58 protein-coding genes and 4 tRNA genes (2 of these 62 running past the window's edge) are annotated in these 55,684 nt (G+C 60.2%); 38 read left to right on the forward strand and 24 right to left on the reverse strand.

Going from position 1 to position 55,684, the window contains the following annotated elements; translation table 11 throughout:
- Both ABIE33_RS26240 and ABIE33_RS26245 read right to left on the reverse strand, forming a co-directional pair.
- Nucleotides 1-417, reverse strand: partial view of a D-alanyl-D-alanine carboxypeptidase family protein gene (locus tag ABIE33_RS26240; RefSeq protein WP_429130730.1) — the beginning only. The gene continues 744 nt to the left of window position 1, outside the view; only the first 417 of its 1,161 coding nucleotides appear in the window; it begins with the start codon at nt 415-417; its stop codon lies off the left edge, out of view.
- A 60-nt stretch (nt 418-477) separates the two neighbouring features.
- A complete protein-coding gene (locus ABIE33_RS26245; RefSeq protein WP_429130731.1) occupies nt 478-1,509 on the reverse strand; it encodes a septal ring lytic transglycosylase RlpA family protein in 1,032 nt (343 codons plus the stop codon).
- Nucleotides 1,510-1,785: 276 nt separating this feature from the next.
- Here ABIE33_RS26245 and ABIE33_RS26250 point away from each other — a divergent pair.
- The 5 genes from ABIE33_RS26250 (at nt 1,786) to ABIE33_RS26270 (ending at nt 3,974) form a co-directional block, all read left to right on the forward strand.
- Nucleotides 1,786-1,875, forward strand: a tRNA-Ser gene (locus tag ABIE33_RS26250).
- Nucleotides 1,876-2,100: 225 nt separating this feature from the next.
- Nucleotides 2,101-2,265, forward strand: a complete 165-nt coding sequence (locus tag ABIE33_RS26255; RefSeq protein ID WP_429130732.1) for a hypothetical protein — start codon at nt 2,101-2,103, stop codon at nt 2,263-2,265.
- Nucleotides 2,266-2,631: 366 nt separating this feature from the next.
- The gene (locus tag ABIE33_RS26260) at nt 2,632-2,919 is read left to right on the forward strand and encodes a DUF4242 domain-containing protein (RefSeq protein WP_429130733.1); all 288 of its coding nucleotides are present in this window, start codon (nt 2,632-2,634) and stop codon (nt 2,917-2,919) included.
- A gap of 180 nt (nt 2,920-3,099) precedes the next feature.
- Nucleotides 3,100-3,243: a hypothetical protein gene (locus ABIE33_RS26265; protein ID WP_429130734.1), complete on the forward strand. Its 144-nt coding sequence runs from the start codon at nt 3,100-3,102 to the stop codon at nt 3,241-3,243.
- Between the two features lie 443 nt (nt 3,244-3,686).
- Nucleotides 3,687-3,974 carry a hypothetical protein gene (locus ABIE33_RS26270; protein WP_429130735.1) on the forward strand — a complete coding sequence of 96 codons (288 nt, stop codon included), beginning with the start codon at nt 3,687-3,689 and terminating at the stop codon, nt 3,972-3,974.
- A 56-nt stretch (nt 3,975-4,030) separates the two neighbouring features.
- On the opposite strand, the gene ABIE33_RS26275 is transcribed toward ABIE33_RS26270, so the two are convergent.
- Complete coding sequence (locus ABIE33_RS26275) at nt 4,031-4,270, reverse strand: hypothetical protein (protein ID WP_429130736.1); 240 nt, start codon at nt 4,268-4,270, stop codon at nt 4,031-4,033.
- Between the two features lie 180 nt (nt 4,271-4,450).
- Between ABIE33_RS26275 and lexA the strand changes: the two genes are divergently transcribed.
- Nucleotides 4,451-5,170, forward strand: coding sequence for a transcriptional repressor LexA (lexA, locus tag ABIE33_RS26280; protein WP_429130737.1), 720 nt, complete (start codon nt 4,451-4,453; stop codon nt 5,168-5,170).
- A 389-nt stretch (nt 5,171-5,559) separates the two neighbouring features.
- On the opposite strand, the gene ABIE33_RS26285 is transcribed toward lexA, so the two are convergent.
- Nucleotides 5,560-5,892: a hypothetical protein gene (locus ABIE33_RS26285; protein WP_429130738.1), complete on the reverse strand. Its 333-nt coding sequence runs from the start codon at nt 5,890-5,892 to the stop codon at nt 5,560-5,562.
- Nucleotides 5,893-6,547: 655 nt separating this feature from the next.
- On the opposite strand from ABIE33_RS26285, the gene ABIE33_RS26290 reads away from it, so the two are divergent.
- The gene (locus ABIE33_RS26290) at nt 6,548-6,694 is read left to right on the forward strand and encodes a hypothetical protein (RefSeq protein WP_429130739.1); all 147 of its coding nucleotides are present in this window, start codon (nt 6,548-6,550) and stop codon (nt 6,692-6,694) included.
- A 481-nt stretch (nt 6,695-7,175) separates the two neighbouring features.
- Nucleotides 7,176-7,607, forward strand: coding sequence for a GFA family protein (locus tag ABIE33_RS26295; protein ID WP_429130740.1), 432 nt, complete (start codon nt 7,176-7,178; stop codon nt 7,605-7,607).
- A gap of 535 nt (nt 7,608-8,142) precedes the next feature.
- Here the strand turns inward: ABIE33_RS26295 and ABIE33_RS26300 are convergent.
- The 3 genes from ABIE33_RS26300 to ABIE33_RS26310 form a co-directional block, all read right to left on the reverse strand.
- Nucleotides 8,143-8,216 (reverse strand) — tRNA-Cys (locus ABIE33_RS26300).
- A 412-nt stretch (nt 8,217-8,628) separates the two neighbouring features.
- On the reverse strand, nt 8,629-9,330 hold the full coding sequence (locus ABIE33_RS26305) for a thermonuclease family protein (protein WP_429130741.1): 702 nt from the start codon (nt 9,328-9,330) through the stop codon (nt 8,629-8,631).
- Nucleotides 9,331-9,680: 350 nt separating this feature from the next.
- Complete coding sequence (locus tag ABIE33_RS26310) at nt 9,681-9,971, reverse strand: hypothetical protein (protein WP_429130805.1); 291 nt, start codon at nt 9,969-9,971, stop codon at nt 9,681-9,683.
- A 150-nt stretch (nt 9,972-10,121) separates the two neighbouring features.
- Between ABIE33_RS26310 and ABIE33_RS26315 the strand changes: the two genes are divergently transcribed.
- The 5 genes from ABIE33_RS26315 (at nt 10,122) to ABIE33_RS26335 (ending at nt 13,877) form a co-directional block, all read left to right on the forward strand.
- Nucleotides 10,122-10,196 (forward strand) — tRNA-Asn (locus ABIE33_RS26315).
- Between the two features lie 106 nt (nt 10,197-10,302).
- Complete coding sequence (locus ABIE33_RS26320; protein WP_429130742.1) at nt 10,303-11,751, forward strand: cryptochrome/photolyase family protein; 1,449 nt, start codon at nt 10,303-10,305, stop codon at nt 11,749-11,751.
- A gap of 106 nt (nt 11,752-11,857) precedes the next feature.
- A complete protein-coding gene (locus ABIE33_RS26325; protein ID WP_429130743.1) occupies nt 11,858-13,111 on the forward strand; it encodes a class I SAM-dependent methyltransferase in 1,254 nt (417 codons plus the stop codon).
- An 81-nt stretch (nt 13,112-13,192) separates the two neighbouring features.
- Nucleotides 13,193-13,564, forward strand: a complete 372-nt coding sequence (locus ABIE33_RS26330; protein ID WP_429130744.1) for an SMR family transporter — start codon at nt 13,193-13,195, stop codon at nt 13,562-13,564.
- The gene (locus ABIE33_RS26335) at nt 13,551-13,877 is read left to right on the forward strand and encodes an SMR family transporter (protein WP_429130745.1); all 327 of its coding nucleotides are present in this window, start codon (nt 13,551-13,553) and stop codon (nt 13,875-13,877) included. Before ABIE33_RS26330 ends, ABIE33_RS26335 begins: the two co-directional genes overlap by 14 nt.
- Here the strand turns inward: ABIE33_RS26335 and ABIE33_RS26340 are convergent.
- Nucleotides 13,865-14,707, reverse strand: a complete 843-nt coding sequence (locus ABIE33_RS26340) for an SDR family NAD(P)-dependent oxidoreductase (RefSeq protein ID WP_429130746.1) — start codon at nt 14,705-14,707, stop codon at nt 13,865-13,867. The genes ABIE33_RS26335 and ABIE33_RS26340 overlap by 13 nt on opposite strands.
- A gap of 323 nt (nt 14,708-15,030) precedes the next feature.
- Between ABIE33_RS26340 and ABIE33_RS26345 the strand changes: the two genes are divergently transcribed.
- The 5 genes from ABIE33_RS26345 to ABIE33_RS26365 all read left to right on the forward strand — a co-directional run bounded on the left by ABIE33_RS26345 (nt 15,031) and on the right by ABIE33_RS26365 (nt 18,826).
- Nucleotides 15,031-16,071, forward strand: a complete 1,041-nt coding sequence (locus ABIE33_RS26345; protein ID WP_429130747.1) for a cysteine synthase A — start codon at nt 15,031-15,033, stop codon at nt 16,069-16,071.
- Nucleotides 16,072-16,079: 8 nt separating this feature from the next.
- Nucleotides 16,080-16,829: an alanyl-tRNA editing protein gene (locus tag ABIE33_RS26350; RefSeq protein WP_429130748.1), complete on the forward strand. Its 750-nt coding sequence runs from the start codon at nt 16,080-16,082 to the stop codon at nt 16,827-16,829.
- 15 nt (nt 16,830-16,844) lie between these two features.
- The gene (gene sseA / locus ABIE33_RS26355; RefSeq protein ID WP_429130749.1) at nt 16,845-17,699 is read left to right on the forward strand and encodes a 3-mercaptopyruvate sulfurtransferase; all 855 of its coding nucleotides are present in this window, start codon (nt 16,845-16,847) and stop codon (nt 17,697-17,699) included.
- 4 nt (nt 17,700-17,703) lie between these two features.
- Complete coding sequence (locus ABIE33_RS26360; RefSeq protein WP_429130750.1) at nt 17,704-18,267, forward strand: GNAT family N-acetyltransferase; 564 nt, start codon at nt 17,704-17,706, stop codon at nt 18,265-18,267.
- Between the two features lie 91 nt (nt 18,268-18,358).
- The gene (locus ABIE33_RS26365) at nt 18,359-18,826 is read left to right on the forward strand and encodes a DUF1203 domain-containing protein (RefSeq protein WP_429130751.1); all 468 of its coding nucleotides are present in this window, start codon (nt 18,359-18,361) and stop codon (nt 18,824-18,826) included.
- Between the two features lie 42 nt (nt 18,827-18,868).
- Here the strand turns inward: ABIE33_RS26365 and ald are convergent, their stop codons facing one another.
- Nucleotides 18,869-19,987: an alanine dehydrogenase gene (gene ald, locus ABIE33_RS26370; protein WP_025427035.1), complete on the reverse strand. Its 1,119-nt coding sequence runs from the start codon at nt 19,985-19,987 to the stop codon at nt 18,869-18,871.
- Nucleotides 19,988-20,142: 155 nt separating this feature from the next.
- On the opposite strand from ald, the gene ABIE33_RS26375 reads away from it, so the two are divergent.
- Entirely contained in the window at nt 20,143-20,604 is a 462-nt protein-coding gene (locus ABIE33_RS26375; RefSeq protein WP_025427034.1) for an Lrp/AsnC family transcriptional regulator, read from the forward strand.
- 12 nt (nt 20,605-20,616) lie between these two features.
- Here ABIE33_RS26375 and ABIE33_RS26380 read toward each other — a convergent pair whose 3' ends face one another.
- Nucleotides 20,617-21,864 (reverse strand): GGDEF domain-containing protein, encoded by a 1,248-nt coding sequence (locus tag ABIE33_RS26380; protein ID WP_429130752.1) that lies wholly within the window; start codon nt 21,862-21,864, stop codon nt 20,617-20,619.
- Nucleotides 21,865-22,094: 230 nt separating this feature from the next.
- On the opposite strand from ABIE33_RS26380, the gene ABIE33_RS26385 reads away from it, so the two are divergent.
- Entirely contained in the window at nt 22,095-24,077 is a 1,983-nt protein-coding gene (locus ABIE33_RS26385; RefSeq protein ID WP_429130753.1) for a bifunctional 2',3'-cyclic-nucleotide 2'-phosphodiesterase/3'-nucleotidase, read from the forward strand.
- Nucleotides 24,078-24,297: 220 nt separating this feature from the next.
- On the opposite strand, the gene ABIE33_RS26390 is transcribed toward ABIE33_RS26385, so the two are convergent.
- Both ABIE33_RS26390 and ilvA read right to left on the reverse strand, forming a co-directional pair.
- Nucleotides 24,298-24,618 (reverse strand): HlyU family transcriptional regulator, encoded by a 321-nt coding sequence (locus ABIE33_RS26390; RefSeq protein ID WP_429130754.1) that lies wholly within the window; start codon nt 24,616-24,618, stop codon nt 24,298-24,300.
- Between the two features lie 87 nt (nt 24,619-24,705).
- The gene (gene ilvA, locus ABIE33_RS26395) at nt 24,706-25,956 is read right to left on the reverse strand and encodes a threonine ammonia-lyase (RefSeq protein ID WP_429130755.1); all 1,251 of its coding nucleotides are present in this window, start codon (nt 25,954-25,956) and stop codon (nt 24,706-24,708) included.
- Between the two features lie 153 nt (nt 25,957-26,109).
- Between ilvA and ABIE33_RS26400 the strand changes: the two genes are divergently transcribed.
- From ABIE33_RS26400 to ABIE33_RS26435, 8 genes are all read left to right on the forward strand, one after another.
- Nucleotides 26,110-27,564, forward strand: a complete 1,455-nt coding sequence (locus tag ABIE33_RS26400) for a TrkH family potassium uptake protein (protein ID WP_429130756.1) — start codon at nt 26,110-26,112, stop codon at nt 27,562-27,564.
- Between the two features lie 80 nt (nt 27,565-27,644).
- Entirely contained in the window at nt 27,645-28,235 is a 591-nt protein-coding gene (locus tag ABIE33_RS26405) for a hypothetical protein (protein ID WP_429130757.1), read from the forward strand.
- A 4-nt stretch (nt 28,236-28,239) separates the two neighbouring features.
- Nucleotides 28,240-28,944 carry an HAD family hydrolase gene (locus ABIE33_RS26410; RefSeq protein ID WP_429130758.1) on the forward strand — a complete coding sequence of 235 codons (705 nt, stop codon included), beginning with the start codon at nt 28,240-28,242 and terminating at the stop codon, nt 28,942-28,944.
- A gap of 166 nt (nt 28,945-29,110) precedes the next feature.
- Nucleotides 29,111-29,368, forward strand: a complete 258-nt coding sequence (locus ABIE33_RS26415) for a hypothetical protein (RefSeq protein ID WP_429130759.1) — start codon at nt 29,111-29,113, stop codon at nt 29,366-29,368.
- A 180-nt stretch (nt 29,369-29,548) separates the two neighbouring features.
- On the forward strand, nt 29,549-29,794 hold the full coding sequence (locus ABIE33_RS26420) for a DUF982 domain-containing protein (protein ID WP_429130760.1): 246 nt from the start codon (nt 29,549-29,551) through the stop codon (nt 29,792-29,794).
- A 111-nt stretch (nt 29,795-29,905) separates the two neighbouring features.
- Nucleotides 29,906-30,037 (forward strand): hypothetical protein, encoded by a 132-nt coding sequence (locus ABIE33_RS26425; protein ID WP_429130761.1) that lies wholly within the window; start codon nt 29,906-29,908, stop codon nt 30,035-30,037.
- A 700-nt stretch (nt 30,038-30,737) separates the two neighbouring features.
- The gene (locus ABIE33_RS26430) at nt 30,738-30,860 is read left to right on the forward strand and encodes a hypothetical protein (RefSeq protein WP_429130762.1); all 123 of its coding nucleotides are present in this window, start codon (nt 30,738-30,740) and stop codon (nt 30,858-30,860) included.
- A 350-nt stretch (nt 30,861-31,210) separates the two neighbouring features.
- Nucleotides 31,211-31,295, forward strand: a tRNA-Leu gene (locus ABIE33_RS26435).
- A 92-nt stretch (nt 31,296-31,387) separates the two neighbouring features.
- Here the strand turns inward: ABIE33_RS26435 and ABIE33_RS26440 are convergent.
- From ABIE33_RS26440 to wrbA, 3 genes are all read right to left on the reverse strand, one after another.
- A complete protein-coding gene (locus tag ABIE33_RS26440) occupies nt 31,388-31,606 on the reverse strand; it encodes a hypothetical protein (protein WP_077503508.1) in 219 nt (72 codons plus the stop codon).
- A 114-nt stretch (nt 31,607-31,720) separates the two neighbouring features.
- Nucleotides 31,721-31,963, reverse strand: coding sequence for a DUF2188 domain-containing protein (locus ABIE33_RS26445; RefSeq protein ID WP_053247390.1), 243 nt, complete (start codon nt 31,961-31,963; stop codon nt 31,721-31,723).
- 230 nt (nt 31,964-32,193) lie between these two features.
- Nucleotides 32,194-32,793, reverse strand: a complete 600-nt coding sequence (wrbA, locus tag ABIE33_RS26450; RefSeq protein WP_429130763.1) for an NAD(P)H:quinone oxidoreductase — start codon at nt 32,791-32,793, stop codon at nt 32,194-32,196.
- Between the two features lie 164 nt (nt 32,794-32,957).
- On the opposite strand from wrbA, the gene ABIE33_RS26455 reads away from it, so the two are divergent.
- Nucleotides 32,958-33,713, forward strand: coding sequence for a competence/damage-inducible protein A (locus ABIE33_RS26455; RefSeq protein WP_429130764.1), 756 nt, complete (start codon nt 32,958-32,960; stop codon nt 33,711-33,713).
- Nucleotides 33,714-33,875: 162 nt separating this feature from the next.
- Nucleotides 33,876-34,373, forward strand: coding sequence for a xanthine phosphoribosyltransferase (gene gpt, locus ABIE33_RS26460; RefSeq protein WP_025427018.1), 498 nt, complete (start codon nt 33,876-33,878; stop codon nt 34,371-34,373).
- An 83-nt stretch (nt 34,374-34,456) separates the two neighbouring features.
- On the opposite strand, the gene ABIE33_RS26465 is transcribed toward gpt, so the two are convergent.
- Complete coding sequence (locus ABIE33_RS26465) at nt 34,457-35,932, reverse strand: NAD(P)H-hydrate dehydratase (RefSeq protein ID WP_429130765.1); 1,476 nt, start codon at nt 35,930-35,932, stop codon at nt 34,457-34,459.
- 188 nt (nt 35,933-36,120) lie between these two features.
- Here ABIE33_RS26465 and ABIE33_RS26470 point away from each other — a divergent pair, with 188 nt between their 5' ends.
- The 4 genes from ABIE33_RS26470 (at nt 36,121) to hspQ (ending at nt 38,632) form a co-directional block, all read left to right on the forward strand.
- The gene (locus ABIE33_RS26470; RefSeq protein WP_429130766.1) at nt 36,121-36,249 is read left to right on the forward strand and encodes a hypothetical protein; all 129 of its coding nucleotides are present in this window, start codon (nt 36,121-36,123) and stop codon (nt 36,247-36,249) included.
- 26 nt (nt 36,250-36,275) lie between these two features.
- Nucleotides 36,276-36,614, forward strand: coding sequence for a P-II family nitrogen regulator (locus ABIE33_RS26475; protein ID WP_025427016.1), 339 nt, complete (start codon nt 36,276-36,278; stop codon nt 36,612-36,614).
- 66 nt (nt 36,615-36,680) lie between these two features.
- The gene (gene glnA / locus ABIE33_RS26480; RefSeq protein WP_429130767.1) at nt 36,681-38,090 is read left to right on the forward strand and encodes a type I glutamate--ammonia ligase; all 1,410 of its coding nucleotides are present in this window, start codon (nt 36,681-36,683) and stop codon (nt 38,088-38,090) included.
- 212 nt (nt 38,091-38,302) lie between these two features.
- On the forward strand, nt 38,303-38,632 hold the full coding sequence (gene hspQ / locus ABIE33_RS26485) for a heat shock protein HspQ (RefSeq protein ID WP_025427014.1): 330 nt from the start codon (nt 38,303-38,305) through the stop codon (nt 38,630-38,632).
- A gap of 84 nt (nt 38,633-38,716) precedes the next feature.
- Here the strand turns inward: hspQ and ABIE33_RS26490 are convergent, their stop codons facing one another.
- The gene (locus ABIE33_RS26490) at nt 38,717-39,346 is read right to left on the reverse strand and encodes an invasion associated locus B family protein (protein WP_057209395.1); all 630 of its coding nucleotides are present in this window, start codon (nt 39,344-39,346) and stop codon (nt 38,717-38,719) included.
- 271 nt (nt 39,347-39,617) lie between these two features.
- Between ABIE33_RS26490 and ABIE33_RS26495 the strand changes: the two genes are divergently transcribed.
- Nucleotides 39,618-41,432: an extracellular solute-binding protein gene (locus ABIE33_RS26495; RefSeq protein ID WP_429130768.1), complete on the forward strand. Its 1,815-nt coding sequence runs from the start codon at nt 39,618-39,620 to the stop codon at nt 41,430-41,432.
- Between the two features lie 193 nt (nt 41,433-41,625).
- Nucleotides 41,626-42,282 (forward strand): DsbA family oxidoreductase, encoded by a 657-nt coding sequence (locus ABIE33_RS26500; protein WP_429130769.1) that lies wholly within the window; start codon nt 41,626-41,628, stop codon nt 42,280-42,282.
- 94 nt (nt 42,283-42,376) lie between these two features.
- Here the strand turns inward: ABIE33_RS26500 and mfd are convergent, their stop codons facing one another.
- Entirely contained in the window at nt 42,377-45,886 is a 3,510-nt protein-coding gene (mfd, locus tag ABIE33_RS26505) for a transcription-repair coupling factor (RefSeq protein ID WP_429130770.1), read from the reverse strand.
- Nucleotides 45,887-45,890: 4 nt separating this feature from the next.
- The gene (locus ABIE33_RS26510; RefSeq protein ID WP_429130771.1) at nt 45,891-46,196 is read right to left on the reverse strand and encodes a succinate dehydrogenase assembly factor 2; all 306 of its coding nucleotides are present in this window, start codon (nt 46,194-46,196) and stop codon (nt 45,891-45,893) included.
- Nucleotides 46,197-46,313: 117 nt separating this feature from the next.
- Here ABIE33_RS26510 and recG point away from each other — a divergent pair, with 117 nt between their 5' ends.
- The gene (gene recG, locus ABIE33_RS26515; protein WP_429130772.1) at nt 46,314-48,419 is read left to right on the forward strand and encodes an ATP-dependent DNA helicase RecG; all 2,106 of its coding nucleotides are present in this window, start codon (nt 46,314-46,316) and stop codon (nt 48,417-48,419) included.
- 60 nt (nt 48,420-48,479) lie between these two features.
- On the opposite strand, the gene ABIE33_RS26520 is transcribed toward recG, so the two are convergent.
- From ABIE33_RS26520 to glmU, 4 genes are all read right to left on the reverse strand, one after another.
- A complete protein-coding gene (locus tag ABIE33_RS26520; RefSeq protein ID WP_429130773.1) occupies nt 48,480-49,172 on the reverse strand; it encodes a DUF502 domain-containing protein in 693 nt (230 codons plus the stop codon).
- A gap of 18 nt (nt 49,173-49,190) precedes the next feature.
- The gene (locus ABIE33_RS26525; protein ID WP_429130806.1) at nt 49,191-49,688 is read right to left on the reverse strand and encodes a GNAT family N-acetyltransferase; all 498 of its coding nucleotides are present in this window, start codon (nt 49,686-49,688) and stop codon (nt 49,191-49,193) included.
- Complete coding sequence (gene glmS / locus ABIE33_RS26530) at nt 49,688-51,514, reverse strand: glutamine--fructose-6-phosphate transaminase (isomerizing) (protein WP_429130774.1); 1,827 nt, start codon at nt 51,512-51,514, stop codon at nt 49,688-49,690. The genes ABIE33_RS26525 and glmS overlap by 1 nt, the downstream gene beginning before the upstream one ends.
- A gap of 145 nt (nt 51,515-51,659) precedes the next feature.
- The gene (gene glmU / locus ABIE33_RS26535) at nt 51,660-53,030 is read right to left on the reverse strand and encodes a bifunctional UDP-N-acetylglucosamine diphosphorylase/glucosamine-1-phosphate N-acetyltransferase GlmU (RefSeq protein ID WP_429130775.1); all 1,371 of its coding nucleotides are present in this window, start codon (nt 53,028-53,030) and stop codon (nt 51,660-51,662) included.
- A 206-nt stretch (nt 53,031-53,236) separates the two neighbouring features.
- On the opposite strand from glmU, the gene ABIE33_RS26540 reads away from it, so the two are divergent.
- Nucleotides 53,237-55,000: a hypothetical protein gene (locus tag ABIE33_RS26540; protein ID WP_429130776.1), complete on the forward strand. Its 1,764-nt coding sequence runs from the start codon at nt 53,237-53,239 to the stop codon at nt 54,998-55,000.
- Between the two features lie 3 nt (nt 55,001-55,003).
- Here the strand turns inward: ABIE33_RS26540 and ABIE33_RS26545 are convergent, their stop codons facing one another.
- On the reverse strand, nt 55,004-55,684 hold the 3' portion of the coding sequence (locus tag ABIE33_RS26545) for a Na/Pi cotransporter family protein (RefSeq protein ID WP_429130777.1). Its footprint extends 966 nt past the window's final position; only the last 681 of its 1,647 coding nucleotides appear in the window; the start codon falls outside the window, past its right edge; the stop codon is at nt 55,004-55,006.

The following is a 55,684-nucleotide window of genomic DNA, read 5'->3' on the forward strand; positions in this document are numbered from 1 at the left end:
GCCGGCCATCCCCTCGCCGAGGATGATGCAGGCGTCATTGGCAAGCTGAACGGCCATCCCCTGGAGCAGATCGGCCACACGGATGCGTGACTTCAGCGCCGCAAACATCGTCGAGGTGCCGGATGGTGCGCCGCCCGTGCGCCAGGCGTGTTCGGAAACATCGAAGACAGTCTCGGCCGAAAGCTCGCCCTTGGCGATCGCCTCGCCCACGACTTCCATCGTCATCAGCTTGGCAAGCGAGGCGGGCGGGACGGGTTCGTTCTCGGCGCGGGAAAACAGGACGGTGCCAGTTTCGGCATCCACCAGCAGGATCTGCTTCGCCTTGGTGTCGAACGCCACCGGCGGCGTCTGCGCAGCGGCAGCCCCCGCAAACAACACCGAAAGGCCGAACGCGACCGAAAGCATCTTCAAGCGCATGGGAAACTCCGGTTTCCCATTGGGCATAGCAGCGTCGTCAGAATGGTACAACGTCCCGGGCTACCTGATCGAACCGGTTCTGCCTTGGCGTTTCGCATGGGCAACGATGGATTCAGGCGTAAGCGGATTGGTCTCGACCATGATCGCTTCAAATGGCGATTCTGCATCGCTTACCCGTACTTCCACATAGGCGGCCGCATAGGCCATGTTGCCGTCAGGCATCGGAATATACTCCGGCCGCTCGCGCGGTATCGGCCCGATGTCCGGCAGCATGACGAACTCGTTCAGCGACTGCGGCGCCGCAAACTGCGGAACGGGTGCCGCAAGCGCCGTCACCGAACCGCTGGTATCAAGCGACGATTTCGACGGAATGGTCAGCGTTCCCAACTGGTTGCGCATCGGCTCATTCGAGGCGACCATCACGCCGGTCGCGATCTGGCCTTCCGGCATGACGCCCGGGCTGCGATCGCCCTTCGTCACATAGGAGGCCATGAGATAGGGCATGTCGTTGCCTTCGAGGGGTGCGCGGCCGACATATTGCACCCGAACCTTGGCACTGCCCTTCTGCTTGATATCGAGCAGATCGGCTGTTTTCGACGACACGTCGATGATGCGGCCATATTCATAGGGACCGCGATCATTCACTCGCACGATGACGGACGTGCCGTTTTCGGTGTTGGTGACACGCGCATAGCTTGGCAGCGGAAAGGTCGGATGCGCGGCGGACAGATGAAGCTTGTCGTAGACTTCGCCATTGGCCGTCAGACGGCCATGAAAGGCCGAGCCGTACCAGGACGCGACACCGGTCTTGTTATAGCCGAAATCTTCCTTGGGTTGGTACCACTTGCCCTTGACCTGATAGGCCTTGCCGACCTGAAAGCGGCCGCCGCCTTTCGGGATATTCTTGCCGCTGGCGACACGGGGGCTCGCCTTCACGCCGTAAACCGACTCGGCAAAGTATTCTTTGCTTCTCGGCTTGCTCTTCTTGATACTGGACGTCGATCCGCAAGCCGCGAGCGTTGCGCAAAGCACGGGAACCGCCGCAAGGCGCAGTCCCTTGATCAGATATGCCGCATTTTTACTGGATGTCATCTGTCCCACAACATCATTCGAATAAGCCGTACTCGAAACCTTCCACTCTTGCCCCCAGCGGAAATCTCGGCGTCCCGAAACGGAACAGTCGATTAATCATGACAGCAACAAGGCAAAATTGCGAACCGACGAGCGGCCGATGGCTCGAAATCTCCAGTTATGGTTTACGAATGGTTACCCCGGCGAGATAAACAGCGGATGCGCGAAGAAAATCTTGCAGCCCAAGCATGTTAAATCTTGCAAAGCGGCAAGGCTTCGCGCAATAACGCCCTGCCCGGAGGAGTGGCCGAGCGGTTTAAGGCACCGGTCTTGAAAACCGGCGTGCGTGAAAGCGTACCGTGGGTTCGAATCCCACCTCCTCCGCCATTGCCTGTCTCATTTTTCACCACCCATTGTTGAGCTAGGTCGCCAAGTGAATGCTTTGGCGGCGAACGCATACAAGTTTTGCGAGCGCTCCCTTATATAGCCATAACATTGGCGCGCGCGCCTGCACGGCCGTAGCTCGGCCCGCTTGCCATGCCGGATGATTTAAGGGAAAGTCTGATTCCGGCCCATCGAGGCCTGGGCAATCTCCCAGAACTGGAGAAAACCATGCCTCTTAAATATCTGACGACAGCCGCTTTTCTCGCGCTTCTCACGCTTTCCGGATGCGCAAGCACCGGCGGCAGCAACACGACCTATGCGCAGTGGCAGGGCCCGTCGCCGGAACCCGATCCGTCTGCGGCAAGTCCCGGCGGCTTCCGTCTCAGCTACTGAGTTTCATGACAGCGGCGCGTAGTAAATATGACGCGCCATGGGCGCCGTTGCGCTTTTGACCTGCTGCATGATTTTCCCCTGTAGCACCCGGCTTCGAACGGGCATCTACGCACGCGATTGATCTGCAAATCATAATGCGTGCGGATGTGAATTGCGGCCCGCGCAGGGCCTTGCAGACATTTGCTTTCGCCGGCTTCAAGGCTGCGAAAGCACGCCTTCTGATCTGCTAGCCGAAACGAGGCAAGGTCTCCGGCTGCCTGACGCGATGTTGCATGCAAATCGCCTTGCATGCAATCGCAAGCATTGACTCCCTTTTCATTAGGGAGGCTTGATATAATGGTCATCCAACAGTCAAGGAACTGAGCGATGCCCACTTTCATCATCGAACGCGAGGTACCAGGAGCTGACAAGCTCAGTCATGACGACCTCTGCGCACTGTCGGCGAAATCCAATGCTGTCGTCGCCGATCTCGGCGTGCCATACACATGGATCACGAGCTATGTCGCCGGCGACAAGCTCTATTGCGTTCACGAAGCGCCGAGCGCCGACGTCGTTCGCGAACACGCCGAACGAGGCGGGTTTCCGGCCAACAGGATCACGGAAGTCGCCGCCGTGATTGGGCCTTCGACAGCATCTCAAGGGCGCGGCAAATAGCCGTATCGGTGTTATAATCACCACGGGCAGAAAATCGGCTTCATGCGGGCCCAAACCGCCCGCCCAGGCCAATGCTCCCCACGCACCGTCATTGACTTCCGGCGGTATCAATGCAGGCTAATCCGCCGGTCATTCGGCGCCCATGAGGGTTCCCCGGCACACCTTTTCAAGGAGACGATCATGGCAAAAGGTCAAGTGCGAAGTAACCGCGAGGTTAGAAAACCCAAAAAGGACAAGACCGTCAAAGCCGCCGTAACGACAGAAGGCTCACAGGTAAAGCTTGCAGGCAGCAGCTTCTCCCTCGGCAAGAAAGACAAGAAGTAGGACAGCCGCCTTTAACCTCTCGAACCAAATAGTCGGGAGAGTTTTGTCCTCGGCCAGTCGGACGAGGTGCGCACGTCTCCGCACACCCTGGCGACTGGCCCCCTGACCAAGAATAGATGCCAGCACGCTTGAACGTCGCCTGCCTCCGGATTTGCAAAGATCGTTGCGGGCGGCGGCGCTCGCCAAGCGTTTCCATTTCTGCTGCCAAGCCTGATCGGCCGTCGACACGCTGCATGTAGTAGACGTCGGAAGATCGAGAACGCCCTGTTCATGCAAATCTTTGTGCCTTCCCTGCCACAGCTTGAGCAGCAGTCTTCGCCTCTCGCAAAGAACTGTTGAACACGCCACAGTGCCCGGCATGCTTGCTGGACTTCGGAACGAAAGCACGGTTCACATCGTTAACCAAACTATCGCCGCCACCTCTGATCTAGTGGACGTTCACCGTGCTTGCAGCCTTGCTTATCGCCTCGATTATCGCATCGCCGAACATCGCCCTCAGCGCTGCCACGGTCGACGACCTGCAAGCCGATTTCGAAATGGCTGTACCCTGTCAACAGATCGACGGACGGAACGTTTGGAAAGGGGCGATCGCCTACTATATCCAGTCCTTCGTCTACCAAGGCGACACGCCGGTCGCGACCGACGCGGCCGACGCGGTACTGCCCGAGGACAACTCGGCGGAAACCGTCAAGGAGTTCGAGGACGCCTGCTCCGCCACACGGCCGGCCTGATTCACGCGTCCTTCACCTGATCGCCGATCGACTTCTGCCGATCCCGTGACGGCAGGCTATTTCCACTGGGTTCCATCGCCAGCGGCGCAACCATGCGGCGGCAGCCCGTTGCCAAACGTAAGCTTCAGCCGGTCACAACCCCATTGATTGAGCGGCCCGGGCATCGCCGCATTCAACGCGATTCCGACCTCATCGAACGGGCTTTGTTTATTGTCCACATATTGATACCAGCGGAATCCAAGCACCGCGGTCGCGGCGACAACGATCGTCAGAAAAATTCGAATCAGCTTCGTCATTAGACCCTCATTCCATAAACGGAAGGAGGCATAACAGCCTCGTGCGGCACGTACAGCGACGAGATCGCCGCTATGCACTCGATTGAACCAACATTCACGGAATTTTAGGCACTTGCGGAACACATATGGAACAGATAGTGTCTGTTCTTGATTTGTTTCACGCCTCTGGAGCGACTTGCCATGCTGACCCGCAAGCAACAGGAATTGCTTCTTTTCATCCATGAACGAATGAAGGAGTCCGGTGTACCGCCGTCCTTCGATGAGATGAAGGACGCACTCGACCTGGCATCGAAGTCGGGTATTCACCGGCTGATTACAGCACTCGAGGAACGCGGCTTCATTCGCCGTCTTCCCAACCGCGCCCGGGCGCTCGAAGTCATCAAGCTGCCGGAAGCCTATGCGGCAAGCGCCCAGCCCCGTCGCGGGTTTTCCCCAAGTGTCATCGAGGGAAGCCTTGGCAAACCTCCCGCCCCTGCCCCCGCCGCTGCGAAAACGACGCCGGTTGCCGACAACAGCTCCGTGTCGGTCCCGGTTATGGGGCGCATTGCCGCCGGTGTGCCGATCTCGGCGATACAGAACAACACCCACGACATTACCGTGCCGCTCGATATGATCGGCAGCGGCGAGCACTACGCCCTTGAAGTGAAGGGTGATTCGATGATCGAAGCCGGCATCTTCGATGGCGACACGGTGATCATCCGCAATGCCACCACAGCCAATCCCGGCGATATCATCGTGGCCCTTGTCGATGACGAGGAAGCGACCTTGAAGCGCTTCCGGCGCAAGGGCGCGTCGATTGCCCTCGAGGCGGCCAATCCGGCCTATGAGACGCGTATCTTCGGCCCCGATCGCGTCAAGATACAGGGCAAGCTCGTCGGCTTGATCCGCCGCTACCACTAGAGCGCTTTATCTTTAAACGGAAGCGATTCTGTTGGCTCAAAACGGCCGTTCCACACGAAGGATGGCGCAGAGCGATGCGGATCCATCGGGCAAGCCATCCGACACAGTGGGCGGCCGTTTTCAGTCAACCCGAAGGGCCGGATGAATTTCGGCCATTACCGGCGGCGGCCGTCTTGACCGCAGCCTCTGCTGCGCTCTTCGCCAGCCGCCTTGGTCCTGGCCGAAATTCCTTCCGGCAGAATGCTTCTGTTTAAAGATGAAGCGCTCTAGGCCCGTCTCACTCTAGCCGCCATCGTGCCGGTCAGCCGTCTTCTTGCTTCAACGTCTCGCCACCACAAGGTAGCGAGACGGAGATCGTCAGATCGAGCGTTTTCCAGGCTCGACAGATTTTACTCGTGTATCGAGTACTCGCCCAACTCGCAGAGATCCTGCGTGTCTTCAGTCGTGTCGAGACCGGAACCTTCTTCGAATTCAAAGCGCATGTCGTATTTGCAGACATCGCGTCCGTCGGCGATGGTAATTTCCATGCTTTCGCCCGGATTGAGCACCTGCCGCCCGAAGACGTCGTCCTCCCACTGATCAACACCGACCGGCGACGTGTAGAAGTTCGTCAAAACGACGTTCGTCTTGTTCTTCAGCTGAAAGACGAGATCCTCAGCGCTGGCGGTGGCCGTCGTTGCGGCAAGAATGGCAAGAGCAGTCAGGGCGATCTTACATTTCATTTTATGTCTTTTCCTCCATTGTCGGCTTTGTTTGATACTACCTATACGGGTCGCGCTGTCGGGATATTCATTCCCAGTACCGTCTAGAGACAATATTTTCAGCACTGACAATAGCGACCGGATCACCATTTCGGGGCGCGTCCTCGCAAGGCCATGTCGTTGGCGACTGCGAACGTTCAGAAACTGGCCGGCAAGGGTAGCCCGGCCGAATTGCGCTTTGAAAACAGTGGTTGGCGGCAATGTGGATAGCCTCGTTGCGCGTGTTGGACGCGCCGCATTGACCCGCCGCTTCTTGCCGCCACCTGCGTGCCGCAGCGTGTCCCGGCACGCCCACCGTTTCACTTGCAACAATCGGACCGCTATCGATGGAGAACCACTTTCGCCAGTCGGCCCTGCGCAGGCGCTGGCGGACTTGTTGCCTTCACCGCACGAGGGGCTAAAGCACGCCCTCGCCCGCCCCATTTACAGGCAACGCGCTCACATCGTCATTGACGCTCGCAACGAGCACACGGCCGCTGTACGCCACCGATGGCCCGTATTTCAACCGCCTTCGGATCAGCGCTCGCCTCCAACCCCGTCAACCTGCGGTCGCACCGTTGTCTTTCTTGGGTACGGACCTAGTTACCCATTTCATACCCATGAGAGGAACTGCTGAATGAACCGTAATGGGCTTTATCTGATCATTGCCGTGCTCGCCGTGGCCGTCATTGGTCTCGGCGCCTATGCCTACCGCGAGGAAACAAAACCGGCCGGTGTCGAGATCAAGATTGGCCAGGACGGCGTTTCCGTTCAGGAGAATTGAGCGCGATCTGGAATACTCTCAACAGGCGGTTTATCAGCCGCGAATTTGCGGCTGGGGGCGAATGCTGCTGGACGTTCGACGTCCCTATGTTCGCTCCTCGCGCGGATGGATGCGAACGGCCGTAGACTTTTTCTCCGCACGATCCGCTGGCGTAACGCTCGCGCGACAGCGTGCTGGCGCATGCATTAGTCACTTGGTTTGGGTATGTGCCCGATGTTCGACGGGACGCTTCGTACCCTGCCCCTGAGCCCAATCGGCCTGATGGCCCTACCACGGGCTATGTTTTGCGCCGTTTCACGCAGCATCAAGCTTGTCACGGACGGCACTCCTGGCGGAAAAGAGCGAAAGTCTGATACAGCCAACGGCCTCAACGAGAAGGCGGCCCTCTGGAATGAGCCAGCCCAAGAATGCGCTTGAGCACAAACAGCCCACCCCATACTAAAGCCCGTCAATTGCGCTTCAAAATCAGATGGATGATTCGATGAATCTCGACGTTCAGGACCTAGATGGAGCCTGCCACTGTGGAACGGTTCGCTTCAATGTGAAACTGAAGAACGGCCTCCGCACCGCCCGCCGCTGCACTTGCTCCTATTGCCAGTTGAAGGGCGCGGTTGCCGTCTCTGCCGCCAAGGACGGGGTCACGGTTCTCTCCGGAGGCGAGGCTCTTACCAAATATCAGTTCAACACGAAGGCAGCAGAGCATTATTTCTGCTCGAAGTGCGGCATCTACACATTTCACAAGCCGCGCGCGAACCCGGATTTCTACGGCGTCAACGCCGCGTGTCTCCAGGGCATAAGCCCATTCGATTTCGAAGAGCTCCCTGTGAACGACGGCATCAACCACCCGATGGACACGAAGGGATCAACCGGCCCAAGGCTCGCGGGAACGCTCAAGTTTATTCCGGCCAAGTGATGGGCGCGGCTGGCAGGACGCCGGCCGCAGCCGTTCAAACCGTTTCGCCCCGAATAACGGTGGCGCGTTCGTTGCGCCGCCATCAACGTCCACAGTGCCGCCGGCTCACAACCAGGCGGGTATGCCACAACTGAGTTATGGCGTAGCATCTGTAGAATCCATTCTGGCGGTAAACCGGGGGCTGGCAGCTGTCGCCGTTCCGCATGCAAGCTAGTCGGACCAACTCCCAACAACTTACGCAAGTTCCGTCCCAAAGTCAGCGTCATCGTACACTGCAATCAGTTCAACGGAGCAGGCATCTTTGCGGTGGGCGCCGTTGTCGCCACGACCATCAGTGATCCGCTTCATCGCGCATACAAGGCGGCCGTAAAAGTCCACGCTTTGTGATATCGCCAGCAAGATGCAGCGGCGCACGTGTGCGCAGAACATCGTGAATGGGATCAGGGGCAGATTTCTACATCCTCCCGAGAATATAACAGATCATGAGATCCGCTTCGGAAGTAGCGCTTTAGATCTAAAGCCTGAGGTGTATTTTTGGAGGCCTCGCCCGGAATTGAACCGGGGTACAAGGATTTGCAGTCCTCTGCGTCACCACTCCGCCACGAGGCCTCACCCGCTCGATTGATCAAGCGTTGGCGCGGATTTAGAATGATTGCAGAAAAACCGCAAGAGGCATTTTTCCGAAAAGCGTCCCAGGTAATTTCTGAGATGTGATTTCCACAGAGCCTGACGTTCGTGATCCCTCTTCAATGACAGCCGGCCGTTCGCACGCTCCATCAGGCGCTTGACTGAATAATCAAAAGCGGCGCGCAGAACCGAAGGATAGGACATAAAGGACCGCACGGCACGCAATGCCGTTAAGCAGGCTTACGCACCGAATGAAGACACGACGTCTTCGCTGCCACGCGGCGATGGCAACATTTTGCTCACTAGAAGCGTTTTGCCGGTCACATCGCCGACCGGTTTGATCCGTAGCGCCGCCTCACGCCTCCATAGCCGCGGAGACGCTGGCGTTACACGGCTAGCACCACGGCGTTGACCGTCCCTTCCACGGGCGAACCAGCCCCTCCGAGACAAGAATGCTACCGAGCGAACGGCCATCACGCATCACCACGCGCAGCTTCTCGCTGGTTTTGTCATCGTCCCTGCCGATGGCTTCGATCAGCCTGAAGTCTCCGGCGTTCAGCAATTCGCGCAATCTCTGTTTGGCGTAGAAGCCGCGCGCGCGCTCACCATCGCAACTTGCCTGCTTGATTCGCGGTGCGTCGATATCGGCGACGCGGAACGCTTCGCCTTGATAACGGAACGTTGCACCGTCGATGACGCAATTGTCGTTGCGGATACCGCAGAAATAGAACTGATTCGTCTTAGGCTGCAGAGCGACGGGCTGCGCGATCGGACGCTCGACCGGTGTCGGCGCCGCCAGCCCGACATTGACTGCGGGTATCGGGCCGTCGGCAGGCTTCGTCTTGTGTGTGGCCGGTGGCGTAACGGCACGGGCCTGCGCCTTCGGCCGATCATCCGACCTGGATGTCGATGTCGACTTGGGCGCCGATGCAAACACATCCGAAACGCCCGGCAGATCCCGCAACTGTCCACGGTGGTCATAGGCAACGACGCCGCCGACCGTCAGCACCGCGGCGAGATACCAGGGCAGCATTCCGCCCTGCTTCTTTGTTCGGCTGCCGCGGCGACGCCCGCGGCTTGTCGTGGTCTTACCCATTCCGCCCCATCCTTGATCCGGGCGGCATTATGCTGCCGATCCGTTGCCGAATGGTTTTCAACTGCAGCCCGAATGCGGGTGTTTGCACACAAGACATCGGGGAGAGCGCAACAATCCAGGATCGTTCATTTCCGCAGCACCGCGCTCAGATCGTCGCCAGCAATGCAGCGACGACGACGTTTGCGAGCCTATCGACAACGAAGGCACGATGCGCCCCAACCGAGCGACCTCCGCAGCCGTGGATTGATGTGGACGAGCGAAACGTTGCTCTCTCCGGCATGGGCTCTGCTTCCGTCCGGCGTTAGTTTTGTGGTGCCCCGTCGAAGCGAGGCCACCTTCGCAAAGATTCATCACTCTTTTGAGGAGCCCGTCCCGTTGCGTCGACGCGCCCACCACACGGCGAACCTGCGCCGGCGGCGGCGAACCGAGGGAATATCGTGCGAGAGGATGAGCAAGCCCAGGGGCACCATCCAGAATCCAAGCACCGGCAGAAAACCGAGAAAGCCGCCGAATATCAACAGCCCGCCAACCAGCATGCGCAGGAGCGGTGATTCCGGCAGGGTAAGGCGCCATTTGCCCAGCACGATCTGCCGGGTGTGCGGGTCTATGCCGAAATGCGTCTGTTTTCTGTTTTTATTCATCATTCCCTATCCGACTGCGTTTCCCACAATTGGGGACTTCTCCACAGGCTCGCAACAAAACTTCTCACTTTTTTTGAAAAAACAGCTTGGCAAATCGGAAAAGCATTTGTATTAGCAGCCTCACTTCTGCAGGACACGCCGCGCAGATGATCCCTGGTAGCTCAGCGGTAGAGCATTCGACTGTTAATCGACAGGTCGCCGGTTCGAATCCGGCCCGGGGAGCCAGTTTTTAAAAGAGCCATTCGCGGTAATGCCGGAATGGCTCTTTTTCATTTTGCGGCTATCGTGGTGCCGACGGCACCCTTCCTCCACCAGTCACCTTTGGAATGTCATGAGCGCGAATTCGACAACGCCGGTTCTGGTCTGGTTTCGTCGAGATCTGCGCCTTTGCGACAATCATGCGCTTGCTGCTGCGTCCGAGACGGAAGCACCAGTGATTCCGATCTACATCAATGAACCAGAGGAAAGCGGCAATGGACCGCTGGGCGGCGCGCAGCGCTGGTGGCTGCACCATTCGCTCAAGGCACTGCGATGGTCGCTGCGGGCGCACGGCTCCGACTTGATCCTTCGGACCGGTGCGCCGCTGGATGTGATCACCGAGATAACGCGGGAATCGGGCGCGACGACAGTGTTCTGGAATCGCCGCTACGACCCGAGCGGGATAGGGACCGATGCGCCACTGAAGAAAGTGCTCATTGAACGCAGCGTGACCGTGAACAGCTTTGCAGGGCAACTGCTGCATGAGCCAACCCGGCTCTTCACTAAGGGTGGCGGGCCCTATCGGGTATTCACGCCGTTCTGGCGTGCGCTTGAGGCCGGCGGCGAGCCGGCGGCACCGATCGAGGCGCCGGAGACAATCAGAGCGCCTGTGAAGTGGCCGGCATCCGAAGAGCTTGAACAGTGGAGGCTCTTGCCGACGCGGCCGGACTGGGCATCGACGTTCACAGAAATCTGGACGCCGGGCGAGGAGGCTGCTGCCGAGCGCGTGCAAGACTTCGTCGAAGAAACCCTTGCCGGCTACAAGACCAAGCGGGACGTCCCAGCAGCGCAAGGTACGTCCCTGCTCTCTCCGCACCTTGCCTTTGGCGAAATCTCTCCAGCGCAGATCTGGCACGCCACGCGCGGCCTGACGGAAACGCCGGTGGACGATGTCGTCACCTTCCGCAAGGAACTCGCCTGGCGCGAGTTCTCCTACAATCTGCTGTTTCACAATCCGGATCTCGGCCGTCAAAACCTCGATCGTCGTTTTGATAGCTTTCGCTGGCTGGACAATAACGATCATTTCCATCGCTGGGCGAAGGGCCTGACCGGCTATCCCATCGTCGACGCCGGCATGCGGCAGCTTTGGCGCCACGGCTACATGCACAATCGCGTCCGGATGATCGTCGCCTCCTTTCTGATCAAGGACCTGCTCATCGACTGGCGACATGGAGAAAGCTGGTTCCGCGACACACTGCTGGATGCAGACCCGGCGTCGAACGCCGCGAGCTGGCAATGGGTGGCGGGATCCGGTGCCGATGCATCGCCTTTCTTCCGCATTTTTAACCCTGTGCTCCAGGGCGAGAAATTCGATCCCGAGGGCCTCTACGTCAAGCGCTTCGTTCCGGAGCTCGCTGATCTCGATGCGCGCTATATCCATCGACCATTCTCCGCTCCCGCGGCAGCGCTTGCAGCCGCCGGCGTCGAGCTTGGGGTCTCCTACCCTACCCCTATTGTCGATCACGCATTTGCCCGCGACCGCGCGCTGGCCGCGTTTCAGGAGATCAGGAACGCCACCTAAAAAATCACTACAACCGCACCACCGCCGGTACAAATCCGTGGTTGGCCTCGCGCCGGATTATCGCTAGGCTCACGTTACGGATGCAACGATTGCCGGAGGGTGGTTTATGCATAAAACAGAAGCCTGCTTTGCCGATTTCGACAATGCCGAGCTCCTCTCGACTGAGAATCTCTCACAGGTACTGAAGGACTTTCCGCTCAAGGCCCAGATGGTCCTTCGCGGCCTCGTTCACCTCGAGGCGGGCGCGCTCGTGCTCGCTCTGCCCAATAGTCGCCGACTGCTGGTTAAAGGAAAGGTGCCGGGGCCATGCGCAGCGGTGACCCTGCACAACTGGAATCTTCCGCACCGGGCGATCACCGGCGGCACGATCGGCGCCGCGGAAAGTTATATAGACGGCGATTGGGACAGCCCCGATGTCGGCGCGTTTCTCGAGCTTTTCCTTGTCAACGCAGACATCGGCAACCGATTCCCGAACCGGGCGCGCGGGCTGATGCGGCTCTTGGAAAAGTTTATCCACTGGCGCAATGCCAATACAAGGACGGGTGCCCAGCGCAACATCTCTGCCCATTACGACCTCGGCAACGCCTTCTATCGGGAATGGCTCGACCCGAGCATGACCTACTCGTCGGCGCTTTATGCAGGCGGCGCCAACGATCTGCAGTCGGCCCAGACCGCCAAATACCGTGCACTGGCCGAGGCGACGAATCTGCGGCCCGGCGACCACGTGCTTGAGATCGGCTGCGGCTGGGGCGGGTTTGCCGAATTTGCCGCCACCGAGATCGGCTGCAAGGTCACCGGCCTGACCATCAGTCGTGAGCAGCTCGCCTTTGCCCGCGAGCGCATGCACAAGGCCGGCATCGCAGACCGCGTCGAGCTGAAATTCCAGGACTATCGCGAGGAAAAGGGTCTCTACGACCGAATCGTTTCGATCGAAATGTTCGAGGCGGTCGGGGAAAAATTCTGGTCGACCTACTTCTCGCAGTTGAAGCGCTGCTTGAAGCCCGGCGGCAAGGCCGGCCTGCAGATCATCACGATCAAGACGGAAGCCTATGAGGAATACCGCTCCAACCCGGACTTCATCCAGAAGTACGTGTTCCCCGGCGGCATGCTGCCGACGCGCGAGCATCTAGTCGATCTCGGCCGCAACGTCGGTCTGCGCATGATCAACGATTTTGGCTTCGGTGGTGACTACGCCCGCACGCTCGGCGAATGGCGGCAACGCTTCTGGTCTGTGTGGAGCAAGATCGAGCCGCTGGGTTTCGATCTGCGCTTCAAGCGCCTGTGGGAATTCTACTTCTATTACTGCGAAGCCGGCTTCCGTGCGCGCAACATCGATGTCCGTCAGATCGTCTTCGAGTGAGGCGCGCCGCCGGCAGGCTTTACCGACCGCCCGACAACGCCTATGAGGCACCCGATCCAGATCTCTTCTTGAAGGTTCCTCATGCGGCTTGCATGGTTTTTCCTGGCACTCGCCATCGCGACTGAAGTGGCGGGCCTGACGGCGATGAAGGCCGCATCCGCCAATGGCTCCTATATCGGCCACGTGGTGATGTATGTCTCCATCGCGCTTTCCTACGTTTTCCTGGCAAAGGCTGTGAAGACCATATCGGTCGGCGTTGCCTATGCCATCTGGGAGGGATCCGGGGTCGCGATCATCACGCTCGTTTCGGTCTTCGTGTTCGGCCACGTGCTGACCGGCCGGGAAATGCTGGGCCTGTCGATGGCGGTGGCCGGAATCCTGCTCGTCAATGCAGGCGAACACCGCGAAGAGGACGCTCCGGACACGCAGGGAGCCATCGATGAGCGCGCCTAGTCTCTATTTCGTCTTTGCTGTCATCGCCGGCGTCCTCGACATCGCTGCCAATCTCGCGTCGACCAAATCGAATGGCTTCGCGCGCCGCGGCTGGGGCGCGCTTTCCATCGTGCTCGTGCTCGCCGCTTTCGCCTTCCTTGCGGAAGCGGTCAAGGGCATGGAACTTGCCATCGCCTATGCCGTTCTCGGCGCGACCGGGATTTTCGGCACAGCCATCTGCGGCCGTCTGCTCTTCGGCCAGAAGCTCAAGCCGATCGGCTGGGTCGGCCTTGCCCTGATCTTCGGCGCAGTCCTTGTGCTTCACACAGCCTGATGTGGCCGCTCCTTGGTGCTCGTGCGGGTGCTCGTCGCCATTGGCGGCGTCGCGCCTTGCCGGGTCAGCCTGTCAACGAGCGCGAAGTAGGCAGCATAGGGCAGCAGGCGTGACAACTTCGCCATGGTGATAGAGCGTTTCGGGAAGCTGACTTCGAAGTGCTTCGACTTCAGGCCCTCGACGACGTGCTGGGCGGCCTCGTTTGCACTGATCATGTCGGACCTTGCAAATCCAAGGCGCGGCGAACCGGTCGTGTCGACCGGCCCCGGATTGATCAACTGCAGGCGAATGCCGATCCGGTCCAGATCGAGCTTCAAGCTCTCGGCCAGATTGATCAGGGCCGCCTTCGTGGCGCCATAGGCGGCGTTGCCCGGCAACCCGCCATAACCGGCAGCCCCCGAGACGATGGCGATGTGCCCCTGCCCCCTGGCCTTCATGTGGGCGACAGCCGGCAGCAGACAATTGACGACACCGTTCACATTGACGGCAAAGCTACGCTCAAATGCGTCGCGATGCAGATCGTCGCCTCTCACCGGGATCGTTACGCCCGCGTTGAACACGGCCAGAGACAGGTCGCCGTGATCATATTCGATCGATGCCAACACACGCTCCATGTCCTGCGGATCGGTAACATCTCCGTCGAGAACAATGATGCGGCCGTCGGCGGCAGCCTCCTGTTGCAGAGCCACCAATTTGTCGTGATTTCTGGAGGTGACGACCACGGAATAGCCGTCTCGCACCAGCCGCAATGCCAGCGCTCGGCCTATTCCCGAGCTCGCTCCCGTTACCCATGCCAACCCATGCTCGGAATTCGTCTTGTGCATACTCATTGTCCATACCTCGGCACGCACCCGCCCGGTGCACGCTCAACTCAAGGGGCCGGGGAATGACACGCCCGGCCCAGACCAATCCCCTCCAATATTCAGCGCGCACCCAGAGCGGCCTCGACCCTAAGCTTTCCCCTCGAAGACGTTTTTTGTTCGGGACAGGGCAGCGGTGAAACGCTATTTCTTGCCTGGGAAACAGGCTGAGCCGAAAACACGCCAATATTTCGGCGATCCGGCATCGTTCTCAACGTTCGCCGGCCACTCGGCGTCTTTCTTCGGTAACGCGGCCCGCTTCGGCGGCCGTTCTCAAGCACGAGGTTCTGCAAATGGCCATTCTTCCGTCCGTTCTTGAAGCAATCGGCAATACGCCCCTGATCCGGCTGAAGACCGTATCCGAGGCAACCGGCTGCACGATCGTCGGCAAGGCGGAATTTCTCAATCCGGGGCAGTCTGTGAAGGACCGTGCCGCGCTCTGGATCATCCGTCAGGCGGAGAAGGCCGGGCAATTGAAGCCGGGGGGCGTCATCGTCGAAGGGACAGCGGGCAATACCGGCATCGGCCTTGCGCTCGTCGGCCAGGCGCTGGGCTATCGGACCGTCATCGTCATCCCGGAAACCCAGAGCCAGGAAAAGAAGGATGCGCTGCGTCTTCTTGGAGCAGAGCTCGTCGAAGTACCGGCTGTGCCCTACAAGAACCCGAACAACTACGTCAAAATCTCCGGGCGCCTGGCCGCTGAACTCGCCAAGACCGAGCCGAATGGCGCCATCTGGGCAAACCAGTTCGACAATGTTGCCAACCGTGACGCCCACGTTGCGACGACTGCGCCTGAAATCTGGCGCGATACGGACGGCAAGGTCGACGGCTTCATTTGCTCTGTCGGCTCCGGCGGTACGCTTGCAGGCGTTGCAGAGGGCCTTCGCGCCAAGAACCCGGCCATCAAGATCGGCCTTGCCGATCCGGACGGTGCGGCGCTTTACAACTACTACGCGCACGGGGAGTTGAAGGCGAGCGGAAGCTCCATCACCGAGGGCATCGGCCAGGGCCGTATCACCGCTAATCTCGAAGGCTTCATGCCCGATTTTTCCTATCAGATCTCCGACGCCGAGGCCGTACCGCTGGTCTTCGACCTGATCGAACGCGAAGGCATCTGCGTCGGCGGATCGACCGGCATCAACATTGCCGGCGCCGTTCGGCTGGCCAAGGAGCTCGGTCCGGGACATACGATCGTGACGATCCTTTGCGACTATGGTAACCGCTATCAATCGAAACTCTTCAACCCGGACTTCCTGGCCTCGAAAGGCCTGCCTGTTCCGGCCTGGTTGAAGGGGTCCTCAAGCATCACCGTTCCATACGAATCAGTCGGATAAGATTTGCGATGACCAAGACCGTGACTGCCCTCTTCCGCGAAGATTTCTATCTCTCGACTTGCGAAGCAAGCGTAACCGGAATTCTGGAGGATGGCGGGATTGAGCTTGATCAGACCTGCTTCTACGCCACGTCAGGTGGGCAGCCAGGCGACAGCGGCTTCCTTGAGCGCAGCGACGGCAGCCGCATCGGCATCGCGGTTGCCCGCCATGGCGCCACGAAGGACATCATCATCCATGTGCCGGCCGAGGGGCAGTCTGCACCGGCCCTCGGCGAAAAGCTGGTCCTGCATATCGACTGGCCGCGCCGCTACCGGCTGATGCGCATGCACACGGCCTGCCATCTGCTTTCCGTCGTTTGTCCGTTCCCGATAACCGGCGCTGCCGTTGGCGAAGATGAGAGCCGAGTTGATTTCGATATGAGCGAAACGATCGACAAGGACGAGGTGACGGCGGCGCTCAAGAAGCTCATCGACGAGAACCACCCCGTCTATCTGCAATGGATCACCGACGAGGAACTCGCAGCCAACCCTGGTATCGTCAAATCGAAGAACGTGCGCCCTCCCGTCGGCCTTGGTCGTGTCAGCCTCGTCTGTATCGGCGAAAGCTCGGCGATCGACAGCCAGCCCTGCGGCGGCACACATGTGTCCGAAACCCAGGAAGTCGGCGCGATCCACATCGCCAAGATCGAGAAGAAGGGGAAAGAAAACCGCCGCTTCCGCATCCGCTTCGGTACGGCAGACGACCGCCAAGCAATCTGAACAGGAGATACGACCATGACCAACAACAAAAGCGCTTTCGTCGTTTCTCCGGACTGGTTGCAGCAGCGGCTTGACGATCCCACCATTCGTATCCTCGACGCTGCCTGGTACCTGCCCGCACAGAACAGGAACCCGAAAGCGGAATACGATGCGGGCCACATTCCCGGCGCCGTGTTCTTCGACCAGGATGCGATCGCCGATCACACCAGCGGCCTGCCGCATACGCTACCGACGCCCGAAGCCTTCGCCAAGGCCGTTGGTGCGCTGGGTGTCAGCGAGACCGATACCATCATTGTTTATGACGGCCCGGGCATCATGACCGCGCCGCGCGTGTGGTGGATGCTGCGCATCATGGGTGCAAAAGCCGTCTATGTCCTCGACGGCGGTATGGACGGCTGGAAGAAGGACGGACGCCCGGTGTCGACCGACGTTCCTTCCCCCGTGCCCGTCACGTTCAACGTCACCTTTGCACCCACGGCGGTAACATCGTTCGAGCGCATGAAGGACATCGTGCAATCCGGCACGATCCAGATCGCCGATGCGCGGGGCGCCGGGCGATTCCTCGGCGAAGAGCCAGAGCCGCGTGCCGGAATGCGCTCCGGCCACATGCCGGGCGCGCGCAGCCTGCCTTCGGGCATTTTCTCCGAGAGCGGCAAGTTCAAAGATCTCGACACGCTGCGCAAGACATTTGCCGATGCGGGCGTCGACCTTTCCAAGCCGGTCGTGACGACCTGCGGCTCCGGCGTCACGGCGGCGATCATCACGCTGGCGCTGCAATCCCTCGGCCATAGGGACAACACGCTGTACGACGGCTCCTGGTCCGAATGGGGTGGCCGCGCGGATACCCCTGTTGTAACCGGCAGCGAGTGACATCATGCGCCCTCCCAAGCTCGCCTCACTGACTGCCCATGTCACCGAACTCGAAATGACGGCACCGCCCAAGCAGAGCTTGCCGATGCCGGTCAACATCCAGACGGCGATCCTGCGTGTGTCCGACATCCCGCTGAATTACTATCGGTTCCTCTATCTGCGGGTCGGCAAACGCTGGCACTGGGCCGATCGCATCCGCATGAGCGACGAAAGGCTGGCGGCGCTGCTGGCCGACAATCGCACGAGCGTCACCGTGCTCTATGTCAACGGCGCACCCGCCGGCTTCTTCGAACTTCACCAGGCCGACGACGATATCGTCGAGCTTACCCATTTCGGGTTGATGGAGCACGCCCTGGGGCTCGGCCTCGGCAAATGGTTCCTGCTGCAAACGTTGTTTGCCGCCTGGACCTTGAACCCGAGCAAGGTAACGGTCACGACCAACAATCTTGATCACCCGCGGGCTCTTCAGCTTTATCAGCAATTCGGCTTCTCGCCTGTCGCCACCCGCGAAGCGACTATCGAGCCGTTGACGGACGAAGAATTGCTGGCCTTCGCCAAGAATCTCTGACCTCAGCGCAGCCGCAAGTTCCGGGTGTCGCCTCGATATTGGTCAGGCCATAGTGTGCATCACATGATCCCTACTGATCTGGAGATGCACGATGGCCCTGCGCTATGTTCCGATGTCCGCCGATCAGGCCAAGCGCCTGAGACAAGGCGGAAAAGATGCCTATGGCAACCCGCCGGAACGGCAGATATCCGATGGCGATGGCGTTCCCTGTCGGCGTTGCCTTCGCAACGTCGATGCCGGCGATGCCTATCTCATCTTCGCGCTGCGGCCTTTTACGTCGCTGCAGCCCTATGCCGAGACCGGCCCGGTTTTCATGCATGCCGACGAATGTACCGCATTTAGCGACGGAGTTCGGCCGCCCATCCTGGCGTCGAGCAAGGACTATCTGCTGCGCGGCTATGGCAGCAACGAACGCATCATCTATGGGACCGGCGGCGTGGTTGCCGCCGAGCAGCTCGAATCCCGCGCAGAAGCTCTGCTCGCCATGCCCGAGGTGGCAAGCGTGCATGTCCGTTCGGCGAAGAACAATTGTTATCAGTGCAGGATCGAGCGCATGTGAACGGTCGGCCCGGCCTTGGCCGGGCCGACGTCATGACAGGGCTCAGGCGACGTTGAGCACCGCTTCCGGCGCGTAGGCGTCGTAACCGAGCGCCTCGGCAACAGGGGCGTTGGTCACACGTCCGCGGTGAACGTTAAGGCCGGCACGCAGGTGCCGGTCTTCGGCGACAGCCTTCAGGCCGCGATCGGCCAGTTGCAGACCATAGTGCAGCGTCGCGTTGTTGAGCGCGTGGGCCGACGTCACAGGGACAGCGCCGGGCATATTGGCAACGCAGTAGTGCACGATACCGTCGACCTCGTAGGTCGGGTCGGAATGGGTGGTTGCGTGTGATGTCTCGAAGCAGCCGCCCTGGTCGATGGCGACGTCGACGATGACTGCACCCTTCTTCATCCCCGTCAGCATTTCGCGTGTCACAAGCTTCGGCGCCGCAGCGCCAGGAATGAGCACGGCGCCGATGACCAGATCGGCAGAGAAAACCTCATCTTCGAGGGCATCGATGGTGGAGTAGCGCGTGTGTATCCGACCGCCGAAGATATCGTCGAGCTGGCGGAGGCGGGGAATAGAGCGATCGAGGATGCTGACATCGGCACCGAGACCAGCCGCCATCCTGGCCGCATGCAGGCCGACGACGCCGCCACCGATGATCGCGACCTTGGCGGGAAGCACGCCGGGGACACCACCCAGCAGAATGCCGCGGCCACCATTGGCCTTCTGCAGCGATGTCGCACCGGCCTGAATCGCCAGGCGTCCCGCTACTTCCGACATCGGCGCCAGAAGCGGCAAGCCACCACGCTCGTCCGTGACGGTTTCATAGGCGATGGCGGTGACGCCCGAATTGAGCAGACCCTTGGTCTGTTCCGGATCCGGCGCCAGATGCAGGTAGGTATAGAGAATTTGGCCTTCGCGCAGCTGCGCCCATTCGGAAGGCTGCGGCTCCTTGACCTTGACGATCATGTCCGATTTTTCGAACACATCCTTTGCCGTCGCGACGATCTTCGCGCCAGCGGCACGATAGGTATCGTCATCCGCGCCGATCCCTGCTCCTGCCTTGGTTTCGATGATAACCTCGTGGCCGTGAGCGACATATTCACGTACCGACCCTGGGGTCAGGCCGACTCGGTATTCATGGTTTTTGATTTCCTTCGGGCAACCGACACGCATCTAGCGTTCCTCTCCTGTTGTGGGCGATTTTGCCTCATTGACACGTCCTCAGCAAAACACGCGACGAAACGAATGTCCTTGCAAAGATGTCTCCGCGAAGGCATCAATTTCGAAGAATATTGCGTCGGCGCCCAAGTCATTGATGGAAACCGCGAATGAGTGAACTTGATGCCATCGATCATGCGATTCTGCGCATTCTTCAGCAGAACGGCAGGATTTCGAATGCCGATCTGGCGGCCAAGGTAGGGTTGTCGCCATCGGCCTGTTCGCGCCGGGTCGATATCCTGGAGAAATCCGGTACTATCAGCGGCTACCACGCACGCCTTGCCCACAAGGCGCTCGACTACCAGATCATGGTGATCGTGCATATTTCCCTGTCCGGGCAGTTCGCCAAGACGCTGGCCGAGTTCGAGGCGGCGGTAAAGCTCTGCCCCAACGTTCTCGTCTGTTACCTGATGTCGGGCGAATACGACTATATTCTCCGGGTCGCGGCCAAGGACCTGCAGGACTACGAACGCATCCACCGAGACTGGCTCTCCGCCCTGCCCCATGTGGTCAAGATCAATTCGAGCTTTTCCCTGCGAGAAGTGATCGACCGGCCGAACGTCGGCATATGACCAGCGCTGACGTCAGCGGCCGACGACGCAATCGCGACCACGCCCTTTTGCCGCATAGAGTCTGAGATCAGCCTCGGACAGCAGATGCTCGATCGCGGTGCCGTCGTCAGGCGTAGACGACATTCCGATGCTGGCGGTCACAGGCTTGCCGTCGGGGGTGAAAACACCGGCCGAAACCGCTAGCCGGATGGTCTCGGCATGGCGCAGCGCGTCGGCATGCGACAATCCCGGGCACAGCACGACGAATTCTTCGCCGCCGTAGCGAAAAAGCCGGTCTCCCGCGCGCAAGTGCGATTTCATCACCTCCACCAACTTCTGCAGGATGCGGTCGCCCTCCTGGTGACCGAATCGGTCGTTGACACCCTTGAAGTGATCGACGTCGATGATCAGTAAGCTGACTGCTGCCTTTGAGGCGACAGCGGCCCGCAGCATCTGCGGCCCTTCAATATCGAAACGGCTGCGGTCAAGACATCCCGTCAGCGTGTCCTGGCCGGAGCGCGACAGCAGATCCTCATAGCGTTCGCGGAAGGTCAGGTCATTGAAGATATCGCCAAGCGGCCGGTCCGACATCGCCAGAAACGGATGGCGCGATACGTTGAGATAAAAGCCGATGGCTGCGGCATAGAAAATGGCCGCCAGCATCTTCGCGATCCATCCGCCCCACAGCACCTCCTTAGGCGCATCGTTCAGCCAGTGCAGGGCCGCGTAAAATGCCAGTTGATCAAAACTCAGGATGACGACGCCGCAGACCAGGAAGCGGATGGTAACAAAACGGCGCAGCCATTTGCCGAGGCGCTCGTAGAGCAGGATGATCAGGAGCGTATCGAGGTATAGAACCAACGTCCCCCACACCATCAACCCGCCCATCTCATCGATGAAAGCGATGTCGGCCGAACGGTCCGGAACGATCGAAACGGTCTCGTGCTGGCGCAGCAGAAGGCTGAGGACGACCGTGAGCAAATTGCCGGCGAGCAGACCATAGATCGGCTGACGGACGGTTGCCGCATCCTCCTTCACGTAAAGCAAGAGGATGATCATCAGCTTGCCGGAGAAAAGTACGACCGATCCCGGCGAGACGATCCCGAACGGCAGTTGCACGTAAAAGACCGCCGCCAGATAGGTTTCGATGAAATGCATCACACCCAGGGCGGCGACAAAGACGCCGAGACCCAGCCGGGCGCGTAGCTGCAACAGCCAGATCATCGCCGTGACGTAGACCAGTGCTTCGCCGACGAAAACAATGAGATTGGCGTTGGGCATGCTCTTGAAAAAGTTCCGGTTTCGCCATGCAAACCGTTAGGTGGAAAGCTTAAATAAAACTTTACCCTGGCTGCAGGCGACCAGGATTTGCAATGCGAGAATCAACTGCTTTGCGAAGTGTTGCCTTTCCGGCATAGTCGCGACCAACCCACCGTGGTTCGCATTTCGAAGAACAAACCGCGGATTGCACCGGCATCGACCGCAATGGCATTCATCAATGGAGGGCAAGCATGCAATCGACAACATCCCCGTTCCACCTCTCGCGCCGCTCGCTTCTGTCCGGCGTCGCAGCCTCCTCGGCGTTCGTAATGCTTCACCCCTTCTCCACACGTGCGTCCGCCAATCAGGCTCACCTGCGCATCATGGAAACGACGGACCTGCACGTACACGTCTTTCCCTATGACTATTATGGCGACAAGCCGAACGACACGCTGGGACTTGCGCGCACGGCCTCGATCGTAGACGCCATCCGGGCGGAGGCAACCAACTCGATCCTCGTCGATAACGGCGACTTCCTGCAGGGAAACCCGATGGGCGACTACATAGCCTATCAGCGCGGTATGAAGGATGGTGACGTCCATCCTGTTATCGCGGCTATGAACGTGCTCGGCTACGATTGCGGCACGCTCGGTAACCACGAATTCAACTATGGCCTTGATTTCATGTTCAAGGTGCTGAACGGCGCCAACTTCCCGCTCGTCTGCGCCAATCTGACCAAGGGTACGCTCGCAGCCGATGCCCGTCAGGACGAGCTGTTTCTCAAACCCTATGTCATTCTCGATCGCAAGGTGAAGGACGGCACCGGTGCCGAGCACGCGATCCGCGTTGGCCTCATCGGCTTCGTGCCGCCGCAGATCATGACCTGGGATGCGAAGAACCTGGAGGGCAAGGCCAATACCCGCGATATCGTCAAGGCGGCCCAGGCTTGGGTTCCACAGATGCGCGAGGAAGGTGCGGATATCGTCATCGCGCTTTCCCACTCCGGCATCGGTCAGCAGGACTACGCCGAAAATCTCGAAAACGCGTCCGTGCCGCTGGCCGCGGTGGAAGGTATCGACGCCATCGTAACCGGCCATAGCCATCTCGACTTCCCCGGTCCGAAGTTCGACAAGATTGCCGGCGTCGACAATGCCAAGGGGCTGATTTCAGGCAAGCCCGGCGTCATGGGCGGGTTCTGGGGTTCGCATCTCGGCGTGATCGATCTGCTCATCGAACGTGAAGGCGGCGCTTGGCGGGTGGTCAGTTCCACCAGCGAAGCGCGTCCGATCTACCGGCGCGAGGACAAGAAGGTAATCGCCGAGGTCGCCGACAAGCCGGAAGTGCTGGCGGCGGCACAAAAGGAACACGAGGCAACACTGGCCTACGTTCGCACGCCCGTCGGCAAAAGCTCGGTGCCGCTCTATTCCTATTTCGCTCTGGTCGCCGACGACCCATCCGTCCAGATCGTCAGCCAGGCTCAGACCTGGTACATCAAGGACATGCTGAAGGATACGGAGCACAAGGATCTGCCCGTGCTCTCCGCTGCGGCTCCGTTCAAGGCGGGCGGCCGCGGCGGCGCCGACTATTACACCGATGTTCCGGCCGGCGACATCGCCATCAAGAACGTCGCCGATCTTTATCTCTATCCCAACACGGTCCAGGCCGTGGTCATTACCGGCGAGCAGGTGCGCAACTGGCTGGAAATGTCCGCTGGCATCTTCAACCAGGTCAAGGCTGGAGCCTCGGACGCCGCCCTCATCAACGGAGACTTCCCATCCTACAACTTCGATGTCATCGACGGCGTCACCTACCAGATCGACCTTTCCGAGCCGCCGAAATTCGACAAGGACGGCAATACCATCAACCCATCCGCCAATCGCATCAAGAACCTGAACTTCAATGGGCAACCGATTGACCCTGCGCAGAAATTTGTCGTTGCGACAAACAACTACCGCGCCGGCGGCGGCGGCCATTTCCCTGATATCGCTGCCGACAAGGTGGTCTTCGTCGCGCCAGACACCAACCGCGACGTCGTGGTTCGCTACATCATCGATCAGGGAACAATAAACCCGGCGGCGGATGCAAACTGGACCTTCGCGCCGCTCGCGGACACCAGCGTCACTTTCGACAGCGGCCCGAAGGCAAGGCAGTTCCTGTCGCAGGTCAAGGGCGTGACAATCGAGGATGCGGGCGAAGCCGCCGAAGGATTTGCCCGTTTCCGCATCAAGCTGTGATGCTTCGTGCCCCCGCCTGGCGGGGGTACGCTCTCCCTCGAGCGGAGCAAGGAAGCGCCGCTATTTGGCCTCGGGCGAAAGCGGCAGTGCGGATGCTGAAGCAGCCACAAGTCCCGGCAGGCGCATACCCATCGCGTTTATGAAGAACATTGGTTCTCAGCGACAAGCGACTGTATTAATTTCTTATTTCGTGGAGTCTCAGCGGTCTTCGGCTGGGAATTCAGACCTGCCGCGACTGGGCATCGTCGGCGAACAACGACGGTCCGGTCTGGTCGATGATCTGGCGCCCCTTGCGGAAGGCGGCATCGATTGCGTCCTGCTCGGACGTGAACAGGTCGGCGCGAATGAAGCTGCGCACCCGCACGTCGCCTTCGGAGATCGTCTTCTCGATGCTGCCGGCCAGGCGAAACTGAGAGCCCTCGCGCATCGGTGTCGCGCGGATCGTGCACTCGGCATAGGCTTCGGTTTTGCCCGATGCGCCTTGAGCTTCGTTTTCGGTGGAGCCGGAGCGGCCGAACAGTTTTGAGAAAAATGATGCCATGAGCAAGACTTAGACGCGACGGCCAAAGCTGTCAAAGCCAAAGTGTCGATGTCGACACTCTGGCTTTATCTCGCAGCCGATCGGTCGTCAGATGATCAGATTGGACAGGATCTCGTTCTCGGTGATGTCCTGGTAACGCAGGCCGGCTGCGTCGAACCGCGACTTCAGGATCGGGAAATTCTCCGCGTGCTTGGTCTCGATGCCAATGAGGATAGAGCCGAAGTTGCGGGCCGACTTCTTCAGATATTCAAAGCGCGAGATATCGTCTTCGTCGCCGAGCAGGTTGAGGAAATCGCGCAGGGCACCGGGACGCTGCGCCATGCGCAGGATGAAGTACTTCTTGAGCCCCGCATGCCGCATCGCCCTTTCCTTCACGTCAGGTAGACGCTCGAAGTCGAAGTTGCCGCCTGAGACAACCGCGATGACGGTCTTTCCTTCGAGCTTTTCGCGACCGATCGCGTCCAGCGCCGTGATCGACAGCGCGCCTGCCGGTTCGAGCACGACGCCCTCGACGTTCAGCATGTCGATGATCGTCATGCAGATCGCGTTTTCCGGCAGCAGCATGACCTGGTCGGCGGAGAAGCGGCGAAGCGCCGCAAAATTCAGATCGCCGATCCGCCCGACAGCTGCGCCATCGACGAAGTTGTCGACCTGGTCGAGCGTGACAAGACTGCCGGTCTCGAGGCTCTGCCTGAGGCTCGGCGCGCCTGATGGTTCGCAGAAGACGAAATGGTCGGCGGCGACATCGTCCTTCAGATAGCCGGTAACACCGGCCGACAGGCCGCCGCCGCCGACCGGAAGCACGACGAGATCGGGGCTGACGCCCTCGGGCAGCTGCTCGGCGATTTCAGCGGCAACAGTCGCCTGCCCCTCGATGATGTCGAGATGGTCGAACGGCGGTACCATGACGCCATCGATTGTTTCCACATGGTCGCGCGCAGCCTTGTAGCATTGGTCGAAGATGTCGCCGACCAGCCGGATCGTGATGAACTCGCCGCCGAACATGCGGGTCTTGTCGATCTTCTGCTGCGGCGTGGTCACCGGCATGAAGACGACGCCGGGAACACCGAAGTGTCGGCAGACGAAGGCAAAGCCCTGGGCGTGGTTGCCAGCCGAGGCACACACGAAGGTCTTGCCCGTTGCGCCGGCGCCAAGCACCTTGCGGAAGAAATTGAACGCGCCCCTGATCTTGTAGGAGCGAACCGGCGAAAGGTCCTCGCGTTTGAGGAAGATGTTGGCGCCGTAGCGGGCGCTGAGATGTTCGTTCAATTGCAGCGGCGTGGGCGGAAAAATATCGCGCATCGCCGTGGTTGCGTTGTCAACATCCTGCTTCGTCACGTGAGGTCATCCATTGAGTTTGCCGATGGCAGCCGCTATTGCACATTGCAGCGCCCGAGGCCATCGCTTTGACTCGAATCGACCGGCGGCGGACAATGTCGCCGGTTCACGCTTTGCCAGATCACGTAGTTTCATTTCCAGGAAATCGAACGCTTGAACGCAACCCTGATCCGGCATGCTGTGCATATCGCAGCGATCCTTGGCCTCTACCTGTCGCTGGCGATGCTCGTGCCGGCGATGGTCGACCTCTATTACGGTCATCGCGATTGGCAGATCTTTGCCGTATCCGCCTTCATGATCGGCGGCCTGTCGGCCGCGACATTCATGGCGACGCGCATGGGACCGCCGCCGTTCTCGAAGAAGTTCGGCTTTCTGCTGGTCAATCTTCTCTGGGCGGTCTTTTCGGTTGTCGGTGCCATCCCATTTTGGCTGTCGTCGCTGAAGCTCGATTTCGCGCAGGCGCTGTTCGAATCCGTCTCTGCCATCACCACCACCGGGTCGACTGTCATCGTCGGCCTCGACGATGCGCCGCCAGGGCTGCTCGTCTGGCGCTCGCTCTTGTGCTGGCTCGGCGGCATCGGCATCGTTGTGCTCGGCCTGTTCATCATCCCCTACCTCAGGGTCGGCGGCATGTCGTTCTTCAAGATGGAATCCTCCGACACCAGCGATAAGCCATTTGCCCGCCTGGCAAGCTTCAGCCGCGCCTTCCTTCTCATCTATGTCTCGATCACGGTCCTCTGTACGATCGGGTACAACATGACGGGGATGAACCGGTTCGACGCGATCAATCATGCGATGTCGACGGTAGCGACCGGCGGCTTTTCCACGCATGACGCATCCTTTGCCTACTTCGGCAGTATCCCGCTGCTTTGGACGGCAACCTTCTTCATGGCGCTCTGCAGCCTGCCGTTCTCGATCCTGATCGTGCTTGTCGTGCGCGGCCGCCTTGATGCGCTGCGCGACCCGCAGATCATCGTCTTCCTCGGGTATCTCTCGGCCTTCTCGATCGCCGTGGCGATCTATCACCGCCTCGCCAATGGCGTCGAATTTCACCTGGCGCTTGCCCATTCCTTCTTCAACATCACCTCAATCCTCTCGACCAGCGGCTATGCGAGCGAGGACTACAGCCTGTGGGGTCCCTTCGTGGTGATGGTCGCCTTCATCGCGACCTTCATGGGCGGCTGCTCCGGATCAACCGCCGGCGGCATCAAGGCCTATCGGTTCGTCGTGCTGTTCAACGCCATCGGCTCCGGCCTCAACAAGCTGATCTATCCCAATGCGGTCTATGCCGTGCGCTACGGCAACAACACGGTCGATGCCGATACGCAGCGCGCCATTTTCCTGTTCTTCACCACCTATATCCTGCTGTGGGTGCTGGGCAGCCTCGGCATGGGCGCGCTCGGTTACGATTTCATCACCGCGACTTCGGCGGTGATTACCTGCCTTTCCAACGTCGGGCCTGGTCTCGGCAGTCTCATTGGCCCGGCGGGCAACTTTTCGACGCTCCAGGATCCAGAGCTCTACCTTCTTTCGCTGATGATGCTGCTCGGCCGCCTGGAAGTACTGACGGTGCTCGTGATTCTGACGCCAATCTTCTGGAAACATTGACCATCGCCCCGCCAGCCCTATCGTCTTGACTCGATGCGGCAAATGCCGAAAGTCGGATCAACAGGACAAAGGGGAGCGTCATGGCGAAACATCGGTCACTGCTGGCGGTGCTAACCGCCGCAAGCATGCTCTGCATAAATGTCGAAGCAAAAGCCGGGCCGCTCGTCGATGCCGCCACCAAGGCGGAACAATTGGCGACCTCCGGCGACCCAGCCAAAGCGCGAGAGCTTATGCGGCAGGCGGTCGGTGATTTTTCGCAAACACTGCCCTTCTCCATCGGCAAGGCCGTCTTCATCACCAAGGAACCGGCCGGCTATGCCATGTACGAGCCCAAGGACGGGACCGTTTTCAAGACCGGGGAAGCGCTCGTCTCCTATGTCGAACCGGTCGGTCTCACCTGGAAGGAGGCTGCAGCGAAGGGCAAGTTGGAAACGCATTTCACCGTTGATTTCGACATCCTCAATCCCAAGGGCGATATCCTTGCCGGGCAGAAAGCATTCGGCGACTTCACCTTCACCGGTTACCTCAAGAACCAGGAGATCTATTCGACCCTGACGATCGATGTTTCCGGGGCCCCGGCCGGCGACTATGTGCTGCGCTTCCATTTCAACGACATCAACAGCGGCAAGAAGGCCACGATCGATCAGCCGTTCAAGATTGCCGGACCGTGAGACAATGCCTGACATGATTACGACGATCGGCTTCGATGCCGATGATACGCTTTGGCAAAACGAACAGTTCTATCGCCTGACCGAGGCGCGCTTCGCCGAACTGCTCAGGGACCACGCCGACACGGAAAACCTGCCCGCACGATTGCTTGCCGCTGAAAAGCGCAATCTCGGCCTCTACGGCTTTGGCATCAAGGGTTTCGTGCTGTCGATGGTGGAGACCGCTGTCGACGTGACAGACGGACGGGTACCGTCATCGGTGATTGCAGAAATCCTTGCGGCCGGGCGCGAGATGCTGGTTCATCCGGTCGAGCCGCTGCCGCATGTCAAGGAAACGCTCGAGGCGCTTCACGGCACCTTCCGGCTGGTGATGATCACCAAGGGCGACCTCTTCGACCAGGAGCGCAAGCTTGCCGCCTCGGGACTGGGAGACTATTTCAATGCCGTCGAGATCGTCAGCGACAAAACGGCCGCCACATATGATCGCATCTTCACACGCCACGGCGACGGCCCGGCGAAAAGCCTCATGGTCGGCAACTCGTTGAAGTCCGACATCGTGCCTGCCCTCGACGCCGGTAGCTGGGGCATCTATGTCCCGCATGCCCTGACCTGGGCATTCGAGCATCACGACAAACCGGACCGCCATCCGCGTTTTCGTGAGATCGCCGATCTCGGTGGTCTGTCGGATGTGCTCCAAACGTTGCGCGACTAGGGCTCCCGCCTCGGCCAGAGTGATCTCGACCAACTGTAAGGGATGGTAATCCACCCAAACCCCGCCTCTCAATGCAACCGATAATTGTTGATTGCCACCGCTATCATCTTTTTGAGAATCGGAGAAAGATACCGGAATTCAGAACGAACATCGCCGGAGAACCAGCATGGCGCAGCTAATTGGAGCGATCGTAGCAATGGCATTCACCAGCATGCTGATCGGGTGGATGATAAGGAAATTCTCTGTCATGGGCGTCTTTGCCTCCCGCCTTATCGGCTTGGCGGTCATGCTTTTCGTCGCGCCGACGGTTTACGTCCTCTCGTCAGGGGCACCCTACTTCCAGGCATTCTTCACCTATGGCCTTGCTGCGTTGATTGCCGGCGCAATTTTCTATCTTTCACGAGCGAAGCAACAGGAGACGTAAACCTCTCGAAGGCGCGTCACGGTTCGACTTCCCCACGACATTCGGCCACGCCGTTGCGCAACCGAAATTGCCACGTGGTGCCTGTCGCTCAACGTCACGGCGAAACAGCTCTCGCACCGCTCGTGGAATCGACCAGATCTGTGCTATGTGCCGCCACCAATCGAAATCGAGGTGAGCGACATGGCCGAAAATTGGGAAAAACCCGTAATCTTGGCCCTAGAGGGACCGGAGAAATACACGACCATTTCGAATACGACCGAAGCGTCCTGGGCGATGATCGAGGACTGGCCGCTCGAAGACAGCGCGTTGCTGACGCTGGCGCTCGATATGTGTGCTGCCGTGGTCGAGGGCAAACAACCGGCAGAGGCCGCCCGCCAGGCCTTCATCGATGCCGCGCGAGAAGCGGGCATTCCCATCCAGGAATAACCTTTCGCCTCGCAGCGTAGTAGAGGATGGGCGAAGATCGTTCGTCCTTAGACTGGAACACCATGCCTCCGAGCGGGTTGCCAGAAAAGGCAACGAACCCGGAAAGCACGAATGCGGATCATCCTGTCAGTCATTGTCGCCTCGATCATGAGCATACTTGCGTTCAAATACGCAGATGGCGCTTTGGGGAATTCAGTGATCGTCGCAACGCCCGACGAGCTCACGGATACCATGGCTCGCTGATGGACCTTTGCGAGGATTTCGCCCTGCACTCCGCCGACTAGGCTGACAGGTCGAGAATTGGTCGCGCCCACTCTCAAGCGACGCCTAAAACATGCCGAACGAGGCGCGAACATCCACAGTACGAACCCGGCCTACCCTTCCCCGATTAACCCATTTGAGGGAGGAACATTTGGTGAAAGCGCTCGAAACGGCCGCAGTCGTTAGGCCGCTCCAGGCTACGCCTCAGGCACTCGCTATCGGTCGCCACTTTTTCTTCTCATTGGACCTCCCGCGAAGAGCGCGGCGGTCAAGTGGAGCGTCGGGACTTGGAGAGTGACGACCTATGGCACTGTCTTGTCGGCACAAAGGATGGCGGCATGCTTCGATTCACTATTGCCGTCGTCAATTTCAACGCCATGTTTGACGCCCTGGCTACTGAACTGTGGTCCGGCACCTTCCCGCCTTCCTGCGTAGGACGGCTGAGATCATCGCTTGGATGCAGAGATGCGCAGTGCGGTTGCTGGATGGCTCGAACCCTATAGCCTGGCCACGCGGACCGAACGGACGTCGGATCGCTTCGCCTTCCGGACGATCAGCGACATTTAAGACTTCCGAGGACACCGTTTTCCGCTTCTCGACAGCATTTCGACCGCTGCCATTCAGTTTCAATTAAGCCTACATCCCCAATAATGGGGACAATCATAAATCAAGGAAATCAGTGGTGGCGCTTCCCGGACCGGCTTTCATTCTCGCTCTCGTCGCCTTCATTGTCGTGGTGCCCCTCGCAGCCAAGAGGGCCGAGCAGGGCCGGGTGTACAGCCACAGCATCGCCACCAACTTCTAACTTGAAGCCGTAGGTCTGCAACACACCCGTGGCGCACATCTCCTAAAGCTTGCCGTAACCATTCCCGGATTTGGCCACCTCGACCGCGGTCGAAATACGGCATCTGACAGTATGTCACTAATCACCCTGCGGATCTAAGCCAAGGTTCCCCGCTTGCTAACCGTAGTGCGTGTGCTCGCCGTGGCAGACAAAGCCCTGCCCTAAAATCCGTGCAACTTGTCCCATCAACCACACTGTTTGCGACGCAATCGCCCAGACATACGCGCGGCACAACCACACGAACCGAACCAAGAAAAATCCGTTGTCAGGCCTTCCAAAACCGCGGTGCGCAAGGTACTGGAAACATCAGTGCGGGCGTGGCGAAACTGGTAGACGCAAGAGACTTAAAATCTCTCGGCTTCGGCTGTGCGGGTTCGATCCCCGCCGCCCGCACCAGTTCAAGGTCGCATGAAGGTCGTCCCGGCTAATAGATCACCGGCCCGCTCAACGAGCGGTTTCTGAAACTTTGCGTGGGATCGATTTGCCGCTCAGTGGTAGTAGAAGCAGTCGCATTCGGCCATGTGCGTATCGTCGTGCCACACCCTGACCGCCAGTTTCGTGCAGGCTCCCTTGTCCTCCAACCGCAGGCCAAGCAGCGAGACAGCTGCCGCCTTCGGGTTGAGTGCATCGACTTCAATTGCCGATCCTACCTGTTGCACGCCGTTGCGGGCGGTCCAGGTGAAGATCTGAACGCTATAATGCTGCATTGAAAATCCTCCGCTAATGCCGACGCAGTGGACGCAATACTCTCACAGATGCTTGTTTGGAACTCTCACAGATGCTTGTTTGGATCGGACCGCTCAAATCGTCCGAAAAGTCTGTCAACCGTCTTCGACGGTTGCCTCGGGTCGATCGCCGCCATCGGTATGCTCGAAATGCCAGTTGCCTTTTTCGTCCTGGAAACTGATGTCTTCGTCGTCGCCGCCGACCTGTTGTTCAGCTGCTGCGGCCTTGGCGGCCGCCAGCGCCATTTCTCGGCTGGGAAAGGGTTCCGAAAAGGCGTCGGCTGCTTTGTAGGCCCAACCGCCGTCATGGGGAACGATGGAGTACGTAATGCGCGCCATGCTTCTCTCCCTGCACTGCGAAAGGCAATCCCGCCTTTCGCGAGCCGTTACCGCGCGGCCCAATGTTCCTCCTCGTCAATGGCATTCTCATGCCGACGGGGCGGATATTAACACAGGAATGGGCCGATAGGCCACTTTTGCGAATCAGAATGTGACAGGCCGTGCCGAAACGAAAAAGCGGCCCTTTGCGGGGCCGCTTTCCTTGCAATCTTTCAAGTCTTTTCCGCGGCTTAGGCCGAAAGCTTCGCCGCAATCTTGGCGACATGCGCACCCTGATAGCGAGCGGCTTCGAGCTCGACCGCCGAAGGCTGACGCGCGCCGTCGGCACCGGTAATGGTCGAAGCGCCGTAGGGCGAACCGCCCTTGATCTCTTCAAGACCCATCTGCCCCTGGAAGGCATAGGGAAGGCCGACAACGACCATGCCGTGGTGCATCAGGGTCGGAATGAAGCCGAGAATGGTCGATTCCTGGCCGCCGTGCTGCGTTGCCGAAGACGTGAAGGCCGATCCGACCTTGCCGACCAGCTTGCCCTGGGCCCAGAGAGCCCCGGTCTGGTCGATGAAGTTGCGCATCTGCGAGGCAACGGTGCCGTAGCGTGTGCCTGAACCGAAGATAATAGCATCGTATTCGGGCAGTTCGTCGACGGTAGCGACCGGCGCTGCCTGGTCCATCTTGTAGTAAGACGCCTTGGCGACCTCTTCCGACACCAGCTCGGGAACGCGTTTGACGACAACCTCGACCCCCGCCGATTTTACCCCTTCTGCAACCGCGTAGGCCATCGTTTCGATATGCCCATATGCCGAATAGTAGAGAACGAGTACCTTGGCCATAAATGCTCCTTTGGATTCGGGCAATTCCGCTTGATCACCGTCGCCGGCAAGATTTATCAAAAAGCGTCCGGTTGCCAGCAGCCGCACGGTCAACAGAGCGTTCTCAATTCTCGAACAATCACGAAATACTACTGAACAATCACCTCATATAAGCAGGATCGCCAATGAGCAGCCCTAAGATCGTCACCGCCGCCATGGTCGCCATCGGCGACGAACTGCTGTCCGGCAGAACCAAAGACAAGAACATCGGCCATCTCGCCGAGATGATGACGATGGTCGGGATCGATCTGCGCGAAGTCCGCATCGTTCCCGACGAGGAAACCGCGATCGTCGACGCCATCAACGCCGTTCGCGACCGCTACGACTATATCTTTACCTCAGGTGGGATCGGCCCGACCCATGACGACATCACCGCCGACGCGGTCTCAAAGGCATTCGGAGTGGACTGCATCTATGACGAACGAGCGATGGCCCTGCTCGGCGCGATGTACGAACGCCGCGGCATGGAATTTTCGGACGCGCGCAAGCGCATGGCGCGCATGCCCGAGGGATCACGGCTGATCCCCAACCCGGTCTCCACCGCACCGGGCTTTGCCATTGGCAATGTTCACGTGATGGCCGGCGTGCCGCAGGTGTTCCAGGCGATGCTCGACGCGATCATGCCGGAAGTGCAGACAGGCACACCCTTGCTCTCGCAATCGGTTCGCTCGCCCTATGGCGAGGGCGACATCGGCACGCCGCTGACCGAAGTGCAGAAGAACCACCCGCAGACCAGCATCGGATCCTACCCCAAGTTCGACGGCAAGTCCTTCTCAACCGATATCGTTGTGCGGGCGCGCGATCCCCAGACTATGGCGGCGGCCGCCGCAGATGTGCAAGCGATGATCGATGCGATTACCGCCTCACGCGCCAAAGCCTGACGGCCGTCGGAAAACAGGCGGCAAATATGCAAATGCGAAGCCCTTGCACATCGGCCGTCATTGCCGCTATTGCATGTCGGCAAATCAGGATGAAGCGTCAGCGCCTGCCCGATCTGCCGGATGCTTCGCCTTTACCTCGTCCAGACAAGCCGGAGCCCAGAAATGTCCCTGCCCGATAAAGCCTTTCCCGTTTCCTGGGATCAGTTTCACCGCGACGCACGCGCGCTCGCCTGGCGGCTGGCCGATCAGGGGCAGGAATGGCGCGCCATGGTCTGCATCACGCGCGGCGGCCTCGTGCCGGCGGCCATCATCTGCCGCGAGCTCAACATCCGGATGATCGAGACCGTCTGTATCGCCTCCTATCACGATTACGACACGCAGGGGCAGATGAAGGTGCTGAAAGGCATTGCGCCGGAGATTGCCAAGGATGGCGGCGAAGGCGTGCTGATCATCGACGACCTGACCGATACCGGCAAGACGGCAGCCGAAGTTCGCGCCATGCTGCCGAAGGCGCATTTTGCCGCCGTTTACGCCAAGCCGAAGGGCCGGCCGATGGTTGACACGTTCGTCACCGAAGTGAGCCAGGACACCTGGATCTACTTCCCTTGGGACCTGGGCTTCACCTATCAGGAGCCGATCGCCAAGGGAACGCGCGGCTAATAATCAGCTAATGCCAACATCTACGCCCTCGGCTCGCGGCAGTGAGCCGAGGGTGTTTCTACACCTCGATAACGCCGAACGCTTCAGCCAAGCGGCGGGATCGACGCTACCAAGGTTTCGGCCGTCAACCCCGGTCCGGCGCGCGTACCGGCAGCACCGTGGCGCCAGACGCCGGCAGCGGCCGCCTCGAAGGCCGGCATGCCCTGCGCCAGATGCGCGCCGATAATTCCTGCAAGAACGTCTCCGGATCCCGCCGTTGCCAGTGACGGCGGAGCGTTGGCATTAACGGCCACCGTCCCGTCCGCACCGGCAATGACCGTATCGGCTCCCTTGTAGACGATGGTGGCATGGCTGATCCGTGCTGCCGCCTGAGCCTTTTCCATCTTCGACAGCTTTTCGTCGTGAGCGATCTCGGGGAAGAGCCTGGCAAATTCGCCCTCATGCGGGGTCATCACCACCCTGCCCGTCGCTACCGCCAGCCGCTCGAACAATTCTGACCTGTGCTCCTGAAACGACGTGATGCCGTCCGCATCGAGAACCAGCGCGCGGTCGCAAAGCTCAAGCGCAAACTCGCACGCTCGGTCGCCAACGCCAAACCCGGGTCCAAGAACAAAAGCGCCGAGCCTAGTGTCCTGCAACCAATGCTCAAGTTCCTGCCGATCATCTATCGCCCTCAGCATCACTGCCGTCAGTTGTGCTGCATTGATATCGAGAGCCGATTTCGGTGACGCCACCGTCACCAGACCCGCCCCGGCGGCAAGACCGGCCGCTGCCGACAGCCGCGCGGCACCAGTCGCCTGCGCCCCGCCCGAGAAGACCACCAGATGGCCGCGGCGGAATTTGTGGGTCGACGCGTCAAGCCTCGACGCCTGATCCGACCAGAGCGCCGGCGTGTTGAGGCGCAAGCCTCCGCCTCCCGCCTGCACGATACGGGCCGGTATGCCGATATCGAAGACCTCAAGCGTGCCGCACAAAGAACGGCCGGGAAGCAGCAGATGACCCGGCTTTCTCGCCATAAAGGTGATCGTGTGGCTCGCGGCGAATGCAGCACCCCGGATCTGCCCGGTTCGACCGTCAACGCCGCTCGGCAGGTCGACGGCAACGATGGGCAACCCCTGAGCGTTGATCCTTTCGATCGTATCCACCATCTGCTCCGGCAGGTCGCGTGCGAGACCCGCGCCGAAGAGTGCATCGACAATGACATCTCCGCGATGCGGCACCAGCGAAGCAAGCGGGTCTATCGTGCCATCCCACAGTTGCCGCGCACGGGCAGCGTCGCCGGAAAGGGCGGCCGGATTGCCGAAGGAGAAAACGGCGACGTTCGCGCCGCTCTCAGCAAGCGCTGATGCCGCGACATAACCATCGCCACCATTGTTGCCGGGACCGCACAACACCACATACCGCTGCCCTTGTGGAAACAGCCTGAGTGTCGCCGCAGCCACTGCCAACCCGGCGCTTCGCATCAGCAGAAAGCTGTCGATGCCCGATTGCGCGGCTGCCAGGTCTATTGCCGCCATTTCGGCCGGCGTAATCAACATGTCACGAAGCGAAGAGTGCATGCCCCAGACTTAGCGCCCTGCGTGGGTCAACGGCAAGTGGCACACACAAAATGCCATCTGCTCACAATTGATGCATCTGCACATATTTATTGCTCAAATAACGTGCTTCGATGATTTCTACGACCAGGTCACCTCCGAAAATTCCATGACTTCGGTGGAAAACTTACAAAAAATAGGCAGATCCTCGGATGGCAAAGGCATGGAATGCAGCCGCCGCCCTTCACCGGCAAGAAATTTTGCCACACGGCAATCATTTTGCAGAAAAACTGGCATGCAACGTGCATATTGAGCGCCGAGCGGGCATGATCCTGCTTTAAAGGGAGAAGCGGAGAGACATTTTCTCATGAAAAAGATCGAAGCGATCATAAAACCCTTCAAGCTCGACGAAGTGAAGGAAGCCCTTCAGGAAGTCGGCCTGCAGGGCATTACCGTCACGGAAGCAAAAGGCTTCGGTCGACAGAAGGGTCACACGGAGCTGTATCGCGGCGCCGAATACGTCGTGGACTTCCTGCCGAAGGTAAAGGTCGAAGTGGTGCTGGCGGACGAAAACGCGGAGGCCGTCATCGAAGCCATCCGCAATGCTGCACAAACCGGCCGGATTGGCGACGGAAAGATTTTCGTTTCCAACATCGAGGAAGTCATCCGAATTCGTACCGGCGAAACCGGCCTCGACGCCATCTGATCCTCAAGGGCCGCTCGGCCCTGCCACTTTTCAAATCTCGTCATCTCACACAGGGAATTACGGAAAATGACGACTGCAAGCGATATTCTGAAGCAAATCAAGGACAACGACGTTAAGTTCGTCGACCTGCGCTTTACCGACCCCAAGGGCAAGCTGCAGCACGTAACGATGGACGTCGTCTGTGTCGACGAAGACATGTTCGCCGACGGCGTCATGTTCGACGGCTCCTCGATTGGCGGATGGAAGGCGATCAACGAGTCCGACATGGTGCTGATGCCCGATCCGGAAACAGCGCATATGGACCCGTTCTTCGCGCAGTCGACGATGGTCATCATCTGCGACATTCTCGATCCGGTTTCGGGCGAAGCCTACAACCGCGACCCGCGCGGCACGGCGAAGAAGGCCGAAGCCTACCTCAAGGCCTCCGGTATCGGCGACACCGTCTTTGTCGGCCCGGAAGCCGAGTTCTTCGTTTTCGACGACGTCAAGTACAAGGCCGATCCGTACAACACCGGCTTCAAGCTCGACTCCTCGGAACTGCCGTCCAACGACGACACCGACTATGAGACCGGCAACCTTGGCCACCGTCCGCGCGTCAAGGGCGGCTATTTCCCGGTGCCGCCGATCGACAGCTGCCAGGACATGCGCTCTGAAATGCTGACGGTTCTGTCCGAAATGGGCGTGACCGTCGAAAAGCATCACCATGAGGTGGCCGCTGCCCAGCATGAACTCGGCGTCAAGTTCGACGCGCTGGTTCGCAACGCCGACAAGATGCAGATCTACAAGTACGTCGTGCACCAGGTCGCCAATGCCTATGGCAAGACCGCAACCTTCATGCCGAAGCCGATCTTCGGCGACAACGGCTCGGGCATGCACGTGCACCTGTCGATCTGGAAGGATGGCAAGCCGACCTTCGCGGGCGACGAATATGCCGGCCTGTCGGAGAGCTGCCTCTACTTCATCGGCGGCATCATCAAGCATGCGAAGTCGCTCAACGCCTTCACCAACCCGTCGACGAACTCCTACAAGCGTCTCGTCCCGGGCTACGAAGCACCGGTTCTGCTGGCCTACTCCGCCCGCAACCGCTCGGCTTCGTGCCGCATTCCGTTCGGCACCAATCCGAAGGCCAAGCGTGTCGAAGTCCGCTTCCCGGACCCGACGGCCAACCCTTACCTCGCCTTCGCAGCAATGCTGATGGCCGGCCTCGATGGCATTAAGAACAAGCTGCATCCGGGCAAGGCCATGGACAAGGACCTCTATGATTTGCCGCCGAAGGAACTGAAGAAGATCCCGACCGTCTGCGGCTCGCTGCGCGAAGCGCTTGAAAGCCTCGACAAGGATCGCAAGTACCTGACCGCCGGCGGCGTCTTCGACGACGATCAGATCGATTCCTTCATCGAATTGAAGATGCAGGAAGTCATGCGTTACGACATGACCCCGCACCCGGTCGAGTACGACATGTACTACTCGGCCTAAGACCGACGAGCGGGACGGCGGATGCCCGCACCCGGCCCGAAACGACGCAACAAGCCGGCGGGGTTCAAGGGACCCCGCCGGCTTGTTTTTTAGAAGCGCGCTGCCGCAAGCGACAGGAAGGCCAGGAAGGCGTACACGAAGCCGTGCATGACACCCTATTGATGTTTTGGGTTTGGCAACCCAGATAATCCCTTGAAAGGATGTGTTGCGTCATGAAACAGAGAAACGCGAAATTCGAGATCGGACAGGTGGTTCGCCATCGGGTTTTCCCGTTCCGCGGCGTCGTCTTCGACGTCGACCCGGAATACGCAAACACCGAGGAATGGTGGAATGCCATTCCGCAGGAGATCCGCCCAAGCAAGGATCAACCCTTCTACCACCTGTTCGCCGAGAACGACGACAGCGAGTATGTCGCCTATGTCTCCGAGCAGAACCTGGTTTCCGACGAAAGCGATCGGCCGATACGGCACGCTCAGGTCGATGCCCTGTTCGAAAAGGACGACATCGGGCACTACAAGCCGAAGGTGACGTTCCGCCACTAGCACAGCGCTGTCGGCACTCGCTCAAATGAAAAACGCCCGGACATCGTCCGGGCGTTTCTTTTATTCGCGGAAGTGCCGAAGCGCTTAGTTCTGCTTGGCCGCCTTCTGGGCGTCCTCAAGCTTCTTGCGCGCGTCTTCGGCCTTCTTCTGCATTTCTTCCTGCAGCAGGCGCTGACGCTCTTCGAGCTGCGACTGTTCGATCGGCTCGCCGTCGAAAATGCCGGTAAAGCCTTCAAGGCCCATCTTGATCGGGTTCGGTGCGCGCTGGAAGTTGACGGAGGTGAAGACCACCTCGTTGCCCTTCTTCAGGCTTGCGATCAGCTGGTCGGACAGCGGGGCTTCGGCCACGCACTTATCCGGCATGCAGATGGCGTAGTCGAGCTTCACCGGCTTGCCGCCATCGATCTGCATCTGGACGCCAGTCGGGATCAGTCGTGCGGAGGGCACCGAGATCTGCAGAACCTTGCGGTTAACCTTACCGGTTACGGTGATGAGGCCAACTGCGGTAACGAGCTGGCCGTTGTTTGCCGTCAGCAGGTTCTGAACGATGCAGACATCGTTGTCTTCCTGCTTGGTGCAAACCTTGAACCAACCCTGCGGGGGCTTGCCACCTGCCTGCTGGGCAGATGCAACGCCCGGAACGCCCGCAGCTGCTACAGAAAGCGCCAGCGTTGCCAGTCCCGCACGTTTGGTGAAGTTCGACTTGAAGATCATTGTGATTCCGTCTCCTGAAATCCGGTAACGGAACAATTCGTTCCGCAGGTGAGTATCGTCAGCCGCCGTTGTCCTGTTGGCCAAATAAGGCAAATGCATGACCCCGTTTCCGGAAACACCTGTTACATTGGCTTGTACGGTTTATCCAGTGTTTCTTGCTTTTTTTTGACCTCCTGCGCGCCGGAATTTGGGTATAGCGTCGGTTGGAATTGTCGATCGGCATTGGTAACGTGCCGGGAATCGGCCAAATGCCACTTCACTGGAGATAACGTTGCGCACAATTCTATCCGGTCTGGCCATCCTGTTGGCCGCAACCGCATTCGGTGGCGCCGCGACGGCCGCTCCCGTGCACGCCATTTCAATGCACGGCGAGCCTGCCCTGCCCGCGGACTTCAAGAGCTTCCCCTACGTCAACCCAGATGTAAAGAAGGGCGGCAAGATTTCCTACGGTGTGGTCGGGACCTTCGACAGCCTCAATCCCTTCATTTTGAAGAGCATGCGCACGACGGCGCGCGGCATGTGGGATCCGGAATACGGCAATCTCGTCTACGAATCGCTGATGCAACGCTCCCGCGACGAGCCGTTCACGATGTATGGCCTGCTCGCCCAGACGGTGGAATCGGACGATGACCGGACGTTCATTCAGTTCAATATCAATCCGGGCGCGCGCTGGGCCGACGGACAGCCCGTTACGGCTGATGATGTCATCTTCACCTTTGAGCTGATGCGCGACAAGGGCCGCATTCCCTTCGCCAACCGCATGGCGAAGGTGGCGAAACTCGAGAAGGTCGGCGACCTCAGCGTCCGCTTTACCTTCACTGAAGATGCCGACCGCGAGCTGCCGCTCTTGCTTGGGCTTTCTCCGGTCCTGCCGAAACATGCAACCGATGTGGCAAGCTTCGACCAGACGACACTCAAAGCCCCGCTTGGTTCGGGCCCCTACCGCGTTGCAGAGGTAAAGCCGGGCGAACGCATCGTCTATCGCCGCAACCCGGATTACTGGGCAAAGAACCTTCCTTCCAAGGTCGGCTTCGACAACTACGACGAGATCTCCGTCGAGTATTTCCTGCAGGAAAATTCCCTCTTCGAAGCCTTCAAGAAGGGCGAAATCGACATCTACCCGGAGGGTAGCGCCACCAAATGGGCGCGAGGCTACGATTTTCCGGCCGTTCGCTCCGGCGACGTCGTCAAGGAGACGTTCACGCCGAAGACGCCTTCGGGCATGCTCGGCATCGTCTTCAACACCCGCAAGCCGATGTTCGACAACCTCAAGCTCCGCCAAGGCCTGGCGCTCGTCTTCGACTTCGAGTGGGTCAACAAGAACCTGTTCGACAGCGCCTACACCCGCACCCAGAGTTACTGGCAGAACTCGGCGCTTTCCTTCCTCGGCGCTGCGGCTGACGACCGCGAACTTGGGCTGATCGGCGATGCGCGCGAACATATCAACCCTGCAATCCTCGATGGCACCTACCGCCTGCCGGTGACGGATGCTTCCGGCCGCGACCGCAACGTGCTGCGCGTTGCCGTTTCACTGCTGCGCGAGGCCGGGTACCAGATCAAGGACGGCAAGATGGTCGACGCCAAGGGCGCGCCGCTCGCGTTCGAGATCATGAGCCAGAATGCCGGCCAGGAGAAGATCGCCCTTGCCTACCAGCGCTTCCTGGCGCCGCTCGGCATCAAGGCCTCGGTGCGCACAGTCGACGACTCGCAGTATCAGCAACGCAGCCAGTCGTTCGACTACGACGTCATCATCAAGTCCTTCCCGTCCACGCTCTCGCCGGGCATTGAGCAGGTCGGGCGCTGGACCTCGCAGTCGCGCGATCGCCAGGGAAGCGACAACTTTGCCGGCGTTGCCGACAAGGACGTCGACCGGATGGTCGAGAACATCCTGCAGGCCAGAACGACCGAGGATTTCACCGCCGCCGTTCGTGCCCATGACAGGTTGCTGGTCAACAATTCCTACCTCGTGCCGCTCTACCATCTCGATGCCCAGTGGGTTGCACGGCGCAAGCATATCGCCCGGCCGGCCACCGTGCCGCTCTATGGCTACCAGTTGCCCGCCTGGTGGGACGCGAACGCCCAATAAAAGGGTCGGTTCCCTCTACGCCGCCGCTCGTCTTATCAGACGTGCAAAGGTCGCCGTAGCACTTTGAATTGCTGCATGTTCTCATCCATAAATCGAATGCGATTTAAGGAAACATGCGGTAGGTAACGCATTGAAAGCCTGATGGAACCGGCTTATCTCGCAGCTTTATCCAAGAGGAAAGGCACCCCACATCATGCAAACCGTCAGCATAGATATCGTCTCCGACGTCGTCTGCCCGTGGTGCTATCTCGGCAAGGCGAGACTCGACCAGGCGATCGCCAATGTCGGCTCGGAGTTGCAGGTCGCAGTGCAGTGGCGTCCTTACCAGCTCAATCCCGATCTTCCGCCTGATGGCGTGGATCATAAGCAGCATCTTGCCGCCAAACTCGGCGGTCAGGCAGCGGTCGATCGAGCGCATGAAACGCTGAGCGCACTCGGCAATGCCGATGGCATCGCCTTCGATTTCGATGCGGTGAAGATCAGCCCCAATACGCTCGACGCGCACCGGCTCATTCGCTGGGCGGCGACCAATGGCGAAGTGGCGCAATCGGCCGTCGTCAGCCTGCTCTTCAAGGCGAATTTCGAGGAAGGCCGCAATGTCGGCGATCAGGCGGTCCTGCTCGACATCGCCACCGAAGCTGGCCTCGACCGGCCCGTTATCGCAGCGCTCCTCAACTCGGATGCCGACAAGGATGCAGTCAAAGAAGAGATCGGCATGGCGCGCGAGATGGGCGTTACCGGCGTCCCCTGCTTCATCCTCGACGGGCAATATGCCGTCATGGGTGCGCAATCGGTCGAAGTGCTCAGCAACGCGCTTCGCGAAATCGCGCAGATGAAGGCCACTGCTTGATTCCCTTAAATCGGAAGCGATTCAAGGAGCGCAGAAAAGCTAAAGCAATGGAAAGTCCTCTCGCGCCGCCAAGGGAACAGCGGCGCGAAGGCGATTAAACCTGTTTCGCCAACCCTGCGAGCTGCGTCATCACCATCGCCGCGCCCGAGAGGCGCTTCTCCGGCGTGACCAGTTCACGCTGGAAGAAGATGCTGTGATCCGGCCTGATCTTCGCCAGCGTCCCCTGCTTGGCGATGTAGCCGACCAGTGCTGCCGGGTTCGGGAACTCCTTGTTGCGGAGCTGCACGACGACACCCTTCGGGCCGGCATCGAGCTTTTCGACATTCGCCGTCCGGCAGAGCGACTTGATATAGACGATCTTCAGCAGGTGCTGCACCTCGATAGGCAGCGGGCCGAAGCGGTCGATCATCTCCGCGCCGAAACCGTCGATCTCCTTGAGGTCCGTCAGCTCGCCAAGGCGGCGGTAGAGACCGAGCCGCAGATGCAGATCCGGCACATAATGTTCCGGGATCATCACCGGGGTGCCAACAGAGATTTGCGGCGACCAGCCGGTATCGTGAACTTCTTCCTCGCCCTTCAGTTCGGCGACCGCCTCCTCAAGCATCTGCTGATAGAGTTCGAAGCCGACTTCTTTGATGTGGCCGGACTGTTCCTCGCCGAGCAGGTTGCCGGCGCCACGAATGTCGAGGTCATGACTTGCCAGCTGGAAGCCGGCACCGAGCGTGTCGAGCGACTGCAGCACCTTCAGCCGCCGCTCGGCCGTTGCCGTCAGCGTCTTGTTGACCGGCAGCGTGAACAGCGCGAAGGCGCGCACCTTTGAACGGCCGACACGGCCGCGAAGCTGGTAGAGCTGTGCCAAGCCGAACATGTCGGCGCGATGGACGATCAAGGTATTGGCCGTCGGCACGTCGAGACCGGATTCGACGATGGTCGTCGACAGCAGCACGTCATACTGCCCTTCATAGAAGGCGTTCATGATGTCTTCGAGTTCCGTCGCCGGCATCTGGCCATGGGCCACGGCCACCTTCAATTCCGGCACATCGGATTTCAGGAAATCATGGATCTCCGAGAGGTCGCTGAGGCGTGGGCAGACATAGAAGCTCTGGCCGCCGCGATAATGCTCCCGCATCAAGGTCTCGCGGATCACCAGAGCGTCGAACGGCGAAATGAAGGTGCGCACTGCCATGCGGTCGACGGGCGGCGTCGTGATCAGCGACAGTTCGCGCACTCCGGTCAACGCCAGTTGCAGCGTGCGCGGGATCGGTGTCGCCGACAGCGTCAGCACATGCACATCCGACTTCAGCTCCTTCAGCCGTTCCTTGTGCTTGACGCCGAAATGCTGCTCCTCGTCGATGATGAGCAGCCCGAGATTGGCGAAATTGACCGTCGTTCCGAGCAGGGCATGGGTGCCGACCACGACGTCGGTCTTGCCATCAGCCACTTCCTTCTTGGTCAGCGCCAGTTCCTTGGAGCCGACAAGGCGCGACGCCTGCTGAATGCGGATCGGCAGGCCACGAAAACGCTCGGTGAACGTCTTGAAATGCTGCCGCGCAAGCAGTGTCGTCGGCACGACGACGGCGACCTGAACCCCGTTCATTGCCGCAATGAAGGCTGCCCGCAGCGCGACCTCCGTCTTGCCGAAGCCGACGTCGCCGCAGACAAGGCGGTCCATCGGCCGGCCGCTGCCGAGATCTTCGCGCACGGCGTCGATCGAGTTCAGCTGATCCTCGGTTTCATCATAGGGGAAGCGTGCGACGAATTCGTCATAGGCGCCATCCTGGGCCGCCAGCACGTGTGCATGCCGGGTGTGGCGCTCGGCGGCGATGCGGATGAGGCCGCCCGCCATGTCGAGCAGACGCTTCTTCAGTTTTGCCTTACGGGCCTGCCAGGCGACGCCGCCCAGCTTGTCGAGGATCGCGTCAGTTCCCTCGGAACCGTAGCGCGACAAGAGCTCGATGTTCTCGACCGGGAGAAAGAGCTTGGCGTTGTCGGCGTAGACGAGTTCGAGGCAATCGTGCGGCGCACCGACCGCCTCGATTGTGCGCAGTCCGACGAACCGGCCGATACCGTGTTCGGCATGCACGACGTAGCTGCCTTCATCAAGGCCCGCGACCTCGGCAATGAAGTCGGCACCGCGCTTGCGACGCTTGGAGCGGCGCACCATACGGTCGCCAAGAATATCCTGCTCGCCGATAACGACAAGATCGCCCGTTTCAAAACCCGCTTCAAGGCTGAGAACTGCCGCTGCGGCTTCGCCCGGCTTCAACGCGTTGACGTCGCCCAGCGCCTTGATCTGGCGAATGTTGCCAAGACCGTGTTCGACGAGAACCTGCAGTAGGCGGTCGAGAGACCCCTCGCTCCAGCCCGATATGACGACCTTGAAGCCTTTGGAACGCTTCTCGGCGATGTATTTGACCGCCTGATCGAAGACGTTGACGCGATCGCTCTCCGCCTCGCCTTCGCCGGCCGTCTTTGCCCAGCGCACGCCTTGCCGCGCATCGACGGTGACGACCTGTCGGGCCTCGCCTTCCTGCTCGTTGAATGGCGTGAGGCGGATGGCGCCGCGTTGCGTGAGCGTCGCCGCAAATCCTTCTGCGTTCAGATACAGGAACTCCGGCGGGACGGGCTTATAGGGCGTGCCCTGTGTGGCCAGCGACTTGCCGGGCGATGCCGCCGTGTGGCGTGCGTCGTAATAATCGAGAATGAGTTTCGAACGCTCGGCTGCGGCTTCCCGCGCCAGATGGTCGGTAACGATGCGAAAACCGTCGAGATAGTCGAAGACGGTCTCGAGGCGATCGTAGAAGAGCGGCAGCCAATGTTCCATGCCGGCATAGCGACGCCCCTCGGAAACGGCCTGGTAGAGCGCATCATCTCGCGTGGTCGCACCGAAGAGCGACAGATATCGCGTGCGGAAGTGGCTGATCGTTTCCGGCGTCAGCGACACTTCGCTCATCGGATTGAGGTCGAGCGAGCGAACCTGGCCGGTCGTGCGCTGGCTGGCCGGATCGAAAGAGCGGATGGTCTCGAGCGTGTCGCCGAAGAAGTCAAGCCGGAGCGGATCGCCGCTGCCGGGAACGAAGACGTCGAGGATGCCGCCGCGCACGGCGTATTCGCCGACTTCGCGCACGGTCGCCACGCGCTCGAAGCCGTTGCGCTCCAGACGTGCCGCGACATCATCCATGCGAACCTGGTTGCCGGGGCGTGCGGAGAACGCCAGGCTCTCGATCACCCCCTGCGGCGAGATCTTCTGCAGGGCCGCATTGACCGTCACCAGCACGATCGCCGCATGCGGCTTCTTGCGGTGGGCGATCAGGGCGCTCAGCGCCGCAAGCCTGCGCGCCGACGTATCGGCACTCGGCGACACTCGGTCATAGGGAAGGCAATCCCAGCCCGGCAGGGTCAGGACCGGAATATCGGGGGCGACGAAGCCGAGAACCTGCTCCAGATCGGCGATGCGCTGGCCGTCCGAGAGAATGTAGGCGACCGGCGTGCCGGCACGGGCCAGGTCAGCAAGCACCAGCGCCTCGGCGCCGGATGGAACCGGGCCAATCGTGATTTCACGGGTCGCGGCGACAATCTTCTTCGGGTCAAGGCCAGCCAGCATCGATCTACTTCATCTCTTCGGGGAGCCGCTCGAAATCGGGGCGATAGGCGGCGATGCGCGTAAACATCGGCGTCTGGTAGCGCTCAGGCACCGGCTTTTCGCCGATGATCCACTTGACGAGATCGTTGTCTTCCTCGCCCATGATGATCTCCAGCTCGTCCAGTTCAATGTCGGATAAGGCGGAAAGCTCGCCTTCTGCAAACTGCCCCAGGATGAGGTCCATTTCGCGTATGCCGCGATGCCAAGCCCGAAACAGGATCCGGCGGCGACGCGGATCGAGATCGGCGCTGGTGCGTGAAATGCCAGTCATGGGGATTCCTTCCTACCGTCCACGGGGGTACGGTTTGTCGTCACTGCGCTCTATAAACGCTGAATAGATGATTGTCAGCCTTGCCAAACCCCGAATTGTCGTCGCAATTTCATCGCCATGCGCCCTGCCCTGCTCGACCCGCTCTTTTCACCGCTCAATACTTTGCCCGGCATCGGCCCGAAGATCGGCGAGCTGTATGCCCGACTTCTCGGCCGCGAAAGCATCGAAGACTGCCGCGTCGTCGATCTGGTTTTCCATGCGCCGCATTCGCTGATCGATCGAAGGCAGCAGCCGGGGATTGCGAATGCACCGCAAGGTGTCGTCGTCACGATCACCGGCCGGGTCGATCGCCATCAACCGCCACCACCGGGCAAGCAGAACCTGCCCTACCGCATCTTCCTGCATGACGACACCGGTGAACTGGCGCTCACCTTCTTCCGCGTCAAAGGCAACTGGCTGGAAAAATCACTGCCGGTCGATGAAACTGTCATCGTCAGCGGCAAGGTCGACTGGTTCAATGGCCGGCCGTCGATGGTCCACCCCGACTATATGGTCAAGGCAAGCGAGGCGGACAACCTGCCGCTCGTCGAGCCCGTCTACGGCCTGACGGCCGGTCTCTCTGCCCGGATCCTGCGCAAATCGATCGAGGCGGCGGTTGCCCGCGTGCCAGAGATGCCCGAGTGGATCGACGAGACACTCGCTTCGAAGCAGGGTTTTCAAAGTGCAGCCGACAGCTTCCGCGCCCTGCATGAGCCGCGCGACGCCACGGACATCGACCCGCAGGCGCCGGCGCGCCGCCGTCTTGCCTATGATGAGTTCCTGGCCGGTCAACTCTCCCTTGCCCTTGTTCGCCAGCGCCTTCGCAAGGTTGCGGGTACGCCCGTGCATGCGACGGGCAAGCTCTCCGGGCCTGTCACCGCCGCACTGCCCTTCTCGCTCACGGCGAGCCAGTCCACGGCGATTGCCGACATCCTCAAGGACATGGCCGGAAGCGACCGGATGTTGCGATTGCTGCAGGGCGACGTCGGCTCCGGCAAGACAATGGTTGCGCTGATGGCGATGCTGGCGGCGGTCGAATCGGGCGGCCAGGCGGTGTTGATGGCCCCGACCGAAATCCTCGCTCGGCAGCATTTTGCAACGCTGTCGAAGATGGCTGCTCCCGCAGGCATAGCCATGGACGTTCTGACCGGGCGCACCAAGGGCAAAGAACGCGATGCGATCCTGGAGCGCATTGCCTCCGGCGAGACGCGGATCGTGGTCGGCACACACTCCCTGTTCCAGGATACCGTCAATTACGACAGGCTGACGCTGGCAGTCGTCGACGAACAGCATCGCTTCGGCGTCCACCAGCGTCTGCGCCTGACCGCCAAGGGCATTTCTCCACATATGCTCGTGATGACAGCCACGCCGATCCCCCGCACTCTGGTGCTCGCCGCCTTTGGCGACATGGATGTTTCCAAGCTGACGGAAAAACCGGCTGGGCGAAAACCCATCCAGACGGTTACCATTCCGACCGAGCGGACGGACGAGATCGTCGACCGCCTCGCGTCAGCGCTCAAGGAGGGCAAGAAAGCCTATTGGATCTGCCCGCTCGTGGAAGAATCCGAAGCGATCGACGTCATGTCGGCGGATGAACGTTATCAGGGTCTCTCCAAGCGCTTCGGTCGGGATGTTGGCCTTGTGCATGGCCGGATGAACGGTGCGGAAAAAGACGCCGTCATGCTTGCCTTCAAGAACGGTGAAATCCGACTACTCGTCGCCACCACCGTCGTCGAAGTCGGCGTTGACGTGCCGGATGCCACGATCATGGTGATCGAACACGCGGAACGCTTCGGCCTGGCGCAATTGCACCAGTTGCGCGGCCGGGTCGGTCGTGGTGACGAAGCATCGACCTGCATCCTGCTCTACAAGAGCCCGCTCGGTGAAACCGGCCGCGCGCGGCTCTCGATCCTGCGCGACAGCGAAGACGGATTTCTGATCGCAGAGGAAGACCTGAAACTGCGCGGCGAAGGCGAGTTGCTGGGAACGCGCCAATCAGGCACCCCTGGCTTTCGTATCGCCAGCCTCGAAGCGCATGGCGATCTGCTCGAAATCGCCCGCACGGACGCGGCCTATATGATCGAGCGGGACCCTGACCTCACATCGCCGCGCGGCGAGGCGCTGAGAACCCTACTCTATCTGCACCGCCGCGACGAAGCGATCCGCTTCCTGCGCGCCGGCTAGAGCATTTCCAGGAAAAGTGGGAAGCGGTTTTCAGTCAGGAAATGCCTGAAAACAAATACCTCAGGCGGTCTTCTGCTGGGCGATCTTGCGCGGTGGAGCGTTGGCGAGCGGCGCGTAGTCCGGTGCGACGAGCCCCCCGGAAATCAAGAGCTTGGCCGCATCCTCGGCGCTCATTTCAAGCGGGATGATCTTGTCGCGGGGTACGAACAAAAGGAAACCAGCGGTCGGGATTGGTGTCGGTGGCAGGAAGACGGTCACCATATCCATGCCACGCTCGGAGAATTTGGCGGCGACCTCGCCTTTGACATCCGTGGCGATGAAGACCAGCGACCAGAGGCCGGGGCTCGGATACTCGATCAAGCCTGCCTTCTTGAACGAGGACGACTGCTCCTGCAGCACCGTCTGGAAGATCTGTTTCAGCGATTTGTAGATGGTGCGAACGAGCGGAGTCCGGCTGACGAGAGATTCGCCGAAGGCGACGATCGACCGCCCGACCAGGTTGGCGGTGAGGAACCCGACCAACGTGATGACGATGAGCGCGACCAAAAGCCCGAAGCCGGGAATGGCTACAGGCGAATAGGTATCCGGATTATAAAAATTCGGCAGATAGGGCTTCACCCATCCATCGGCCCACTCGATGAAGGTCCGCACCAACCAGACGGTGATGGCCAGCGGCGCGCAGATGATCAGCCCCGTCAGGAAATAGTTCCGCAACCGGGTCGCAATATAGCCGCTCTTCGAATTTTCGCTCATGCCTCTTCCGTTTAAACCTCACTCCGTGCCGAAAGCCGGATGATAGGCAACCGTCCCTGTCGGCACCGCGCCGGAGAAGGCCAGCGCCATGAAATATTGCGGCGCACAACCAGGGAATACAAGTGAAGATTCGTTTCGGAATCTGAACTTTTGGTAATAGTCGGGATCGCCCACAACAACACAACCCGAGGCCGCGTCAGCGGCAAGCATTGCAAGCCCTTCGCGGATGAGCCGGCTGCCGACCCCTTTTGCCTGACGGTCGGGCGAGACGGCCACGGGGCCAAGCCCGAACCAACCCGCTGCCGGCGGCGTAAACGTCACCGGCGAGAAGGCGACATGGCCGATGACATGGCCTTCATCTTCGGCCACAAGCGAGAGCGTTAACGCGCCCAGATCCCGAAGGCGTTCGATGATGAAGGGCTCGCTCTGGTCGCTGTGCGGATGCCCCTCGAAGGCGGCTGCCGTCACGTCATGGATCGCCTGTTCGTCGCCCGCTCTTTCCAGCCGGATCGTGATCATTCGACCGTCACCGACTTTGCGAGGTTGCGGGGCTGGTCGACATCGGTGCCCATGAACACGGCCGTGTGATAGGCAAGCAGCTGGATCGGCAGCGAAAAGATCATCGGCGCAATGATCTCGTCGACGTTCGGCAGCACGATCGTCGCCATCGTCTCGAGCTTCGAGGCGGCCGCCCCCTTTTCGTCGGTGATCAGGATGATCCGGCCGCCGCGGGCTGCCACTTCCTGCATGTTCGACACGGTCTTCTCGTAAAAGCGGTCATGCGGGGCGATGACGATGACCGGCATGTTTTCGTCGATGAGCGCGATGGGGCCATGCTTCAGCTCACCGGCGGCGTAGCCTTCGGCGTGGATGTAGGAGATTTCCTTGAGCTTCAGCGCGCCTTCCATCGCCAGCGGGAAGCTGGTGCCACGGCCGAGGTAAAGCACGTCACGGCACTTTGAGAGTTCGCGCGACAGCATCTCGATCTTCGGCTGGATCGTGTTCAGCACCTGACCCATGATACGCGGCATTTCCGCCAGGTGACGAACCAGCGTCTGTTCTTCATCGGCAGAGACAGTGCCACGGGCGCGGCCAGCGCCAATCGAAAGGGCCGCAAGCACCGCGAGCTGGCAGGTAAACGCCTTGGTGGAGGCGACGCCGATCTCGGGGCCGGCCAGGATCGGGAACACGGCATCGGATTCGCGCGCAATGGTCGATTCGCGGGTGTTGACGACCGCGCCGATCGTCAGACCGTGGTCCTTGCAGTATCGAAGCGACGCCAGCGTATCGGCGGTTTCGCCGGACTGCGAGATGAACAGTGCCGCCGATTGCGGCGACAGCGGAATTTCGCGGTAGCGGAACTCGGAGGCGACATCGATCTCGACCGGCAGGCGGGCGTAACGCTCGAACCAGTATTTTCCGACGAGACCGGCGAGATAGGCGGTGCCGCAGGCGGAGATCGCCAGACTCGGCACACCGGCAAAATCGATCGAAGCCGTCGTTGCCTTCACCCGGTATTCGGCAAAATCGATATAGTGGCCGAGCGCATGGGAGATCACCTCCGGCTGCTCATAGATCTCCTTTTCCATGAAGTGCCGGTGGTTGCCCTTGTCGATCATATACGCAGCCGCCATCGAGATCTGCCGCGGGCGATCGACGGCATTGCCAGCAAGATCGAAGATATGGACGCCGTTGGCGCCGATCACGGCCCAGTCGCCGTCGATCAGATAGGTGATCTCGTTGGTAAACGGCGACAGCGCGATCGCGTCGGAGCCCAGGAACATCTCGCCCTTGCCGTGGCCGATCGCCAGCGGCGGTCCGTTGCGGGCGGCCATGATCGTCGACGGATCGTCCTGAAACAGTATCGCCAGGGCGTATGCCCCGGTGACACGCTTCAGCATCGCATGCATGGCCTCGCGCCGGCCGAGGCCGTCGCGACGGAACTTTGCGAGGAGATGCGCGACGACTTCCGTGTCGGTCTGGGTCTCGAACGTCGCACCGTCGGCGATCAGTTCGTCCTTCAGCGCGGAGAAGTTCTCGATGATGCCGTTGTGGACCACGGCAACGCCGTCGGTGAAATGCGGATGGGCATTGCGCTCCGTCGGCGCGCCGTGCGTCGCCCAGCGCGTGTGGGCGATGCCGATCATGCCGGCCAGCGGCTCCTCGCGCAGGCGGGCTTCCAGATTAACCAACTTGCCTTCCGCCCTGCGACGCTCAAGCGTACCGGCATTGATCGTCGCAACGCCGGCCGAATCATAGCCGCGGTATTCGAGGCGCTTCAACGCATCGACCAGTCGCTCCGAGACCGGCTGGTTTCCAACGATGCCAACAATTCCGCACATAGTCGTCTCCGAATTCGTCCCGCGCCGTTTCGACGCCCCAATCGACAGGGCGGAAGGCCCGCCCGGCGCGTTGCCTTGGTAACGCATTTGCCGGACGAGGCAATCCGCCCCGATTTCACTTTCGGTTTCAGTATTTAACGCGAACCTATTCGGCTGCCTTGGCCGCCTTTTTTGCAGCCTTCTGTGCCTGATAACGTTCGCGCAGGATACGCGCCCTGCCCGGCTTGATCTCCTGGCGCGCGCGACCGAAGGCGACGGCATCGGCGGGCACGTCCTCGGTGATGACGCTGCCGGAGGCGACCAGCGCTCCATCGCCGATCGTCACCGGCGCCACCAGCGAGGAATTCGAGCCGACGAAAGCATTCTCGCCGATGCGCGTCTCGTGTTTGTTCACGCCATCATAATTGCACGTGATCGTGCCGGCACCGATGTTCGAACCGGCGCCGACGAAGGCATCACCGATATAGGTCAGGTGGTTGACCTTGGCGCCAGCACCGATCTCCGCCTTCTTGACCTCGCAGAAATTGCCGACCTTCGATTTTTCGCCGAGATCGGCACCGGGCCGCAGGCGCGCATAAGGCCCGACGGTCGCACCGGCACGCACCGTCGCACCTTCGACATGCGAGAATGCATGGATGATGGCGCCGCTCTCGACGCGAACGCCCGGGCCGAACACCACATTCGGCTCGATCAGCACGTCCTGCTGCAATTCGGTGTCCCAGGCGAGGAAAACGGTCTCCGGCGCGATCATCGACACGCCGGACAACATCAATTCATGACGGCGGCGCTGCTGCCAGAGCCGCTCGATGTAAGCAAGTTCCGCGCGGGTGTTGCAGCCGGTCAGCTCTTCCTCGGGCGCCTCGACGGCGATGGCGCGGCCACCGATCGCCCGCACGATCTCGACCAGGTCTGTCAGGTAGTACTCGCCCTTGACGTTGGCATTGCCGATACGATCGAGCAGATCGAGCGCCTTGCGACCGTTGATCGCCATCAGGCCGCCATTGCAATAGGTGATGCGGCGCTCTTCCTCGGTTGCATCCTTGTGCTCGCGGATCGCGATCAGGGCGCCGTCTTCTACGATCAGTCGGCCATAGCCCGAGGGATCGGCGGCCTCAAAGCCGATGACGACCACATCGTTGCCGGCGGCCAGCCCGTCGCGCGCCGTCTTGAGCGGTTCAGGCGTGATCAGCGGCGTATCGCCGAAGACAACCAGAATGTCGTCAAAACCCTTTGATATCGCCTCACGTGCCGCAAGCACCGCATGCCCCGTGCCGAGACGCTCCTTCTGCAGGAACGAAGCGATCGATACGCCCTCGATGCCGGCGACACTTGAAACAGCTTCAGCGTCTCGCCCGACGACGAGAGCGACGTCGGAGATCGACGCACTCGAGAGCGCGGCCACCACATGGGCGATCATCGGCCGGCCGGCCACCGGATGCAGCACCTTCGACATCGACGATTTCATCCGCGTGCTTTCACCCGCAGCAAGAACAATCGCCAGGCAACTCCGTTCCATCCAATGCTCTCCTTGGTCTTTTTCTTGAGGGCCGATACCCGGCTGCCCGATTCGGCCCTTTCCTATCAGCAACATATTGCGGGAAGCATAATTCGCACAATCACGTCACGTTAACCCGCTTAAAACCCGATGATGGCATAAGGAGAAGCGGAGCCTGCCTCGACAACCCATGCGCGTGCATCGCTCCCCCGGGGAGAGAAGCAGCAATGCATGCCAGCACCGATGTCGACGCAGCGGCAAAGCCGGACAGCATTGCTCGGGCTGCCATCCGCTCGCCGCTTGCGGCACTCGCTCTGGCCCTCGTCCTTCTGTCGCTGCTTCTCACCGTCACGATCCCGCAGCCGATAGGACCGATGTTCTGGGATCATTATCTCTATCTCGACGCCGCCAACCGCCTTGGCGACGGACAGATCCCGTCGGTCGACTTCTTCGCACCGGTCGGCGCACTTGGGTACTACCTCTTTGCAGCCTTGCAGTCGGTTTTCCCCAGCGGCCATCCCTTGCTGCTGGCCAGTTGGTGCCTTCTTATCGTCACCGGCCCATTGATCGGCCTGGTGATGCTCGACATACAGAAGCGTTCGCGCGCGCTGGCCTACGCCATCCTGCTGCCGTTCCTTGTCTTTTCCGCGCTGCCATTCAACACCGGCGACTTCTATCCCTATCCGGGATCCGACGGCTTCGGCATCTACAACCGCCAGGTCTGCCAACTGCTTTACGTGCTCGCCGCGGCACTCATCTACGTCCGTAATCCGCGTATTTTGGCAACTGTTGCCGCGGGAGCCATGATTGCGCTCTTCTTCGTGAAGATCACCGGCGCAGTTGCGGGTGTCATCCTGTGCCTCATGGCATTCGCTAGCGGACGGTTCAACCTGCGCTCCACCCTCATCTCGGCTCTGATCTTCTTCAGCGTCCTCGCCGTTATCGAACTTTCGCTCGGCGCGGTATCTGCCTACGTCGCCGACATTCTGGCGCTGCTCGACGTCAATGACGGCAGCCTGCTGCCGCGCCTCTTTCAGGCGGCGTCGCTGAACGCGGGTCTGCTCCTGCCTGCGGGTATTCTCTGCCTGACTCTCTTTTTTGCCAACCTATCAGCTTTCTCCGCGTCATTGCGGGCCATCTGCCGTCGACCTTCGGTTGCGGCCATCGGAACGATCTTCGACCAGAACTTCGTCTGGCTCATCGCTTTCGTCGTGGCCGGTATCCTGTTCGAAAGCCAGAATACCGGCAGCCAGGCCTTCATCTTCCTCTATCCGCTGCTTCTCAAGATCATCCTCGATTACGCCGCAAAGGGCAAATCCATGCGGCTGACGATCGCGGTTTCGCTGCTTGCCTTCGCGGCGGCGCTTCCGCCGATGACTGTCGTCGCCCAGAAGAGCGCACGTGCCTGGATCGGCGCCGTCAACAATATCCGGATCGAGAGCCGCAATCTGAAGACCATGGGGGCCGTCAATGTCCGCCCAATTCTGGTGCTACGAGCCCAGCGCATGCGCGATGCCTACATCACTCAGCGCGGCACCTTCGATACGCTCGCCGACGCGGGCGAACTGCCCTCGTTCCTGTTCTACAGCGATTTCGACTTTCAGACGGCCTGGCTGACGAATGTCGACGATGCCGTGGATGCACTGCGCGCCTACGAGACCACCAATGGCGTCCGCTTTGACACGATCTTCAATATCGATTTCGCCAATCCGTTTCCCTGGCTGATGGAACGCCACGCGCCGAAACGCGTCGCCATCGGCGCAGACCCGTTCCGGGCAATCCCTCCGCCGAACGCCGACGTACGCGCGGCGGTCGCTGCTGTCGCCATCGCGCTCGTCCCGACCTGCCCGCCGACGAACGTCAACAGGAAACTGCTGGCGCTCTACCTGCCGAGCCTCGAGGCGGGCCACACACGCATTACGCTGACGCCTTGCTACGACGCATTCGTCCGCAACGGCTTGCGGACCGGCGCAAATACCGCCGGTTCCTAACGATCATGCCTGCGGTCGCAGTCGGCTCTCGGTCAGAAGTCCGCTTTCCTCCAGGATCGGATAGGCAACCGAGGCGATATGGGCGTTGATGCGCTTCAAATCACGCAGCATGTCGAGGTGAAGCGAGCTGGTCTGCAGGCTTTCCAGCAGTCCATCCCGCAGGCGCTCGATATGCCGTTCGGCCGACCGTTTCTCCATGTGGCGGACATTGACCTTTACCTCGATCAATTGCCGGGCGAGATCTGCGTTGCGGGTGACGAAAATGGTCTGGGCAACCCGCAGATTGTCGATTGTCAGGTTGAAGAGGCTTTTCAGTTCCTGATAGCCGTCCTCGGAGAATTTCAGGCCATTGTTGACCTTCTTGCCGATCTGCTCGCAGAGCCCCTTCTCGATGATGTCGCCCATGTGCTCGAGGTTGATGGCGTAGTCGATGATCACGATCGAGCGGCGGCCATCTTCCGGGCTCAGGCCATCGCGCCCGAGGCGCGACAGGAAAATCTTCACTTCCTGCTGCAGCAGATCGACCTGCTTCTCGAACTTGCCGATATCGCGGATCTCCGACAGATCGTTGTTGTTGAAGGCGGTCTGGGCGCGGATCAACATCATCTCGATCAGGTCGCCGACCCGCAGCACCTCGCGGGTCGCGCCCGAAAGAGCCATGACCGGCGTATGCAGGACGTTCTC

This window comes from Ensifer sp. 4252 (assembly GCF_050434565.1).
Classification (GTDB): Bacteria; Pseudomonadota; Alphaproteobacteria; order Rhizobiales; family Rhizobiaceae; genus Ensifer.

Coding starts and splice junctions, on each gene's coding strand:
- ABIE33_RS26245 (WP_429130731.1), bottom strand. CDS start 1,509: ATGACATCCAGTAAAAATGCGGCATATCTGATCAAGGGACTGCGCCTT.
- ABIE33_RS26255 (WP_429130732.1), top strand. CDS start 2,101: ATGCCTCTTAAATATCTGACGACAGCCGCTTTTCTCGCGCTTCTCACG.
- ABIE33_RS26260 (WP_429130733.1), top strand. CDS start 2,632: ATGCCCACTTTCATCATCGAACGCGAGGTACCAGGAGCTGACAAGCTC.
- ABIE33_RS26265 (WP_429130734.1), top strand. CDS start 3,100: ATGGCAAAAGGTCAAGTGCGAAGTAACCGCGAGGTTAGAAAACCCAAA.
- ABIE33_RS26275 (WP_429130736.1), bottom strand. CDS start 4,270: ATGACGAAGCTGATTCGAATTTTTCTGACGATCGTTGTCGCCGCGACC.
- lexA (WP_429130737.1), top strand. CDS start 4,451: ATGCTGACCCGCAAGCAACAGGAATTGCTTCTTTTCATCCATGAACGA.
- ABIE33_RS26285 (WP_429130738.1), bottom strand. CDS start 5,892: ATGAAATGTAAGATCGCCCTGACTGCTCTTGCCATTCTTGCCGCAACG.
- ABIE33_RS26290 (WP_429130739.1), top strand. CDS start 6,548: ATGAACCGTAATGGGCTTTATCTGATCATTGCCGTGCTCGCCGTGGCC.
- ABIE33_RS26295 (WP_429130740.1), top strand. CDS start 7,176: ATGAATCTCGACGTTCAGGACCTAGATGGAGCCTGCCACTGTGGAACG.
- ABIE33_RS26305 (WP_429130741.1), bottom strand. CDS start 9,330: ATGGGTAAGACCACGACAAGCCGCGGGCGTCGCCGCGGCAGCCGAACA.
- ABIE33_RS26310 (WP_429130805.1), bottom strand. CDS start 9,971: ATGAATAAAAACAGAAAACAGACGCATTTCGGCATAGACCCGCACACC.
- ABIE33_RS26320 (WP_429130742.1), top strand. CDS start 10,303: ATGAGCGCGAATTCGACAACGCCGGTTCTGGTCTGGTTTCGTCGAGAT.
- ABIE33_RS26325 (WP_429130743.1), top strand. CDS start 11,858: ATGCATAAAACAGAAGCCTGCTTTGCCGATTTCGACAATGCCGAGCTC.
- ABIE33_RS26330 (WP_429130744.1), top strand. CDS start 13,193: ATGCGGCTTGCATGGTTTTTCCTGGCACTCGCCATCGCGACTGAAGTG.
- ABIE33_RS26335 (WP_429130745.1), top strand. CDS start 13,551: ATGAGCGCGCCTAGTCTCTATTTCGTCTTTGCTGTCATCGCCGGCGTC.
- ABIE33_RS26340 (WP_429130746.1), bottom strand. CDS start 14,707: ATGAGTATGCACAAGACGAATTCCGAGCATGGGTTGGCATGGGTAACG.
- ABIE33_RS26345 (WP_429130747.1), top strand. CDS start 15,031: ATGGCCATTCTTCCGTCCGTTCTTGAAGCAATCGGCAATACGCCCCTG.
- ABIE33_RS26350 (WP_429130748.1), top strand. CDS start 16,080: ATGACCAAGACCGTGACTGCCCTCTTCCGCGAAGATTTCTATCTCTCG.
- sseA (WP_429130749.1), top strand. CDS start 16,845: ATGACCAACAACAAAAGCGCTTTCGTCGTTTCTCCGGACTGGTTGCAG.
- ABIE33_RS26360 (WP_429130750.1), top strand. CDS start 17,704: ATGCGCCCTCCCAAGCTCGCCTCACTGACTGCCCATGTCACCGAACTC.
- ABIE33_RS26365 (WP_429130751.1), top strand. CDS start 18,359: ATGGCCCTGCGCTATGTTCCGATGTCCGCCGATCAGGCCAAGCGCCTG.
- ald (WP_025427035.1), bottom strand. CDS start 19,987: ATGCGTGTCGGTTGCCCGAAGGAAATCAAAAACCATGAATACCGAGTC.
- ABIE33_RS26375 (WP_025427034.1), top strand. CDS start 20,143: ATGAGTGAACTTGATGCCATCGATCATGCGATTCTGCGCATTCTTCAG.
- ABIE33_RS26380 (WP_429130752.1), bottom strand. CDS start 21,864: ATGCCCAACGCCAATCTCATTGTTTTCGTCGGCGAAGCACTGGTCTAC.
- ABIE33_RS26385 (WP_429130753.1), top strand. CDS start 22,095: ATGCAATCGACAACATCCCCGTTCCACCTCTCGCGCCGCTCGCTTCTG.
- ABIE33_RS26390 (WP_429130754.1), bottom strand. CDS start 24,618: ATGGCATCATTTTTCTCAAAACTGTTCGGCCGCTCCGGCTCCACCGAA.
- ABIE33_RS26405 (WP_429130757.1), top strand. CDS start 27,645: ATGGCGAAACATCGGTCACTGCTGGCGGTGCTAACCGCCGCAAGCATG.
- ABIE33_RS26410 (WP_429130758.1), top strand. CDS start 28,240: ATGCCTGACATGATTACGACGATCGGCTTCGATGCCGATGATACGCTT.
- ABIE33_RS26415 (WP_429130759.1), top strand. CDS start 29,111: ATGGCGCAGCTAATTGGAGCGATCGTAGCAATGGCATTCACCAGCATG.
- ABIE33_RS26420 (WP_429130760.1), top strand. CDS start 29,549: ATGGCCGAAAATTGGGAAAAACCCGTAATCTTGGCCCTAGAGGGACCG.
- ABIE33_RS26425 (WP_429130761.1), top strand. CDS start 29,906: ATGCGGATCATCCTGTCAGTCATTGTCGCCTCGATCATGAGCATACTT.
- ABIE33_RS26440 (WP_077503508.1), bottom strand. CDS start 31,606: ATGCAGCATTATAGCGTTCAGATCTTCACCTGGACCGCCCGCAACGGC.
- ABIE33_RS26445 (WP_053247390.1), bottom strand. CDS start 31,963: ATGGCGCGCATTACGTACTCCATCGTTCCCCATGACGGCGGTTGGGCC.
- wrbA (WP_429130763.1), bottom strand. CDS start 32,793: ATGGCCAAGGTACTCGTTCTCTACTATTCGGCATATGGGCATATCGAA.
- ABIE33_RS26455 (WP_429130764.1), top strand. CDS start 32,958: ATGAGCAGCCCTAAGATCGTCACCGCCGCCATGGTCGCCATCGGCGAC.
- gpt (WP_025427018.1), top strand. CDS start 33,876: ATGTCCCTGCCCGATAAAGCCTTTCCCGTTTCCTGGGATCAGTTTCAC.
- ABIE33_RS26465 (WP_429130765.1), bottom strand. CDS start 35,932: ATGCACTCTTCGCTTCGTGACATGTTGATTACGCCGGCCGAAATGGCG.
- ABIE33_RS26470 (WP_429130766.1), top strand. CDS start 36,121: ATGGCAAAGGCATGGAATGCAGCCGCCGCCCTTCACCGGCAAGAAATT.
- ABIE33_RS26475 (WP_025427016.1), top strand. CDS start 36,276: ATGAAAAAGATCGAAGCGATCATAAAACCCTTCAAGCTCGACGAAGTG.
- glnA (WP_429130767.1), top strand. CDS start 36,681: ATGACGACTGCAAGCGATATTCTGAAGCAAATCAAGGACAACGACGTT.
- hspQ (WP_025427014.1), top strand. CDS start 38,303: ATGAAACAGAGAAACGCGAAATTCGAGATCGGACAGGTGGTTCGCCAT.
- ABIE33_RS26490 (WP_057209395.1), bottom strand. CDS start 39,346: ATGATCTTCAAGTCGAACTTCACCAAACGTGCGGGACTGGCAACGCTG.
- ABIE33_RS26500 (WP_429130769.1), top strand. CDS start 41,626: ATGCAAACCGTCAGCATAGATATCGTCTCCGACGTCGTCTGCCCGTGG.
- mfd (WP_429130770.1), bottom strand. CDS start 45,886: ATGCTGGCTGGCCTTGACCCGAAGAAGATTGTCGCCGCGACCCGTGAA.
- ABIE33_RS26510 (WP_429130771.1), bottom strand. CDS start 46,196: ATGACTGGCATTTCACGCACCAGCGCCGATCTCGATCCGCGTCGCCGC.
- recG (WP_429130772.1), top strand. CDS start 46,314: ATGCGCCCTGCCCTGCTCGACCCGCTCTTTTCACCGCTCAATACTTTG.
- ABIE33_RS26520 (WP_429130773.1), bottom strand. CDS start 49,172: ATGAGCGAAAATTCGAAGAGCGGCTATATTGCGACCCGGTTGCGGAAC.
- glmS (WP_429130774.1), bottom strand. CDS start 51,514: ATGTGCGGAATTGTTGGCATCGTTGGAAACCAGCCGGTCTCGGAGCGA.
- glmU (WP_429130775.1), bottom strand. CDS start 53,030: ATGGAACGGAGTTGCCTGGCGATTGTTCTTGCTGCGGGTGAAAGCACG.
- ABIE33_RS26540 (WP_429130776.1), top strand. CDS start 53,237: ATGCATGCCAGCACCGATGTCGACGCAGCGGCAAAGCCGGACAGCATT.